Source organism: Paenibacillus fonticola DSM 21315 (assembly GCF_000381905.1).
Lineage (GTDB): Bacteria > Bacillota > Bacilli > Paenibacillales > Paenibacillaceae > Fontibacillus > Fontibacillus fonticola.
The window spans coordinates 1-57,671 of record NZ_KB907263.1 but is presented as its reverse complement, the minus strand read 5'-3'; the positions used below and the strand labels follow the sequence as shown (position 1 = coordinate 57,671).

The window sequence follows — 57,671 nt, the reverse complement described above, 5'->3', positions numbered from 1 at the left end:
GTAAAACTGCGCCTGGCCGAAGGAACCACTTTGACGCTCGTAGAGTGTGGTAAACTGAACAAATACGATACGGTACCTATTAACTTCAAAGCGCATGATGCGCGAAAAGCTTACGACATGCTGGACAAGTCGCAGGTACGGGCCAATCGGCCGGAGGACTGGCTCCACTATGTCGACTTTGACGTTCATGATCCGGACGGCAATCCGTTTAACATCATCAGCGATCCCTCCTGGCCTGATACGCCAAACAATTATTTTCGGATTGATGGCATTTTTATCAGTCTGACCGATTTTGACCGCTCCTTTGAGTGGTATAAGGACATATTTGACGCAGAAATCGAATATTCGTTTGATCACCCCACCGACTCGCTGGAGAACGCCCGCTTCCGCTGCTTCAAGGAAATCCCGGTAAATGTGGTGGAGTCGCCTGTCAGCGTCATTCAGCACAGAGTATGCGAATTTCGCACAAGCAGCGCGGCGGAGGATCATCGCTACCTGCAAAGCAAAGGCGTGAGCGTCACCGCTCTAACAGAACAGGAAGACGGCTTGAAGGCCTTTGCTTTCTGCGACCCGGAGGGCAGAGAGTTCGGGATGCTCGAGTTCTAAGAAAAAAATCAGCCCGAACACCTTCAATCCATGGCGTCGGGCTGTATTTTGTTATGGCCGATCCAGCGCCCAGCGCTGTCTTGTTGATGCAACGGTCTCCCCGGTCAGGATCGCCTTCTCGATCAGCATCCCCAAATAATGATCCTGCGACGCTTCCGCAAGACTATAAAACTCAGGCCCGCCGCGGACATACTCAGCCATGCGCTGCAGGCAGCGGGCAATGGCGATTTCATCATCGTACAGCCTCGCCGGAGCAAACGGATTGTCATAGAGCCATTGGTCGCCGCACAAAATGCCCTGCAGGAAGTAACCCTCCTGATTTTCGAGCTCCCCTTTGTTTATCCGTTTTAGCTCCATTTGCAGCGGTATCGTCGACTCTTGCTGGATTAAAATGCGGCTGTCGAATATTTCTCCGCGTTCCCCGCGAACGGAAAGATGGTTCGAGCGCACCCAGGAACGATGCTGATCCTTCGTAAAATCATAAATCCCGAGCCGGTCTCCAAAATCTAACCAAGCTAAATCCCGCTGCAAAGGAATCATCGCATCTTCGGCTGGCGGGCCTTGGCGCGTCGGGCCTTGCACCCATTCGGACTGGAAACGCATGCCTCGGATTTTAACTTCCTCAAAGGTGATGCCCAGCATTTTGCGGATCAAGCTGACGCCATGATAAAGATGGGAGATAGAAACGGTCGTTTCCGTAATTCTTCCCAGTCTTCCCGAGCGAATGAGAGCGAGACGCGCTTCTTGGATAGGGTGAAAATGATATTGCTCCGCGACTTGAACGCGAGCGCCTATAGCCGTTAGCCGATCATGCAGCAGCTCCAGGCCCTCCAAATCCGGTGCCGGCGGCGTCTCCATCAGTGCCGGTATGCCCGCCTCAGCCAGCTGGAACAAATAATCCATCCCTGCTGCTCCACTGACCGAAACGACGATAAAATCGGGACTTTCGCTCTTCAGAAGCTGTTCAAGCGAACGATAAGTCGTTACACCCCACCGTTCCTCCATTGGTCTTGCTTTGGACTCGTTCCTGACGACTATACCGCTGACCTGAAAAGTCTCCGGCAGAGCCTCCGCAATACGCAAAAAATATTGGGCCCGAAAGCCTGCCCCGCCGATAACGCTGAATTTTACTGGCTTCATCTCGTCTTCCTCCCGACCTATTGCTGTTCACTCGCATTTAATGCTGGCCTCGTTTTGGCGTTAAAACGGGGAGCAAGGGCCAATAAGCCTTCTCGCGTATAAAAGGGATTGTCTTTCGCCAATGGAAGGCTGACGGGCTGCTTCGTTATGGATGCCTCGTAAACGGCCGTAATCAGCTCCAGCACATTTCTTCCGTCCTGACCGTCGATAAGTACCTGATGCGATCCATTCTCGATGGCTGTCAAAATATTATCAACCTGCCCTTCAAACCCGCTATACAGCAGCGGTTCAATCCCACCCCTGTAAGCTTCGATTTCCGTCTCCAAAGCAGGGTTCCGCTCAGGAAACCCATTGTCTTTCGCCGTCGAGGCGTACACTTTCCAGGGAGAAGAAATACGGGCGTGCTCGCCTTGAAATACCATCTGCCGCTCCTCCCCATGATGGATGACGGAACTCGTAATTTGCGCCAGGCTCCCACCCGCATAGGAAAGGATCGCAATGGAGATATCTTCGACCTCCGAATTCGGGTGCGAGGTGTTGCTCATGACAGCCTGTACACTTTGCGGCATTCCCATCATCCACAACAGCATGTCCATGTGGTGAACGCCATGGTTGAGCGTGCAGCCGCCCCCCTCCTGCTCCCAGGTTCCGCGCCACCATAGATCGTAATAACTCTCGCCGCGCCAATGATATGAATTGACCTGGGCGTGGACGATTTTCCCTGGTAAGCCGGAATCTAGGATATGCTTCAAATTCCAATTGGGTTCATGGAAGCGGTTCTGGCCCACGACGGACAGAATGCAACCAGATTCAGCGGCAGCCGCCAGCATTTGATCGCATTCCTCAAGCGACATCGCCATCGGCTTCTCGACAAGCACATGTTTCCCTGCGCGCAGTAAATCACTAGCAATCTCGGCATGCATTTGAGGCGGAGTACAAATGGACACCAAGTCGATCTCCTCCTCATGAAGCAGTTCTTTATAATCCTGCATGACTTTGCAGTCGAATTGAAATTTGTCCCGAAGCAAAATGGCTTTGTCTTCATGACGATTAACTAAAGCAACCACCTTACAGCGCTCTGAAAAAGAGGCATAAGCAGCCGCATGAGAATGTGCAATAGACCCTGTACCGATGATAGCTACGCGTATTATGACGGTTCACTCCCCGATGACAATAAGATAGCGCTTCCAAGTAATTGCTGGCGAGCGCTTCGAAAATTCTCCTATTATATTAGCAATTCAATTAGCTGATTTGTATAAGAACAATGCACAATTTACTTTAATTTCTCCAAATTAAAAGTAAAGACCATCCCAACTGCTGCTGGGAATGGCCTGTTCTTGCTGCCTGCGCAGCGTTATGGCGAAGCGCATGGCGTTCCGTTTGCCCTACTCCGTATTTTCCTTGCGCTTGGTCCATAATTCAAAAGGCTCAGATCCGTTCGCCATCTCGACGTATTGAAAAGGAATATTCGGGTTGCTCCCCGCCGGAACGACCTTTGCCTCCATGGCAACCTCCTTGGGGGATGCGTAGTAGACGGCCTTCAGATCAGCCCGCTGGATCGCGCCCTGGCACATGGGACACGGCTCCCCGCTAGCGTAAATCTCGCAGTCGGACAGCAGCTCGCTTCCCAATACGCAGCTGGCCTCCCGAATCGCTCTCATCTCGGCGTGATCCGTTGGATCCTTCGTTTCCAACACAGTATTGACGCCGGTCGCCACGACCTCTCCATTCCTCACAATGACGGCCCCGAACGGCCGGCCGCCCTTCTCCTTCACGTTGCTGCGGGCTAAATCAATCGCCAGCTGCAGAAATTGTTGAGTATTCATCTGTACAACCCTCCCGACTCTGCAATTATATCATCCGCCTTGTCCTGGCGTTAAGCCCGAGGCACATAACTAAGGCTGCAGCCTTAGTCGATTGCAGCCTCTCCGTCATTCGCTTTGGTCGGCAGTACAGCTTCTCTCACATCGTGTTAATGATAAGCCCGATATGCGTAAAGTAATTCATCGCCCCGAACAGGACGAAGAGGATCCCCGTGACTCTCCAGCATAACCCCATAATACGGGTGACTATTGGATTTCTTGTGGCCAGGGAAAATGGCAGGAGAATCGCCCCGATGCCGGTAACGGCATAAAGACCAGATATAAAAGAAGCCTCCAGCAGCGGATAATCCGCAAACCGTCCGGATATCGGCTCTTCGGGCGGCGCTGCGAATAACTGATAATATACGCCGGCGATAGCAATGGATATCAGCGCCAGCCCCATGGCGGCAGCAAAATAGGACAGAGGCCGAATCATGTCGATGAGCTGTGAAGTCAGCACTCCAGATTGCTGCTTGGCTTCCTTGTCGCTTAGCTCCGCCTTAAGGTTCGATCTGCGCCAAATCAGAATAGCTCCGCCCAGCAGCATAACGCCAAAAGCCAGTGTAGGCTCGCCAAATATGATGTCATCGAACGGAAACCCGATTTTTGACAAAGGCCAGGTAAGCGTCATCGCTCCACCCGTCAAGGTTAAGATAAAACCGGGAACGGCAAAGCCAATTGACCAGCCTTCGAGGCTGATTTTATCTCCGCGGGTGACATGCTGGCTGAAGCGGACCAGCATCAGCAGCGCGATCCCTGTTGCGACGGACATGATAGTATTGTAGACCTGGGTTTGTGACCAATCAATATGCATGCGTTGCCCCCCGTATACGTGAAATTCATGCGTTACGTCCATTTATTCCCATTAACTAAACCGGCATACTATACGGGTGAGAATCAACACAGGTGAAATTCAGCACTGATGAATTTTAACGCAGGTAAGGCTTGATGAACAGGATCATTTCATTCTATACTTACCTTAGATAAGGTTAATTCCAATATGGAATCGGTCATGAAGCACATGCCGCTTGATACAGTTTCCCTTTCTTAACAAAGAAAGGCGATGCTAGATCAGAGCGGCTTTTTTGCTTCCAGTTGTTACTGATTCACAAATTACGAGAGGGTGTGCACCAATGCAGCGCTTTGAAGAAGAATATGACGAATGGATGCAGAAGCATATTTCGGAGGAAAAGAACCATCGGCGACAGGAGCTTCTTGAAAAGGGACTCGGACATGGGACGACAGCGTTTTTACGGTCAGTTTGGTTTCCTGCGGTTGGCAGTTTAAACAACTTGTATCCCGAATGGGAGGTACGCGATTTCCATAGCGGATATCGTTATTTGGATTTGGCATATATGCCTGGAGATGCGAAAGGCGGAATTGAAATTCAGGGATACGGACCTCATGCGAGGGATTTGGATGTTAGAAGATTCAAGGATCTGTGCCGAAGGCATTGTTTGCTTGCCCTGGATGGTTGGGTTTTTCTGCCGATAGCCTATTTGTCCATCCAAGACGAACCCGAGGAATGCCAGCAGCTCGTTCTATCCTTTATTGGCAAATTTATTTCCATGGACGCCCCTTTCCACTTGTCTTGGCTTGAAGCTGAGACGATGCGTTTTGCCCGCCGGTTATTACGCCCTTTTACACCTTTCGAACTTGCCCATCATTTGCGGATCAGCGACCGTCATGCCAGACGGCTTCTGCATGAGCTAATTGATATGAACATCCTAAGCATAGCTAGCGGAAAGCAGCGAGGCCGAAGTTATAAGCTGAAGTTGTAATTGCAAAGAGAGAAAACAAGGGGGCTAGGAAGGATGAGGTAAGGGAGAGAATAAGTGAGAATAAGTGAGTAATGTGAGTATCTGCGAGTGTCTGCAAGTATCTGTGAGTAATGTGAGTTTCGCTTTGTTTTGCTTCTTAGCCGAGTTGATCGATAAAGTTAACGGACACCTGGTCCGCTATTTCGCATTTTTATCCGTTTTTTTGAGGCTAACGGACTCAGGATCCGCTATTGACCTATAAACCACGTAGTTCTCGCCAAATTATGCCTAATAGCGGAACTACGGTCCGTTAGCTTGAGAATATGTGTTCTTTTCTCAATATAGCGGAACCAGGGTCCGTTAAGCTTGGCCTTCCATTACTTCACACTAATTCACGTTATGATCCGACATCAAGAAACCATGCTCGTGCTTAATACTTCCATTACTTCACACTAATTCACGTTACATTACGCCTACTTCCCATTACTTCACACTAATTCACATTGCTTCACATCACCATTACTTCACACCACTTCATATTACTTTATATTACCACACGCTAATCCACGTTGATCATATTGCCTCACGCCACCTCACGCTACCACACGCTAATCCACGTTGATCATATTGCCTTACGCCACCTCACGCTACCACACGCTAATCCACGTTGATCATATTGCCTCACGCCACCTCACGCTACCACACGCTAATCCACGTTGATCATATTGCCTCGCCACCTCACGCTACCATACGCTAATCCACGTTAATTATATTGCCTCACGCCTACCTCAAGTTACTTATACCTAATCCAGCCTGCCTATACAAAGGCATCAACCTCGTTTCGCTCTGGAATCGATGTCTGTGCGCCTGCCTTAGTGACGACGATAGACGATACTTTCGTCGCGAAGGAAATCGCCTCTGGCACGCTCCGGCCTTCGGATAAGCCGACGGCGAAAGCTGCCACAAACGAGTCGCCAGCGGCTGTCGTGTCAACTGCTTTCACCGCTCGAGCCGGGACATGAAACGACTCATTCGCATTTACGTATAGGGATCCGTTGCTGCCGAGTGTAACGATGAGGCTGCTCACTCCTTTGGCAAGCAGGACTTTGGCTGCATCCTTAGCGGACGCTATAGAATCGACGGTCTGTCCGCTTAGCTTCTGCAGTTCGGTCTCGTTGGGAATCAAATAATCCAATTTACCAAGCACCTCATCAGGGATGGAGTCCGGTGCAGGAGCTGGATTCAATATGACAGTTTTTCCATGCTTTCTTGCCAAATTAACAGCCGCATAAACCGCCTCATGGGGAATTTCCAGCTGCAAAATAACACTGTCCGCTTCCTTGATCAGATTCTCATGCGCTGTCACGTAAGACAGATCGCAAAGATCATTGGCGCCCGATAGCACTACAATGCTGTTATCTCCCTCGTCGTTGACCTGAATGACGGCCAGACCGGAGGATGACGCAGATTCAAGATCGATATGATCTGTATTGACGCCTGCCTGCCTAAGATTATCTATGAGCGGACCCCCGAATTCATCCCCGCCAACCTTGCCCAACATGGAGACATCCGCCCCTAGCTTTGCAGCGGTCACAGCTTGGTTCGCTCCCTTGCCACCTGGTACCCGTTCGACAGAGCTGCCAAGCAAGGTCTCCCCGACCTGCGGAATGTATGGAACTCGAAGCACCAGGTCCATATTGATACTGCCTATTATTAAAATTTTGCTTGCTCCCATAAAGTTACACTCCTCAAATGCAATACCTTTGGAACCTTATTTCCCTAACTCATGTCTAACTCATGCCTGATTTTTCAAGGATTATCACTCAGTCACAGGCCTTCTTCACCATTTCGTGCCTTTCACCACTTCCCGCATGCCTTCTTCACCATTTCGTGCCTTTCACCACTTCCCGCATGCCTTCTTATCCTATTCCGCATGCCCTTTCACCACACTTCTCATTCCTTGATACCGAGATATCAATATAATCCTACTCTATCTTAATATTCTCTCCATTACCAGTTGGTTGAAACGCGCATATTCGGCCTCGGCCGCAATACTGATTGAGGGGGCTGTTCCAAACCCTTATTGGCGTTAAACTATTTTACCGTTCCAGCTTCCATTGCGGGTGCCTCCTATTAATTTTAACATCAGGACTTGTACTTTAAAGACAGCTCATGCTGAGTAGACGTAAAAAGCCGAGGCCTTTTTTTGCTCGGCCCCGGCTTATAAATAAGTAACACGATCATCGCCTTTTTTCTTCCAATACCTTTTCAGCTAAAACAAATCCTCCGACAATCCCCGCGTCATCTCCCAGCTTTGGATGAACCAAATAATGATCTACCTGCGGGATCTCCACATAACTAGCAATGAATTCAGGCAATCGTTTTTTTATTTTCGAAAGGAGAACCGGACTTTTCATCACCCCTCCGCCCAAAATAACAATTTCAGGGCGCAGTGTCATAGAATAGTTAAATACAGCTTGGGCCAAATAATCAGCCAGAAAGTCCCACACTTCATTGTCTTGGCCTATTTCATCGCCTTTTTTACGCAATCTTGCTTCAATCGTAGGCCCGGAAGCCATTCCTTCCAAACAATCCCCGTGATAAGGACATAATCCAGCAAAATGATCCAACGGATGTCTCCGTACCTGAATATGCCCCATTTCGGGATGGCTGAATCCTTCCAAAATCTCTCCTTTAACTATGGCACCGCCACCGATGCCGGTTCCAACCGTTAAATAAAGCACATTATTCAATCCACAGCCCGCACCTTTATTTGCTTCGCCTAAAGCTGCACTGTTTACATCCGTAGTCCAGCCAGCAGGAACATTATAGCGTTTTCTGATTTCTCCTAATAAATTAAAATTTTCCCATGCTAGCTTCGGTGTGTTTTTAATGTAACCATAAGTGGAAGACTTCGGATTCAAATCGATGGGGCCAAAAGACCCCACCCCTATCGCCTTTAAGTCGAATCGATCAAAAAAATCGAATGTTTTCATTAATGTCTCATCCGGTGTAGTTGTAGGAAAAGATACCTTCTCCACAACTTCGAGATCATCGCTTCCTATGGCACATACAAATTTGGTTCCCCCTGCTTCTATTGCACCATACAAAAGAACCACTCCCCGTATAACATAATATTACTTCTCACCAATTACTTCTCATCAGAGACATCATTTTCATCTTCTAAAGTTTGCACTAAACCGAGCTTCGAATCGATATTTTTTTCCATCGTATCCGCTTGTATTTCCCAATCGTCAAACTTTCCATAAGCCGAATATATCGTCGATCCAGTAGGCAGTTCGGGATATTCGTTTTCACCATTTGTCCCCCAATTTACCCAACCGGAATCATTTCTTTGCACGATTTGATAGCGTGATACGACTTCGCTTGTATACCAGACCATGGCATATCCGGTATCATCGTTAAGCTCTGCTGTTTTATTGGCGCTCATTGGGAATATAGTTTGTTCCGGCGAACTATTTACGTCCACAAATTTTTTAAATAATACATTATCATTGCGTTCACTCTGGTGGACCTGTTTGTGAGATTCAGGAATAATTTGCGAAATATGCGCTTTAATTTCCTCTGGCTCGAGAATTCCTTCCTCGATACAGAACAGTCTCCAGAAATAATCCCATGACACTTTGTTAATGTCATCCCCGATCGCGTCTTTATACTTCTTAACATTGGGACCAGTCAGTTCGTCTGATTCCTGAAGCAGCTGATGAACCCCTTCGGATAATATTTTGGCATATAAATCACCTTCACGATAATAGGTTCCGCCATATGAAGCAAAGGACGTGAAAACTCTGTTTCCTTTCCCGCTTTCAAATTCGTCGCCAACCGTAATTTTGTTGACAACAGGAATTTCATCTACAGTGGTTGAGAAATCATCCACCTCGTATTTTCTTCTAAACCACGGGGAGTTGTGAAAAAATTCCCAGGTAATGCTGAAATTTTTCCCTTTCAGATTTTCATCCAACCCGTCCGGTACTCTGCCGTTCATCCGATACCGGCAATAAATTGGACCTTCCTCTTCTACGATGCATTCCACCTTGGTGTGCTCGGGAGGGTTGATCAAACCATTTTTCGGAGTAAAAAATGGGCCGTAAAATCCACCAATCGCATTGGAATAATCTTTAATCAAATTTTTCTTTTCTTCTTTGGCTTCAAAATATCTGATGCCCCATTTTCCGTAAGAAGTGCCGTCCGCTGTGCCCGTGCATAATTCCAGGACATAATAGCCCGTATCCAATCTCCTAAATCCGTCTGCCTGCACTACTTCCAGCTTTTCAATTCCTTTGAACTCATTTTTGTTATTTAACGGCTTATCACTGCCATACAGCCAGTATGAGGCGACTAATTTTGCCATACTCACCACATAGACGATCGACGCTTCCCGGATATATTCTCCCTCGAGAATAACGTCAATAAGCTGAAAGGAAATTGCTTGATCTAAATCATCATATAACGCAAGACTGTCTTTATGAACCTTTAAGTCGGAAAAGTTCAGCTTTGTAATTACGGGCTCGTTTTTTCTAGGTAAATTGTCTGGATTATTTAACATAATTTGAAATTTATATTTAAAGTTTTGTTTAATCGTTCTCAACATCATAACCTCTTTTCGCAATTATTTTGATATTTTCATAAGAAACGGCAATTTTCTGCCTTTTTGCGCATCAATCAGAACCGCAGATAAAATAATCAGACCTTTTACTAGCAGTTGCCAAAATGAGCTTACTCCCAGCAAGTTCAATCCGTTACTGACCACTCCAATAATCATGACGCCAAAAATCGTGCCGCTTATTCTCCCTCTGCCTCCAGCCATGGAGACTCCCCCCAGGACACAGGCGGCAATGGCATCCATCTCATAACCCTGCCCTACCGAAGGCTGACCCGAATACATTCTCGCCGAGAGCACAATGCCAGCCAAAGCTGCCAATAAACCGGCAATAGTATATACGGTGATCTCCACTTTTTTACTTGGTACTCCGGAAAGACGGGCAGCTTCTCTGTTCCCGCCAATGGCATAAATGTTAGTGCCGAATCTAGTTTTATTTAACAAGATGATGAAGATGATAATTAATATAGTCATATAAAGAACCGGCAAGGGAAAGAATCCAAATAACTTTCCCGTCCCGATTTGCGTGTATGCGCTGTTCGTAATGCGTGCAGACCGTCCGCCACTGTAAATATAAGCAATACCTTGAGCAACGTTCATGGTAGCTAAAGTAACAATAAAAGCAGGCAATTTAAATTGAGCAATAATGACTCCATTAAAGAAACCAATTAAAGTTCCAATTACAATGCCCAACATGATTGCGACAGGTATAGGCATTCCATTGTTCACAATAAACCCTACTGTTAATGTCCCGGAAACAGCCACCGTTGCACCCACGGAAAGATCGATCCCGCCCAAAATCATAATTAACGTCATCCCTAGAGCTAAAAAGACGTTATTGGATACCTGTCTTAAGACGGTAATGAGATTGTCTGCAGTCAAAAACACCGGTGATACAATCGATAAAACGATACATAAAATTAACAATACGAAAATAATTCCTGCATTATTTCTAAACATGGTTGTAAAAGCATTGTTTGCTCTTATATTCATAAGCTGATTTAGCCCCCCGTCGCATAGCGCATAATATTCTCTTGAGACAATTCCGATTGACTTAATTGCGCTACCAGCTTCCCGTTCCTCATTACACAAACCGAATCGCACATATTTATAATTTCCGGAAGATCCGAGGAAACCATGATGATCGCCATCCCGTCATTAGCAAGTTGATTGATGATGGAATAAATCTCTGACTTGGCCCCTACATCAACACCTCTTGTTGGCTCATCCAATATTAATAATCGGGGTTTGGTCGCGAGCCATTTCGCTATGACCACCTTTTGCTGATTGCCTCCTGACAAGCTTGAAACTTCTATTTCCGAAGAAGCTGTCTTGATACTCAAATCACTTACATATTTGTTGATTTGATTTTTCCGCTTTTTTTCACTGACCAGAAGCTTGTTTTTCATCAATCTCTTCAAGTTTGATAACGTAATATTAAAGCCAACCGAGTTTTCCAGCACCAGGCCTTGTCCCTTGCGGTCTTCCGGCACCATGGCAATCCCCTGCTCAATGGCCTGACTGCAATTTTTAAAGAATACCTCTTCTCCATTCAAATAAATGCGGCCCCGATCATATGGAGAAGCTCCAAAAATAGTTTGCATCAATTCACTTCTTCCTGCCCCCATGAGACCGGAAAAGCCAAGAATTTCACCTTTATGCACGGTAAAGGAAATATCCTCAAAAACATTGTCACAAGAAAGATTCTCAACCTTCAGAACCTCCTGATCTTGAACGGAATAAGTTCTTGTATAGAAGCTTTCTAACTCTCTTCCCACCATCATCGCTACTAAATCCTCTGAATTAGTTTCGCTCGTTTGCTTAGTTCCGACATAATTGCCATCCCGGATTACGGTAATACGGTCCGACATTTTAAATAATTCTTCCAGTCGATGTGAAATATAAATAATACCTACATTTTTTTCTCTTAATTTCTCCATCGTATGAAAAAGATGATTCACTTCTTCATCAGATAACGAGGAAGTCGGTTCATCCATCACTAAAATTTTGACATTGAAGGAAATCGCCTTAACGATCTCCACTAATTGCTGCTGAGCTACTGTCAGCTCTCCAACAAGGGTATTGACATCAATGTTTAAACCGAGCTGGACAACCATCTCTTGGGCCCGGGAATAAATTTGCTTCTTATCCTTGAATCCCCATTTCGTCACCGGCTCTCTTCCTAAAAAAATATTGTCCGCCACGCTGAGGTAAGGAACCAGTACAATTTCCTGATGAATGATGCCAATTCCATAAGATTGGGCGCTTTGAACATTATCGATATCCGCTATCTTGCCATCGATAATGATCTCACCTTTGTCAGGTTTATGTATGCCTCCCAGAATTTTTATTAAGGTTGATTTTCCTGCACCATTCTCTCCTAATAGAGCATGGATTTCTCCAGCTTTAAGCTCAAAATTGATTCCCTTAAGCGCGTGGGTTCCCCCAAAGGTTTTTGAAATATGATGCATTTCCAGAATCTTGTCTGCCAAGTACGGCTCACCTCCAAAGTGAAAGAAAAGTTTAGAATGCAAGTCTCCTTGCATTCTAAAAAAGGTGAAGGTTAACAACTTACGCTGCTAAGCTTTACTGCCAATTACCTGCTGTTTCTTCTGCCATCTCTTTAGTTACAGCGTGGGAAGGGAGTAGAATTTCTTGTTCAATATCTTTTCCTTCCAGATAATCGACTGCTAAGTGAAACGAAGTTTCAGCAATTTGAATAGGCACCTGAGCCGCTACAGCTGTAAAGGAACCATCCAGTAAAGCTTCTTTGCCGTCCGGAGAAGCATCGATGGAATAGACCCCGATATCATCCCGGTTACTTGCCGCAATAGCAGCTGCCACACCCAAGGCAGAAGGATCATTAATGGCAAAGAAGGCATCTAAATCAGAATGCGCTTGGATAATATCTTCGGCGATCGGCAAGGAGGCATCTAATGAAGCTTTTCCATCCTGTTGGGCAACAATTTCAAATTTGGCGGCATCAGAGCCCAGCCCATTCAAAAAGCCTTCAACACGAAGAACACAGCTTTCATTGGAAGGGAAATCCAATATGGCGATTTTAGCTCCATCCGGGTAATCTTTGACCATTTGCTGCCCCATCAATTGACCTGCCATATATGCGTCGGTTGCAATAATACTTTTTACTAAATCCCTATCTTCCTCTATAACTGCTGTATCTACATTAAATACTGGGATCTGATTATCTTTCATCGCTTCTAATCCTTGGCGGATTCCCGCTGAATCGACAGGAATTACAAACACTGCATCAAATCCCTGGTTGGCGGCATCCGTCATTTGATTGATCTGTTTGTTTAAATCATAATCCGGATCCAACATCGTATATTTATAGCCCTTTTCATTAGCCAATCTTTTAAAAGTATCATTCATCGCAGTTTGGAACGTATTGTTCTGAGTGTTAGTTAAAAAAGCAAAGCTGTATGTATCATCAGCACTATTCACTCCTGCGGTGTTTTTATCATTACTGCATGCTGCAAGCGCTAAAACAGAAAGCGTTAACAACAATAACTTCAAAAAACGATTTCTCATTGTAAATCCCCCCGGAAAAATTTAGTTAAAGAAAACAGGAACCTCGGTCTACCGCGCGCACTTTTTTAATTAAATAAACCGTTTCCAATTTCTTTACGTAAAATTTAACATAGGATATTGTTTGTGTCAACTATTTGACGAAAAATAAAGATAAAAAATAAATATCGAGAAGATTTACGTAAATCTTCTCGATATTGTTTCCTCAATTTCTGGAGGAGCAGGTTCCAATATAATATTTTTCCACGCCTTGAGCAGGTTTTTCGATTCCACTACGTAAGGCTGTACCCCAATATACTTATGCTGATCATGCCCCAGCAATGCTTTTGCAGTAGCTAATCCTACAGCGATTCCCTGTTGGTACGGTCTTTGGGAGGATAATCCCTTAACCATTTCTTCTTTGGCTAAATACGTCGCAATTTCATGGTCCAGATCAAAAGTAAAAATCGCTACATCTTCCCTATTCAACTCTTTAAGCGACTTGATCGCTTCCAGGGCGGGCCTGTCCCAGGAAATATATAAACCTTGTATTTCAGGATGGTCGGTCATCATTTTTTTACATACATCATAAGTCTTTTCGATTTGATGGAAGTATTTTTCATCAACGATTTCAATATTGGGAAAATTGCTTCTGATCATATCATTAGCTACTGCATCCCTTAAATGGGTTCCATAAAAAGGAGCGCCATGTCCTATAAATCCGATCTTTACTTTTTGTTCATTTTTAAAATAATTTCCTAGCAGGATTGCGGTATTCTGTCCATTTTCTCTTTCGTTTACGGAAACACACGAGGAATACTGGTCTTTATTCATGCCTTCTGGAACATTACTCATAAATATTAATTTCGTTTCTTCGGCTATACTTTGAAATTTCTTCGAGGTAACTTCGTCATCGACAGGGATGGCAATAATGGCGTCCGGTTGTTGCATCCTTAATCCTTCTAGTTGTGTTACTTGCAGCAAAGGATCAAAGTTCGCATTTGTAATCGATACGATCGATATGCCGTATTTATCCAAAATGTTCCGGATTCCATTTTCGTAAAGTCTTGTCCATGCCGTTCCGCCATAGTGGAAAGAAATTCCGACCTTATAGTTGCCTTCAAGCAATTGTTCAGCCTCTTCCTTGGAAAGAGTCAATTCTTCAGGGGCTACCGGTTTTTCTCCAAACGGTCCTTTCCCGATAACTTGAGTTGATTTTTGAATAGAGAGCTCCATTGGAATGACAATTTCCTCGGAAGCCTCTGAATAATGATCTATTTTTTGCAGTAACCTGTTTACAGATTGAATGGCCATTTCTTGCGTATTCTGCTTCAAAATCGTTAATGGGGGATTAATAATTTCAGACCATTCTTCATCCCCGAATCCGATGATCGATACATCCGCAGGACATTCAAGATCTAATTTATTCATCACTTTCAGCAGGTTTAAAGTAATTCTATTGCCGCTCGCCAAGAAGGTTGGATTTTTATGCTGGACCCATACCCTCTTGATCTTTTTTTCAAAATCCTCAAAATTGTCCTGATCGATTTCAATTAACAAGTCATCCCTGAAAGGGATCTTATAGGATTCCAAAGCTTCGCGATACCCTTCCAGCCTGTCTTCCAATGTAGAAAACCCGCCATTTTCAACAATTAATGCAATCTCTTCATGTCCGGATTTCAGTAAATGAGTACATCCTTTGAAAATTCCTCCTTTACTGTCCGACAAAACAGAATCGATTCCGTTCATTTTTACCGTCCGGTCCAGAAATAGGAAAGGAATTTTCTGTTGAATCAGTCTGCTGTATTGTTTTTCTTCGGTACTTGCCGGTACGATAATTAATCCTGCAATTTTCTTGTTATTAAGAATATTAGTTATTATATTTTTTTCATGAGTGATGTCGTCATTATGAAAATAGGCTGTTAAGCTATAACCTTTCTCGGCTAAATATACTGAAATACTGGAAGTTAATTTTGCATATAATGTACCCCATAGGCTGGGGACAATCAATGCGATCTCGGAGTTTTTGCCAATTTTAAAGTTCGTATTCAGCTCTTTGATTTTTTTATCATAGCCGATCTTTCTAATAACCTCCTCCACTTTTTGCACAAGCTCTGGACTTACATATCTTGTTTTATTAATCACATGCGAAACCGTGGCAATAGAAACACCGGCTTCCTGGGCTATTTGCTTAATCGTCGCCAAGCTATACCACCTCAAATTAAATTTACGTAAAATTCATAAAAATTGTAGCATTTAATTATGTATCGGTCAATTAATTCTAAAATATCCCTCATTTATCCAATATTTTTCATTAAATTTTAACCTTTTACGTAATAGTCAGCGTTGGAGGGCCGGATTATGGCCAGCGGGATGTTTGGAGGGACTTTAAAATCCGGATCTCCTTATTCCCCCTTTTACGGACGCCAGTTTGGTAGACCACGTTAAGTTTATCCGGATTTTACAAACAAAGAATAACAATAAGGCGGAAGCCATAATGGCCTCCACCTTTATTTATTTTAGCGATTTAGTTTCATGGAATTGACTGCTCGAGCAGAACTGCGTTAATGCCATTCAGAAAAGCAATTGCACTGGCTTTGATAATATCCGTATCCATCGCACGGCCCGAGTACACTTTGCCTTCATATTGAATTCGAATATTCACCCGGCCAACGGCTTCCTTGCCGCGAGACAAGCTGTTGATCTTGTAATCCTCAAGCTGGACATCCAGACCAGCCAGAGACCGGATGACGCTATACAGCGCGTCGATCGGACCGTCTCCAACAGCGCTGCCTTTTAGCGTTTCCGAGCCTCTCTTCAGCTCCACGATGGCCGTGGGATACACATCATTTGTGATCACCTGAAATGAGACGAGCTTATAAAGCTGCTTGCTGTAACCGTCAACTGCCCGGTGATTTGTGACCAGGTAAAATACGTCGTGATCATATACCTCTTTTTTGGCATCGGCTAACTGCAAAAACTTCTTAAAAAACTGCTCGAATTCCGCATCGTCTCCCGTTTCAAAACCCAGCTTCTCTACCGTACTCTTAAAAGCGTGCCTGCCGGAACGAGCTGTCAGAATCAGCTCCATGCTGTCCGCTCCGACCTCCTCCGGCGACATAATCTCATATACCTGCTTATCCTTCAGCAAGCCGTCCTGATGAATCCCGGAGGAATGCGCAAATGCATTTTCACCAGTTATGGCCTTATTCACCTGCACATCCAGTCCCGTCAAATGGCTCACCAGTTTGGAAGTTCGAAACAGCTCCTTCGTTTGGACATCGGTATGACACTGATAGTAATTCTCTCTTACCTTAAGTGCCATAACCACTTCCTCCAGCGAAGCATTTCCCGCGCGTTCTCCGAGCCCATTAATCGTACATTCGATTTTTTCGGCTCCATTTTTAATGGCGCTAAGGGTATTGGCCGTGGCTAGACCGAGATCGTTATGACAGTGTACGCTTAAGATGACTCGGTCATCCAAATTTTTAAGCCGTTCATTGATTCGGCGAATCAGTTCGCCAAACTCCTCGGGTACGGCATAGCCGACCGTATCAGGCACATTGATCATGGTAGCGCCTGCCTTAACGACCGCTTCGATCGTCTTCCATAAGTACTCAAAATCTGATCTCGACGCATCCTCAGTAGAATATTGCACATGGGGAAGCAAGGTCTTTGCGTATTTCACCGCATCAATTCCCATTTGCAGCACCGCTTCTTTCGAACGGCTGAATTTCTTCTCCACATGAATGTTTGACGTACCCAGCACAATATGGATTAGCGGTTCTTGTGCCAACTTTATACTTTCATATACGGCGTCTATATCGCTCTTAACTGCCCGAGCCAGCGCCGTGATGGATACGCTGTCGCCGACGCTTCTGGAAATTTCCTGTACGGCCTGGAAATCTCCCTCTGACGATGCGGGAAAACCCGCTTCGATGATATCGACATTCAGCCGTCTTAGCTGCTGTGCTGTCTCTATTTTCTGCTGCATATTGAGCTTTGCGCCTGGAACCTGCTCTCCGTCACGCAAAGTCGTATCCAGTACGATGATTTTTCGATTCATGAACGTTACCTCCCAGACCATATTAAAAATATATATGTGAAGCGGGGTTGGTTAAACCCGGAATTTAACCAACAAAAAAACCCCGTCTCTACGTATAGAGACGAGGTTTAACCCGCGGTACCACTCTAATTCATTTCCCGTGAAATGAGCTCATTCGATGGCAAACACCATCTATCCCTGTAACGGTGGAATTCCGGCTGGCCCTACATGTCAGGCAGCTGTTCATAGACGAGTTCGAATTGAGTGACGCTGCCGTTTCCCACCAGCCAACGGCTCTCTGCAAGGTCATTTCACTTCTACTATTTCTATTCATCACATTTAGGTTTGAATTTATTGGATATTATAGACCCGGAATTTCTCATTGTCAACCACATCTATCTGAAGAAATTGCATCCGCTAAATCAATGAGCTTGTGCAGCGTCTTGAAGTTGCGGACCGTTGCAGGAACGCCTAATTTATCCAGTCTGCTGGACAGCTTTGAATTCCGCGAGCTATTGCTATACAGCAGATAGATTTCCTTGCCTAGTATAACGTATTTATCTTCACCAAAATCGGTTGCCTGCAGCTTCTCCACCTGCTCGACAGGCAATTCCTCCTGCAAAATAGAGACGTACAGGCTCTCACCAACAGAGGATTCGGCCGCTTTGGCAAGTTCCTCTTCAGTGAAGGGGCAGCGCTCTGCAATACTGCGCAGTTCCGAAGCCATTCTCAGTATGACGCTGACCGAAATTCCGAAGGCAGATTCGATCGCCTGCTCGATCCGCTTGTGCAGTACGGATTTCTCTTCGCCCGATTCGAACAGGACATTTCCACTTTGGATGTACGTTTGTACTCGGGAGAGGCCTGCTTCCTCTTCCAATACGCGCCTGAGCTCCGCCATTTTTATAATATTTTTGCCTCCTACGTTGATCCCTCGCAGTAGAGCAATATACACCATGTTCCGTCACCGCCTTGTCCTATTTTTAGCGAAATTATAACATAGAGAGCCTGCGCCTACATAGTGAGCATTCACCGATAAACCTGACAGATATATTATTTAGCTTCATAATAGCCAAGCATTCCCCCATATAAATAATTGGAAGATTCGTATTTCCGATGTAGTGGAGGGACAACTACTACCATGAATGAGGATAATCCTGGGCATGCCAAATCCCTTAACGTGCCTCAGCCGATTCGAAGCGATGGCTCGGGAGCGCCGGATTATGGCCCGCGGGATGTATGGAGAGACCTTGAAAATCCGGATCTTCTCGTTCCCCCTTCCACGGATGCCGGCTTGGTGCCTAATCTGAAAATGTCTTTTTCCGATACCCATATGCAGTTAAATCACGGAGGCTGGTCCCGCGAAATTACCGTCCGCGATTTGCCGATCGCCACGACGCTGGCCGGCGTGAACATGAGCTTGACTCCCGGTGGAGTCCGGGAATTACATTGGCATCAGCAGGCAGAGTGGGCGTATATGATCTGGGGAAAAGCACGGATTACCGCAGTAGATCAGTGCGGACGCAATTTCATCGCTGACGTCGGCGAAGGCGATCTTTGGTATTTTCCTGCCGGAATTCCACATTCCATTCAGGGTCTAGAGACAGGCTGCGAGTTTCTACTCGTGTTCGATGACGGAAAATTCTCTGACCTGAGTACGCTGTCCATTTCAGACTGGTTTGCCCACACGCCAAAGGACGTACTGGCCGCCAATTTCGGCGTTTCGGAAAACGCTTTTACCTCGATTCCTTCTGAACAGGTATATATTTATCAGGATGAGGTTCCGGGTTCACTGAAAAGCCAGAAGGTCGAATCCCCTTACAGAACCGTCCCGCTGAGCTTCAAGCACCGTCTCTTGGCCCAGCAGCCATACATTACCCCTGGCGGAAGCGTAAGGATCGTGGATTCCTCGAACTTTCCTATCTCGAAGACCGTCGCTGCCGCCCTGGTTGAGATCAAACCCGGAGCTATGCGGGAGCTCCATTGGCATCCCAATAACGACGAGTGGCAATATTACCTTACGGGCCAAGGGCGAATGACCGTGTTTGCTGGAAACGGAATCGCCCGCACCTTCGATTACAGGGCGGGCGATGTCGGCTATGTTCCTTTTGCCTTCGGCCATTATATTCAAAATACCGGCACGGAATCGCTATGGTTTCTGGAAATATTCAAGAGTGACCGGTTCGCCGATATTTCCTTAAATCAGTGGATGGCCCTCACGCCCCGGAGCCTTGTCGCCAGCAACCTGCAGGCCGGCCCTGAACTGCTGGGTGCCCTGCGCAAGAAAAAATGGCCCGTCGTGAAATATCCGTCCAGCTCCGAGGATCTGAAATAACGGAACGTACACCGTTCCTATACCTGTATATTATTTCAAAGGGTATCATTCGTAACAATGTTAAAAACCCCTGGCATCTGATGCCAGGGGTAGCTTTCGTTTATTGCGGCCGCTCAATCTCAAACATCTTACCTAGACTAGCATAGGCGCTGCCGGCGAGCCGGCTGACCGGATTCAGCTTCACAGGATCGATACGGCCCTGTTCATAAATTTCCTCATCCACGATAAATCGCACGACGCGGGCAATGAGCAAGTCTGTCGTCGGTGAATCTTCCGTCCCGCCAAGCGTCACAGATTTATCGAGCACGCATTCCATCCGCACCTTCGCTTCCCGGATGCCTGGTACAGCAATGACCTCGCTCGCGATCGTCGTCAACCCGGTCAAGGCGAGCTCGCTTTCCTCCGGCGGCAGGTTCGCCGCAGTCTCATTGACGGCTGCGGCCATCTTTTCATCGACGATGTGAACGACAAGTTCTCTGCGGTCTATCGCATTTCTAGCTGTGTCCTTCATTCTCCCGTTTCTGCGCTGCACCGCTATGGATAACATCGGAGGCGAGCTCGATACGATGGAGAAGTAACTGAAGGGCGCTGCGTTGAGCACTCCGCTCTCAGACAAAGTCGTCACGAAAGCGATAGGCCTTGGAATGACACTGCCGATCAGCAGCTTATAATTGTCCCGCTCACTCTGCGATGCCGGATCTAAAGATATCACGATGCTTCGCCTCCCCTCTTATTTTTTTGCAAATTAAGCCTTGCCTATCCTTTCACGAAACCAAGCAGCTGCAGCATTGACCTCGCTGTTAGTCAACTGGTGACCAAAATTCTCCCAATGCACGGTTACGTCGGCACCCGCCCCGCTTAACAGTTCCTCAAGTTCTTCCGTTTCACTGGGTGAACAAATCGGATCATTGCTGCCCGCACCGATAAAGATAGGAACCCCGGCTAGATTCGGAAGCTGGATGCCGCGCAGGGGAACCATAGGGTGGTGGAGAATCGCCCCTTTGAAGGCATGTTCATAATGGAACAGCAAGCTGCCGGCAATGTTCGCGCCATTCGAGTAACCGATCGCCACCAGGTTCCCCCGGTCAAATCCATATTCTTTGGCGGATTGATCCAGAAACTCATTTAGTTCCTTCGTGCGGAAGACCAAATCCTCTTCATCGAACACGCCTTCCGCGAGCCGTCTGAAAAACCGCGGCATCCCGTTTTCAAGCACGTTGCCTCTTACCGAAAGAACAGAGGAGTTCGGCGATACCAGCTTGGCCAGCGGCAGTAAATCCCGCTCCGTTCCGCCCGTACCGTGGAACAGCACTAGCGTGGGTGCCTGCGTGTCGATCCCTTTTTCAAAAATATGTCTCATCATTTTTGCCCCTCCTCTAATACCCTAACCTCAATCGGCTCAAGATTAGCCTCGATTTGCGCACGCACCGGTTCGAACCAGGATGGAAGCATCAGCTTCTCACCCAGCGCCTCCGGCTCCTCATCACGGGCAAAGCCTGGAGGGTCGGTTGCTATCTCAAATAGTATGCCGCCTTCTTCCCGGAAGTATATGGCATTGAAGTACTGACGGTCGATAATTTTCGTCGGGTTAAAACCGCTTTGCCCGACCTTTTGCTGCCACTCTTCATGTTCGTCGAAATCCTTTGACCGCCAGGCGATATGGTGGACGGTACCGGCACCGCCGCTGCCCCATTCCATATCCTTCAGCGGCACATCGATAATGTTGCCGATCTCTCCCGAAGCTTGGAACCGGGCGTAGAAATCGTCCTCCGCCACTTTGCTTAATCCGAGGACCTCCTCCAGAACCTGCATCGTTTGCTTGGCATTCACGCTGAACAAAACAGCACCGCCAAAGCCTTTGATCGCTTTATCTGCAGGAATGCCGCCGAACGACCAAGTGCTGTTAACACCAGCCTCGCGTTCTACGAGTTCAATCCACAATCCTTCGTTATCCCGGAAATGCAGGTAATCTTCACCGAAGCGCGAAGTTTTCGTCAATGAAATACCAAAGCCTTTCAGCCGCTCCTCCCAGAAACCGAGCGCTCCTGGAGGCACGACATACGTCGTGATTCCTACTTGGCCCCCTCCGACCTTTCCGCGCCGGGAACCCGACCAAGGAAAAAAGGTAATGATCGTTCCCGGACTGCCGTGTTCATCGCCGAAGTATAGATGATACACTTCGGGAGCATCAAAGTTGATCGTTCTTTTCACCAGCCTTAGTCCGAGAATGCCGGCGTAAAAATCGACGTTCTCCTGCGGACTCCGTGCGAATGCTGTAATATGATGAATTCCTGTTGTTTGCAGTTTCATAGTTATACACCTCTTGTTATATTCACAAATCAGAAGCCGTTATACGTAACGAACTCGCCGACCGGCTTGCGATAACCGCGCAGCCGCTGTCCGGATACATCCTCTTTGCCCAGCGTAATCAGCATCACCGGAACGTATTGATCCGGAATATTCAGTTCCTTCCGCATTTGCTCGGGATCAAAACCAATCATCGGGCAAGTGTCCCAGCCTTTATCCTTGGCAATCAGCATGAAGAGCATCGCCGACAAGCTCGCATTACGAATGGCCTCATCCCGCTTGAAGGAATCGCCGCGCTCCTCATAGAACTGAGTTACCGATTCCACCGTCATATCAAGCTCCTGTTTGTTTATGATGCCCAAATGCAGCATTCCCTCATTAAGCTGCCTCACATTCTCATAAGCATTCAAATCGCCCAGAACGAGAATGGCTGCCGAGGCGGTTTTGAGCTTGTATTGCTTGTTCGCGGCCTCGTACATTTTGTTCTTCTTCTCCGGATCATGCACAACAACGTAGTGAGCATGCTGCAAATTAAAGGCAGACGGCGCATATTTCACGAGACTGAATATTTCCTCCAGCTCTTGCTCGGAAATCCTCGCCTCCGGATGAAACTTCGTTGCAGACCTTCTTTCTTTTAACACATTCGTAAGTTCGCTCATGACATAATCCTCCATTCCATTTCACGTATTATGTTCTATTTATTACAGCAAAGCATCCAGCGAAAAATCACCTGCGCCTGTCAATGCCATGGCGATCGCTACGACGAGCAGTACGAGCGGATATTCATAGCCGTTTGCCGTCACCCACAAGCCGTTCTTGAAGTGCACCTTAACGATCGCTCCCAGCATAGCCAGCGCAATGAGGGCGGCTGCCAGCGGCATAAGAAATCCAAACGTGAAGAGCAGTCCGCCGACAAATTCCATGAGCCCTGCCAACACCGCCATCAATACTCCCGGCTTGATGCCGATCGACTCCATCCATCCACCGGTGCCTTTTGGCCCGTAGCCGCCGAACATCCCGAACAATTTCTGTGCCCCATGGCCAATAAACAATATCCCTACAATTAAACGAATCAACAATAATCCTAAATCCAACATGATTTTTCATCCTCCAAATTTAATTTATTTTGAATTTCATTATCTTTACTTCAAGATATTTGCGAAAAAAAGAAGATTATTCAACTAGATAGCTAGAACAAAACTTTTGAATCACCTCCAGATCGGCGAATTTCAAGTATTTCAAGATACGATGGAAATTCTGCGCCCGGCACCCGATCTGTTTAGTGAACAATTTGACCTTGGCAAGTGTATCGCACCAGCTGAGCTAAAAGCCTTCAGCCCCTTTGCCCAGACGTTTCAACAGTTCGATCGCCTGAAGCTTCTCTTCGTAGTTCAAACCGCTCAATCTCGAATGAACGAACTCGGAATGATCCGGGAAAATATTCTCAAAGAGCTCGGTTCCTTCCGTCGTAATTTCGGCGTAAATCACTCTCCGGTCCTGTTCGCAAGGCACGCGCCGAATGAGTCCTTTCTTAACGAGCTTGTCGATATTGTAGGTCACGCTTCCGCTGGTGATTAGAATTTTATCCCCGATCTGCTGCAAAGGAATCCGCCCTTTGTTAAACAGCACCTCCAAAATGGTAAACTCCGAAGGGGATAAGCCGCGCTGCCTCATGTCCTTGATCGCGTGATCCATGATCGTCTTGTATGCTTTAGAGAGAACCACCAACAATTTCAGCGAAGCAGCATGTTCTTGATCCGGCATTTCAGTCACCCCCATTTATCTCGTGTTCAAATATCTTGAATCAAAGATATCTCTTTTATCGCTGATTGTCAACCCTATTTTTAAAAAGCCAAATTTCCTACTGCTCTCTTCTTCTATACAAATCCATCGACTTATATCCCTGAGCCAAAATATCCTTCATCTGGAGCAAACGCTTCTCCTGCGTTTCGCTTCTTTTTGCACTATATACGTAACGTGCCCAGTCTTTCTGATATCCAATCGTTAAATTGTTGTAATGCTCCAGCAATTCCTTATCGCTGCTCAAATAATCCCGAATGCTGGGAATATACTCCACGTAATCATCAACCCGCTGGCTGCTCTTTGCACTTACCTGCTTGCCCTTCTTTGAAGCCTGCGACTTCAGGCCGACAACGGTGAAGACGTCATCCATGCTAACCATCCGCGAAAATTTCAAAGTACTGCCGGATATGTATCCTTCCTCGTCCACCTGATTTTGTTGAAAGAAGCTGTCCCGGTCAATGTACTCCTCGTATTTACGGTTGTTTTTCTTTGGATAGGCAAAAAATAAATACCCGTTCTCATGAATGGCTTGCTTACGATTGACGAGATCCAAATACGCCTTAAACTGATCCATATTATAAATGAACACAAAAATAAGATCATATTTCTCCTTCGTCATTTCGGTATCGTATTGCAGTTCGTCAAAGTATGTTATATCTTCCGGCTGATGCAAGATCAGCTTCGAAACATATTTATTAAGGTTCAGTTTGGCTACTATGTTATTTTGCGAGTTCATGATTTGCCTCCGTCTCTTGATAGCTATATCCTATTATGCTCTATAAGCATAACATAATGTCCAGAAGCAGGAATATAGCGTCTGCAGGTAGAAAAAAGGGACTAGAACAGATTATCAGATTATCAAACGATGAATCGAGGAGAGATAGAAGACAATGCGATTGGAAAAAGGACAAAAGCTGCTGTTCATTGGAGATTCGATTACAGATTGCGAACGTCAACGACCAGACGGAGAAGGATTATTCGGTGCATTAGGCAAAGGATATGTCGCCCTTATCGACGCCCTGCTGCAGGCAGTTTACCCGGAGCTCGGCATACGTGTCGTAAATAAAGGGAACAGCGGCAACACCGTGCGCGACCTGCAGGAAAGATGGCAAGAGGACGTACTCGCCCAAAAGCCGGACTGGTTATCCATTATGATCGGCATTAACGATGTCTGGCGGCAATATGATACGCCTCTGATTACCGAATGGCATGTCTATGCCGAGGAATATGAAGAGACTCTGCGCAACCTCGTAGACAAGACAAAGCCGCATTTGAAGGGGCTTGTGTTGATGACGCCGTTTTATTTGGAGCCCAATCCGGAGGACAAAATGCGTAAGACGATGGATGAATACGGGGCGATTGTGAAAAAGGTCGCTGCGGATACCGGCGCGGTATTCGTCGATACGCAAGCGGCGTTTAACGCGGTGCTTGAGGAACTGTACCCGGCAACGCTGGCCTGGGATCGCGTTCATCCGACTTATGCAGGGCATATGGTACTGGCCCGGGCATTCTTGAAGGAAGCCGGCTTTGAGTGGAACCGGAATTAGGACTATCAGTTTGGTTTAACAGAGCTTAAGCTTCCACATTAGAAAAGATGACCCTTCTGGATGGTGTTCGATTCGGGGTCATTTTTTCTAATTTCCTCACGAGCACTACTCGCGTTTATGCTCAATTGGAATAGAGCCATTGGTTTCCTCGTACTCCTCAATATACTTTTCAAGAAGATATTCTATTTGCATGGCAGTAGAACGTTTATTTTTATCAGCAATATATTTAATCTTCTTAAAATTTTCTTCTTGGAGACGAAAAGTAAAAACTTTCTTATTTGTTGACATTATTCTACTCCCGTAAAGTGATGTCACTTTGACTGCATACATGTTATTAAATGGATGATACAATAAAAACATCGTCTTGTCACGTTGACTCAGCTCCGCTTACTACCACACCTCTCACTACTCCCTGCAAAACTTACTGTACTTGTACTTAGTATCATGATCATTTGGAGGTCCTATGATGTCTCATTCGTTAGAGGTTTTAATTGAGCCGCTTATCCGGCATCGATTGAAATTGCTGTACAAGGAATTGGCCAATACTGACGCCCAATACAGTGAATTGACTAGGGAATATGAGCAGTACTTACAACAGTTACGTGAAGAGATGCCTGAACAGCTTCGGCAAGCACTATTTCTTTATGAGGATACCCAGGCTTCTTTGCAAGCCATTCAAGCTAAAAGCATCTACTTGCAAGGCTTCAAGGATGCCTTAAACCTTTCCGATGAATTGTATAAATACACTACATAAGATCGAGTCTGATGGCTCAGCAAACAACTTTGGAAGCATAAACTTGTGGTTTCAGTAGTTAAACTTAATATAAATGGATTTATAGTAGTTAGTTTCTACGGTCCAGAAGGGAAAGTACATTTAAATGGATTTCTTGCCGTTAGAAAAAGGGAATTGGGAGATCATGGCTGGATTATTGATTATAGGTACATCAAATCCATCTAATCTCCTGAAACATTCGTTTGGAGCATAATTAGATACATCAATTCCATTTAGTTTAACATTCGCTGTTCCAATTACGCATTCGTTTTACATTACACATTCGCCCTTACAATTACGAATTCGTTTTACCATTACACATTCGCTTTACATTTACGAATCATTGCAAGCAAAGCTAAACGGCCCCTGTCCGATGGAATTCAGGACAAAGGCCGCTTGACTGATTTTTATTATTTGTACTGTCTATTTTACAGGATGCACTTCACTTCACTTAACTTCACTTAACTTAACTTAAATTCACTCTAGGGATAGCCCCTTCTACTTATCCAAACAAGGTTTGAACGGCATTAATTCAATCCCTGCTCTTCCCGAATGACTTGCAGCAGACGCTGGCAGCCCTCGTCCACCATCTCATATACTTCTTGGAAATTGCCCGTATAGTAAGGATCCGGGACATTTCCTCCGGAATGCTTCGGTACGAAATCAAGCATCTTCTTCACTTCAACCTTGCTGTCTTCCGGGAACCACTGCGCCATATCCTTAACGTTCATGTCATCCATGGCAATGATATATTGGAAGTCATGGAAATCATTTTTGCTGACCTGTCTGGCGAACATTCCCGCGTCATCTATGCCGTATTGCTTTAATATTTTTAAGGTTCCTTCATGTGGCGGTTTTCCGATATGCCAATCACCTGTTCCCGCAGAGTCAACTACGATCTGATTCGCTAACCCGGCTTCCTTTACCTGGCTGCGCAATACCGCTTCTGCCATTGGAGATCTGCAAATATTACCCAAACATACAAACAATACTTTAATCATGGCTACAACTTTTCCTCCTATCATCAGTCGTACACATTTTATCTCTATTTATTGAATCACCAGCAAAATACGCTTCTGTTAACTTTACTAATAAACGGGCACTTTTTCAATGCCAACTCTAGTTAGCAGCAATTGTTCGCTGATGGATATCGGAATGAACGCCAGGGCCCATGGCCCAACCTCCTGCCAAATGTTCATCTAAGCTCGTCATAACAGAAGATCGCGGCTTGGCAAATACCAGCTTGGAACCCAGGATTCGAAGCCATTATAATATTCCAGCACTTGCTCCGCTCGCTCCAGCATATAGTTAACTTCCGCTTCACCAAAAGGAATCGCCCAGGGAATCGACGCAATTTGATTACACGCAATATATAGCGCCATCAATTTAAAAAACGTTTCAGGTACCTCACCTTGAAAATACCCATGTATCCGGCCCGAGGCAAATTCCGCGCTCTCGTTCGCACACCAAGTAATCCGATTGAATTCCTCCCAAGGGTCGCCATAATCCATCCTGTTAAAATCGATGATTCCAAGTTCACCAGCTCTTGTCACTATCATATTGCCGATATGGTAGTCGCCATGCTGGAATGTCAGCGGCCGCTGATCCAACAAACATCGATGGCCTTCGATATAGCTTAGAACCTTATCCTCTCCCTTTAAATGAAACCCGCTGGCCCTGTAATTCGCGATATATTTATCGATTTTAGCATTATATCGCTCGGCCCACGACGGGGTTTGGCTTGGCGCCGGAATTTCATGCATCACTCTTAAAATCTCTCCTGCCTTTAAGCCAAGCCGATATTGTTCTGAGGGGGGGAGCTTAGAAATAACTCCTCTCGCATCCTCCCCCTCAACCCAAGTGAACAAGGAATAAACGGAGTGTCCTTCATTGCAAATCCCAAAATCGACAGGTCGGGACATCGGAAGTTCAGCATGTTGTTTTAGCTGCTTTACAGCTTCGAATTCCCGTTTCTTCCGCTCATACTGCGAGATATCCGCCAATCTAAGCAGCATTTCCCGCCCATGCTGATCTTGGATACAGTATTTTTTATCGCTCGACCAGCCGGCTTGAATCTCTCTCAGCGATGTCCACGCCTCAAGACCGGGAATCCCATTGAATATGGCGCTCATCGTGCACCTCTCCCTTCTTCACACTTGGAAAAACGGCCTGAATCTAAGCTAATCTAAAGCTAAACAATTGGGCCCTTTTAGCCCTGATAACCATCGTAACACCTGCTATTAAATTAATGGAACGATAATAAACATGACATGCCCCCTCCTTTGCTAGGTTTGCTGATATGTAGTAGCCGTTATCCGGCAATCCGGGCAGACAAACATGTAATACATTCCTTCTCCATACTCTTCTACATCCTCCCAATCTAGCTGCGCAATAAAAGTCATATGCTGCAAACAGCCAGGACACTGCGGATAATAGGCGTCCTGTATCCAGCACGGAAGGCCGCCCACCTGCGAATTTGTGGCATCCAGCCTCCAATGAGCGGAATGGTAGCAGCTTCTGGGTTCGGCAGCTAGCCCAAAACAAGAATGATCCGGCAAGTTTTCGCCAGCCTCATCATCCCCATCCGGTTCTGGCAAGCAGCCAGGTATTTTGTTATGCTGGCTCCAACTCGGCTCCCCATCTCTATCCACATCCATATATATAACGTCATAGCAGCCGCAGCTTATGCAGGTATCTACCTTAAAGCTTTCTCCTGGCAAAGATAGAAACTGCAGTGACGGATGGTTTAAGTTAAACTCCAGCAAAGTAGTCAGCCTCCTTCCGCACCATGGACAGCGATTTGGACTAGTGCCCAATATTCGCACCGGCTGTTTTTTTACTCCCTGCTGCCGCAATACTGCCTTATCCAGCTCACCCGCCTCAAACGAAACTCTGCCTCCAGTCGGTTTGTCTCCCTTTGGCTGCTTCTGAATGGCATAGCTGATCCGATAAAACAAATCCCTGCGCTCGCCAGCCGCCGTAAGCTCCCACCCCGCTTCTTGAGTATAGGATTCCGGGGGGACATACAGTTCCTCTATCCAAGCAGGCGGGGTATGCCGCCATTCACGAAACCGTAGGGTAACCTGTTCATCTCCGATCCAGGCTAGGGCCAACAGTAGATGATTGCGATTGCTCTTATCGTGCTCTACACGATGAAGCAGCTCGTTCCGTATTTGCTGGGAAGCATCCTTCAACAGAATCCCTAGACCAAATAGTCCATGTGTAACCAAGTCCGGAATGTGCCCGGTGATCACCTTATCCCGAAAACATACTAACGATAACAGGATCTTCACGCACGTATCCTTATCTCCTAACGCCAGCCGCTCCATGGCATAAAGCAATAATCTGTCTTCTTCCTCCGCCGTTAACGATACATAAATCTGTTCCTTGCTCTGTGGATACGGAATATAGCGAATCAAAGGATCATAAGGGCGTGGCGAATACATTATTTTGAGGATTTCTACCGGATCGGATACTCCCTCAAATAAATCCACATCCCTGCTATGCTTCTCAATATAGCGCTGTCGTTCTTGACGCTGCCGCTCCTGTTGACACGGCATACAGTAGCCTCCAGTTTTTGCCGCCGTAGCTGGCAATATAGTTGCTGAACAATCTTTTGTTATACAAGGAATACGCTGCGACAACACACTCTCTCCATTCATGAAAATATTATGGATAGCAAGCCTAAAACTCCGGCGAATATCATAAATCCACCGCCAATTCTTACGGATAATACGTATAAGTCTGAAGGTTCACTTCCGTCTTGGGTAGTCCAACTAGCATTTATTTTCCAAACCACACCTGGTTTTAGCATCATAAATACTCCGAAAGCCAAAAAGCATTATTCAATTTCATGATGATTTAGCTTATAATTAAAGAAAGCCTAATTCCTGGAAGGAGGATTGCTATGAAATTAATAGATTACGTCATTCTTAGTATTTTTGTAATAGCTGCATTAATGATTTTATTTCGGGTTTTATCGGTTCATAGAGCTGAGATATACAGTCCAAACGTATTGGCTGAAAAGTTCTCCAACTTTTTCGGCTATTCCTCTAAGGGGATGAAACAAGTTAGAGGGAATGGATATTTAACTTTAACTAAAGATGCTTTAAATTTCAAAATGTACTTTCCATTAAAAATAGTAGAAATACCCATTAGCCAAATTATAGAAACTGAAATAGGTTACGAACATCTTGGAAAAATAAATTTCTATTTGCTCCGTATTCGGTATAATGCTGATGACTGTGTGGAGACTGTTGCCTGGAGAGTTGCTGATGCTGAAACATGGAGCGATAAAATTAATGAGCTGAAATTTGGCACTTGACCGATTCTAAAAATCCTTATCTTAAATAGCAGCCATTGTTTAAATCGAATGTAGCTCCCGTATAGTGCTTGGATTTATCCGCTAGCAAAAATACAACCGTTTCAGCCACATCCTCGGGCAGCACGGGTGAATCGATGAGCTGGTGGCTAAGATACTCCTTCTTTCTCCATTCTGGAATGACTTCCATCATGGAAGTGTTAACCATCGTTGGCGCAACTGCATTTACGCGTATGTAGGGAGCGAAATTCATCGCACAGCTCTTGGTCAATCCAAGCAGGGCCGCTTTGGTCAGGCCGTAAATCGCGTCGGAGCTTCCTTCTAATCCCGATACGGAGGAGATGTTTACAATCGTTCCCTTCCGCATGTTCTGCTCTTTTCCGATTAACATCTTTCCGAACATCTGGGAAAAATAAACCGCCCCTTTAACATTGACGTCAATGACCCTGACGATTTCATCTTCCTGGTAATCCAATATACTCTTGGCCAAATAAATCCCCGCGTTGTTAACCAGACCGTCCAAATCACTGTGCTCTTGAGTTAGATAAGCAAAAAATCCGCTGACCCGGCTGTAATTGCTTATATCAAGTTGGTACGTGGTGAGCTTGAAAGGTGCGTCGGTTAAAGATTGTTTTTCATGCAGAGACTCTAATTCATGTAAAGCTTGTTTGTTCACATCACAGGCAATGACCGAGGCGCCTTCGGACAAACAATAACGTACGATTTCCTTTCCGATTCCGGAAGCGGCACCGGTTACGATTATTTTTCTGTTAGACAGCAATGCAATCTCCTCCTGTTAGAGCTGTAACTCCCAGGTTTCCCCGGTAAGCTTTGGTCCAAAGTTGGAATGCTCTTCTTCATATACAAGCTGAAAGCCCTTGTTCCGGTAAATATTTCGGGCAGCAATAAGTACATGATTCGTCCAAAGGACTATTTTTTGATACCCTGCCCGTCTGGCAAAACGGATCGCCTCCTCCACAAGCCGTGATCCTAACCCAACGCCGCGGGCTTTCGGATCGACAATCAGCAGGCCGATTTTAGCTGTAGTGTCGTTCTCTTGCGCAAGTACAATGGAGCCGACGTTCTCCCCGCTCATCTCAGCGATCCAGCAATGTTCTTTCTTCGGTTTGTAGTTATGGATAAAATCATCGGCAATTTGCGAGACGGCGGCTTCAAATCGCTCATCCCAGCCATACTCCCGGGAATACAGCATACCATGCTTGTTTATGATCCAGCCGATATCGCCAGGGGCATGGGAACGCAAAATAAACGGTTCGGAATATTTGAAATCAGGAGTTAGCAGTTGCTCGATCGTTTGCATCGCCTCCAGCAGCCGCAGCTGTTCCCAATCCGGAATTTCTGCCAGCATTTCCGCCACTTCCTCATTTGCCCGCTGATTAAGCGGCGCATAGGCGCTTATGCCTTTTTCCGTTAAATATCATTTTTCGGCCGTCCACCTCCGAACGGATTTTGTCAATGAATCCCTGCTGTTCAAATTTGGCGAGAATCCGGCTTAAATAACCTGCGTCAATACCTAGCCTGTTTAATAAAAAACGCCGATCACTCTAAAGTGTTCAGCGATCTTTTTAGCTCGGCTGTTTGGGTTATTACATAATTAAAGTGATTCCTCTGTTAAATCTTGCTATATATCACTCTTCTATTAAACATTGTTTTTTCAAGGAACGCAATTAGCCCGAAATTCGGATATTCCTGCTTCTTACAAGCTTACAAACACATATACAAATCATGTTATAATATCTTCGATATTTGGGCCAGATCGACGGATGGCAATCTGATTAACATTGAAATGCAGCTTTTTAATAAATATGACATAGAAAAACGCACACTATACTATTGGAGCAAACGATACTCAAGCCAGTTGCACCAAGGTCAAACCTACAAAGAGCTGAAGATGAATGAACCGACACTGAAGAAAGCGATGGACACGCTGGAGTTTTTAAGTCTTGACCGGGAAGCTCGCCGCCTGTAAGAAGAACGGCAGAAATATTTGCTCGATGAGGCTTCCATGATTGAATGGGCTACCGAAAAAGGACTGAAGGAAGGCCGAGCCAAAGGTATAGCTAAAGGTCGAGATGAGGGACGAGTTGAAGGGCGAGTTGAAGGAGAACGCAGCAAGGCCATCGAAATAGCAAAAAATATGTTAGCCCTCGGACTTGAGGTTGCTGTTATCGCCAAAGCAAGCGGCCTGTCCGAAGCCGAGGTTGATTCGTTAAAGTCGGAGAAATGAAGAGCAAGATAAATAATCGCCACACCTCTTTGCGATAAAGGTATGGCGATTTACTGCTGTGGAAAGCTATTCCCACGCAATGCCTGTAGCTTAGCCAGCTAGCTCTCCATTACTATTCTGCTATCCGAATCTATCATTAATCAATCGGCGCCAATTTCGCTTCAATTTCTGCACGTCGTGCTTCTAAGAATGGAGGCAGATCCAAGGCTTGACCAAGCTCCTCAACCGTCGAATCTGCAGTGAATCCCGGGCCGTCTGTCGCGATTTCAAATAAAATACTGTTCAGATCACGGAAATATAAGCTTTGGAAGTAATAACGATCCACAATTCCTGTGGAGTGAAAGCCATGCTCTTTAACCCTCTTGTCCCAATAACGCAATTCTTCCTCGTTCTTTACCCGTATTGCTAAATGATGAATGCTTCCTCTTCCTGGTCGTTCACGAGGTCCTTCTTTTTGTTTAATGATAATCTCTCCAAATGCCTCTACGGCAACAGATTGATAAATGGCTTCTTCATTGGAACGAGACACTTCTGTATAACCGAACATGTCCCTTAAGACTTTCGCTAACCTTTCCAGATTACGCACCGTTATTTCCACTGTACCCATGCCTAAAATACGATGCTTCTGCTCGACATTCGAGCCTGCCCAAGCCGACCAATTTTCAGGGACTTCAGCGCCGTCATTATTTAATAGAAGCAACCGCAGCCCTTCCGGGTCTTTAAAATGCAAAGCATCCCTGCCCGCATATTTCGTAATTTCACCATGTTCTACACTCCATAACTCAAAGCGGTTTTTCCAGAAAATCAAACTTTCATAAGACGGAACAAGCAAACCGATTCGAGTAATCGCATTTGTACCGCGAACTGTCGTTCCTGCATTGGGCATTTCAAAAAACGACAGCTCTGTTCCGGGACTGCCAGTTAAATCCCCATAAAAGAGATGGTACATGCTGGGATCATCCTGATTGACGGTTTTCTTCACTCTGCGCAGCCCCAATACTTGCCGATAAAATTGATTATTGATTTGGGCGTTCTTTGTAATCATTGAAATATGATGATGTCCTGGAATGGTATACATCGCAATTCCTCCTTTTAACTTGGCTAAAGAAGTGATGGTGTAAAAAAATTATTCCGGCGGCAATTCTTTTTTTGGGCTATGTTGTGTACACGCATCATTAATGTATATAGTGTCTTTTATTCCTCTTCGCTTAATACATCGTCAAAAGAGATGACGTTTGAAAGGCAAGCTGCTCAGGCATTACTTGTTGCAAAATAGCTTCGGCTTTCACTGTAAGGCTAATCGTATTTGTCTTCCAATCCTGCTTGCGCACGCACGATATACCTTCCTTCCGAAAATAATATAGTTTTTAGGTGAAAAACAAAACATTTTTCGGTCTACTACTCCTTGCATTCTGATAAAATAAAGGCAAGCAGTAACATTTTTCAGGAACGTAACCAAGGAGGATATTTTATGACGAAACCTGTAAAGCAGAACGAGCCTTTAGTTACCCACATTTATACCGCAGACCCTTCAGCCCACGTATTCGAGGGCAAATTGTATATCTACCCGTCTCATGACCTCGATCATGAAATGGAATCCAATGACAACGGCGACCAGTACGATATGGAGGATTACCACGTTCTATCTATGGAGGATGTAAACTCTCCTTGCGTCGACCACGGCGAAGTGCTGCATCTTCGCGATATTCCATGGGCCAGGCAGCAGTTATGGGCTCCCGATGCCGCCTATAAGAACAATACATACTATTTGTTCTTCCCTGCCAGGGATCATGACGGCATCTTCAGACTCGGCGTAGCTACGAGCTCTTCGCCAGCCGGTCCATTCACGCCGCAGCCGGATTATATGCCTGGAAGCTACAGCATCGATCCTGCCGTTCTCGTTGATGAGGATGATAAGGCGTATATTTATTTCGGCGGACTGTGGGGCGGACAGTTGGAGAAATGGCAAACCGGCAGCTTCAAACCGGACGCGGAAGGACCCGCTGCAAACGCGCCTGCGCTTGGCCCAAGAGTGGCTGAGTTGAGCGAGGATATGCTGACTTTCAAAGAGACGCCTGTGGAAATATCCATCGTGGATGAGGAAGGCAATCCGCTGCTTGCCGGCGATGAGGATAGAAGATTTTTCGAAGGTCCGTGGGTTCATAAACATAACGGATACTACTACCTGTCCTATTCAACCGGTTCTACGCACAAAATCGTATACGCTATGAGCAAAAATCCAATGGGTCCCTACGTTTACAAAGGGACCATTCTGACGCCTGTACTAGGCTGGACAACCCACCATTCCATCGTGCAATTCAAGGATAAGTGGTATCTATTCTACCATGACTGCTCTTTATCCGGGGGTGCTGACAACAAGCGGAGCGTAAAATTCACGGAACTGAAATATAACGAAGATGGGACAATCCAAACGATTGACCCTTATAACAACTAAGACAGGAAACGGAACGGGACCGTGCGGCCAAACTTTCATTGGCGCAGTACGGTTCCCTATGATTACTATTGTTAAATTGTGCCTGATGCACCCTGCCGGCGGATTTCATAATAATATACAGTGTTGTCTTCTCGCCCACGCGCCAAAATCATCCTTTTCTTCACCTATTTATAACATTACTATACCAAAAAAGACCGTACTGTACGGTCTCTAAAAATGAGAATCTGTTGTGAGGATATTTTAAAATGCTGAAAAAGAATTCCCTGTATCTTCTCTTGATCATCACATTTTCCTTTATCATTTACGTCATCTATTACAATTTTGTTCACGATCCGCAAGCGGCCAGCTTTTTAGGACACAAAACAAATCTTAAGCGGCCTCTCCAAATTCCCGTTTGGCTCAATGTCATGTATGTCCACGTCATGTTTGCCTGTTTGGCCATGGGATCGGGCATCGTAAATTTTTCTAGCTACGTCTTCAACCGCTTTCGCAAATTTCATAAAGTCAACGGCTATATCTATATCGTCTCCTTGATTATTGTCGTTATTACGTCGGGTTATATGGCTCCATACGCAACGGGCGGGAAACTGGCCAGCATCCCCTTCAATCTACTGAATATCCTATGGCCTGCCATGACGTTCATCGCGCTGTATCATATCAAGAAGAGAAACATGATTCGCCACCGGAACTGGATGTTCCGCAGCTATGCCTTCTGTTTTACGAATTTGTTCATTCACCTGATTACCTTTATATCCCATAATGCATTTGGAATTACTTATGAGACCAGCTACATTTATGGAGTATACGGCTCGTTCACGCTGCTGCTTGTTTTACCGTCGCTGATATTGGCCCGCAAGAAGAGTTTGTTTGATAAATTTTAATCTGCTGCTAAATTAAATAATAAAGAAGCCCAAGCGGCATTTCCGCTCAGGCTCTGGCAAACTAGAACATCAGCTTTCTTGGATGCATTTATTTTACACTGCCTCAACCTCTCGAGTGCATGGGGCGAAAGTTTATAGATTGCGCTGTGTAATTAGTAAATAAATGCACGAGATACAATAACCAACAGAATGAACAGAACGAGGATTACGCCCGTGCTAGTAAAAATATGAGCACAGCTACAGCTGCCGATTCCACCTATTTCTCCCATCGCCACATCCCCCTTTCGCCGTATATGTTAAATTGTATGAATGTATGGAAATGAAGGATTGGACTCTTAGAGAAAAATCCGCATATATACATCCGTTTACTTGGGTCATTGCCTATGGGAACGGATGTGGATAAGGATTAAGCTCCTGTGGCGTAAGGCCTTGATTGACATACCCCAGCTTCATCGGTACTTCCAACACTCTGTTTAATCCGGTCAAACGGGTAAGATGATGCCCAAACGTCATAGGCAGCATTCCAGGTATAAGCACTTTCACGCAACGCAACCCGTTTTGAAGCGTCTCGCTAGATGATTGGTCTACAACAACGACATCCATCTTAAGCCTGCTGAACCCTTGAATAAGCTGCTTCAAATCATCCGTTAAATCTTCATTTGCCGGTACATCGCGAAACTCTTCAGCAAAAGTTCGGACAGGGCGCCGTTCGTCCAATAAAAACTGCAGCCGTTCCTCCGCCTCCGGCAAGCTATAGAGCAGAGAATGATCTTCCATTTGCTGTACAAGCAGCGAATCATCCAACATAGCTCTGGCTTCCTGTCTTCGCTCCCTAAAACGTTTTTCAGCCATCGGGATCATCCCTGACAGCTCGTGAATGGCGCTCTTAGCCGCCCGGACCGGATCAAGATGAGCTCCTGCAGCACAGATCAGATTCACCCCATGCCCTTTTCGTCCCTTACCCAATGCCCATACGCTTGGAATTCCATTTTCCATCGTCGTATTGAACAAATGCAGCTCAAATCCTGTGACAGCCTGCAAACGATCAATCATCATTTCCAGCTCTGGATCTCCTGCTGAGCTGGGATCAAGCCGCGGTACCGGCAGCCGGGCATACCAGGTCAACAGAAAGGAATCCCGCTCTACTACCTCGAATATGCCATACAAAATAGCCTCCTCTAGGCTTCCTCCTAACGCGCATCCGTTGGAGGTTTCATATACAAAACCCCCTCCGGCACCCAAACTGTAATAAGCCAGCAATTGGGGAACCAGAACTGGACGCTTCTGCAGAAAAGAATAGCCCCAAACCCATTCCATTTCGGAATCCGGATCAAACGGCATAAACGGAAAATCCGGCTGTTCGTACTGCTCCTTCGCATGAAAGCCTACATTTGACGGATCTATCGCATCCGCCTTAAGACGGGAGTAACTGTCGTACACAATTGTTCGTTTGCCTCGGGGAGTTACTCCGCAATACCGTTCCAATCCCTCCAATATAGCTGCAAGCTCGCTATCCGTATAAGAATGCGAACGCCCCCCCGTTACCTCATTGTAATAACCTAAAGGAAGATTTATGGCCACACCTGCGAAGGGGGATAGCAGATCCAACTGCTTGTCATTAAATATTCCGGTACGTTCGTCCCAGTAATCCTTAACCAGAACCGCCTGCAGTTCACCCATCGAACGGCAGCGGTAACTGTCATTTAGTTTGAGGCAGGCCGTTAGCGATATTTCCGCGGCTTCGGGCGAATCATCGGGCAATCCTCCGCATACCGGACAAGTCCCATCCGGCAGAACATAATGGATAGAGCTGCACAAGTCACTTAATTGAATTACATGGACGTGCCCTTCCGTATTTGCAATATCGCCTCGAAGTACCTTAGTTGTTTCTGAAGCGATAATATGGGCTATATAATTAATTGCCGCCGGAGATATTTCAAACGAATAATCGGGGACATAATCAGGTGATACGAGCTGTAGCAGCATCTCCTCGACCTCTTTGCGATTGCTTCCCGCTAAAGAAAGCCGTGTTTCGGCGCACTGGAAGCATCCGGCCATCCCCGGACGGTTCAACGGCCCCACTATTCCTTCTCCTAATGCTACATAAGCACCTAACCAGGGGATGCCGCGGGGGAGCAGTGCATGCTGTGCTTCATGAAAAAAGGCAGAGTTGTCATGCTCCTGAATTACCAGTACGATATCTCCGTCTGGGATCTCTTCACTGAAATCCATTCTGCGGATTATATTATACCCGGACAAACGTTTACATACGGTATCTGCAAGTGCTCCCTCCCCCATGATCACGACAGTATTCAAGAGGCTTCCTCCTCTCCAATCATGACTCCATACACAAGAAACGGACCTTTGCCGAGGAATGATTCACTCTTCATATCAAATACTTCAAGTCGTTTATGATGCTGCTTTAATGTATTCAGGGCCGACAGCAGCAAGGATCTGTCACCTATCGAATCACTAGCGGGTATCATCATCTCCAGCATGTCGTGATCGCTCCAAACTACATCGGAAACGGCAGCGCCTTCAGACTGATTCAACGCCTTCTGCAGGGATTGACGAAGCGCATGCGTAAAACTAAAATCTGCGCTGCCATACCAGGAGGAATTTGAATAAACCCATACGACCGGAAAACCAAGCAAAGGCTCACCGGGTGCAATTAGAGGCTTGTCATCTTTGTTGCTTAAAGCCTTCAAATAATACCGGCAGCGGGAATCTTCAATTTGTGCGCTTGGAGCAAGCGAAACAACGGGTTTCTGAAACTCCGTTCGTTTGTTGAATTGTTTAGCCAAACAAGCTCTAAGCCCACGCCACGCCGCTTCGATACCTGTGCACCCTGCCCCGGCTTCGATGCTATCCTGCAGTTTCGAAGGCAGTCCGGAAAACTGCGTCGATATCAAACGGGCTGCATACGCTTCAATCCCCCTTAATCCAGACTCCCGCCGCGCCTCTTCATGGGTCAGTCCACTGCATACGATAGCTGGCAGCAGCTGCGCAGGTCCCTCCGGATATGGGTCAACAGGTTGAACAAGACACTGGGCCAGCGGAAGCTGAATGAGGCTCGCCTCCCCCCATGCATGAAAAATCCCTGTTACGGTTGAAGTCAATCGGCGGAATGCTGAAAACCATTCCTTCTCGTGCTCCTTTTCCCGTCCATCTGTCAATTCCAAGCTAAACTCCTGATCGTCCACACGGGATGCCCTATCAAAGCCGGACACGAGAGGGTGAGGGAGTATCGAATGCCAGCCGCCAGTCAGCGTGACCGGATCCAGAATAAAACAATGATTTTTGCAATCCGGCTCCTTTTCACCTTTCACAGCTTGCTGCCATTCATGCACTACTAAGTTCGACAAAAGGCCTGCGGCCGCAGTGTCTAAAAACAGAGGATCCCGGTTGTCCGGGAAGACGGACGCGTGGATGCGCCGCCATGCCGATTCCCATCGGCCTTCTCCGTCAGCAAGAAGCAGCGGGCCAATTATCCCCCTGCCTCTGATGACAATAGCCGGGAGCATCTGTTTCCTTTCGGCAATACAAGCACGTTGAAGCTTGCGAAGCTCCTCGATTTCGCCATTCTGCGAAACATACAAAATAAATGAAAAAGGTCTAACGAGCAGCCTCCAGTCCGAATCCTCGTATTCTGTGACGTTAAGCACATTTAGCGGAGCCGCTGAGTCGCTGCAGTGAGAGTACTGCTCCAAGAACTTCCTCAGCTCTACGACGTCTGTTGCCTGCCCGTTCGTTATACGTACCGTCAGCTTGGATAAGCCTGCCTCGTACCAGGATTCAACCAGTGAGAGCAGGATTGGGCCAGATCCGACTGCGAGCGCGCCCTCTTCTTGACAGAACATCCTGCACGACTCCCTCCCCAACTTTTTTGTACCTTAAAACAACGATCAAGCTAATGGGTCCACAGTTCTCCCGAACGACAAAATTCATTTTAAAGATATGTCGTCATCCCTTGTTCTATGACTTCTCTCCCTTATCGATTCAAATATCTTTCATACGCAGCTTGTTGGATTTCCAATGCGCGTTCAATACCCAAATCTTTCATTTGCTCGACGTACTTATCATAGGCCTCTACAGGTTCGTTCCCAAGAATAATTTTTAATTCCGCTTCTTTGACCAATGCATTAATGTCATTCATAATGCTGGCCATTTCATCCGCTTCCTCTGCAGTTGGCGTAATCGCAGGCAGAAGATGCTGCTCATGATTCGTATTTCTCCAAATGTCCAAAGCTTCCGCCGTTTGCGAATACTTTGCCGGCAAGTTATTGTCTCGCTGTATCATCGGGAAGTTCGTTCCATGAGAATACTGCATCATCACCTGATCGCTGCTAAGGCCTTCAGGATTGTTGACAACCAGGTCCGTATATACTGGTGTGCCATTTTGAATCTCGTACGTAACGCCCTCGATACCGAAACTGTTCAGCATGCTGCCTTCCTCGGAATAGGCGTAATCAAGCCAGCGCATGGCGGCTTCGATATGTTCGGATTTAGCGGAAATCGCGGCCGAACTTGTTCCTGCATAAGCATTGTCAAGCTGGCCAAATTCAGGCTTGGTTCCCTTCACCCGCGTCGGATAAGGCGCTGCCACATAACTGGCGTTTGGATCTGTTTCCTGGGCAGCCGCATTGTATTTCTCAATATAGAACTGCCACCCGAACGTTGCCCCACTGACGGAGGAGCTCATTTTCTTATCAACAGTTACTGCATCGATGGCAGCAAAATCCTTGTCGATTAACCCTTCCTTATACCACTGGTTCATCGTTTTAAGATACTCTTTATACTCCGGCTCCAAGTATCCATAGACCACCTTGCCATCGTTGACGTAATAATTTCCCATTACGCCGAATGCACCGGCGAAACCTCCTGTCCGCTCCCCTAGAAACAGCGTTCGGAAAGTGACGGGGGCGGCCGCGTTCTTTTTCTCCTTAAACGCTTTCAGAACGGTATACCATTCATCGATCGTTTCCGGAATTTCCAGGCCCAGCTCGTCCAGCCAATCCTTGCGAATAATTGGGCCGCCATAGACACGTCCTGCCTCTGATCGGATGAATGGGAACGCGTAATAAGTGCCGTTGTCCGTTTTGATCATCTTATCGATATCCGGGTTCTCTTCCAGCGTTCGTTTTAAATTAGGCGCGTATTTATCGATATAATCATTGAGTTTTAAAATGTAGCCCTGCTCTACCGCCTTTTCCGGCCCTCCTGGATACTGCAGCCATGTATTGAGGAAAATATCCGGTAATTCGCCAGTAGCAAGCAATAGGCTGAACTTCTGGTCGGTCATCGGTGTGCCGCCTAGATGCTTAATTGAAATACCCGTTCTCTTCTCGTACTCCTCATCGATCGGCGCTATTTCCGGAATCCCCGTTAACGACTCGTTCATGAACGTCAGCTCAATATTTCCGGGCATAGGATAGGTAAATTCCGCTGTCTTCTCATTGGAGACCGGCTCAGGGGCCGTTTCGCTATTGTTTAAAACGCTATTCGCGCCATCACAGCCCGCAGCAAGCAAAGCTGCCGAAAGCAAAACCATGATTATCCTCGTAAACTTGCTCTTTATAAATTTCATCGTCCCCATCTGACCTCCATTCAATATATCATCAACACAATTGAAACACGCTGATCATGTAAAAAAGGACGATAGACCATTTAAGCCCTATCGTTATTTCTTAATGGCGAATGGATCGATTTATACCGGCCTGGCGTTATGCCTTCATATTTCTTAAACACACGAATAAAAGCACTGCTGCTTAAAAAACCGGCATGAAGCGCGGTCTCATCTATCGATGCGCCTTGTTCCAGCAGGCGCTTTGCTTCTTTGATCCGCGTCTGGCTGATATAATCATGCAGTCCTCCTCCAGCATACTCTTTGAACAGCTTGGATACGTACTGTGGAGTGAAGCCAAAGTGCGTCCCGATCATGGATACGCTGAGATTAACATCAGCATAGTGCGTTTCGACAAATTCAGCGACCTGCTCTGCTACTCTGGATGAGGAAGCCATCAGCAGCTTGGCATTAACCAGCTCACAGACGGTCGACAGTATTTCTAGCAGCTCTTGCCTGAATTCAGCGCGCGAAGAACAGGCCAAGAGGCGCTTTACCGGGCGGCGCTCTTCCCAGAGCGTTGTTTTATGAGTTTCCTGGGGAACTACTTTTATCATCGTGCTCGCCAAATCGATCAACAAGCATTTGACCATCTCAATAGAAGCCTGGTGGCTGAATATATGCGTAATCATACTATCGACCATTTCAGACGCCTTCTGAAAATCACCGCTCTTTATTAAATTGATCAAGATTAACTCTTCATTAATAGAATAAGCATAAACAGTATCGTCAGGCTTAATATCCCCGTACCAGACAAAGGTGTTCTCCTCGAGAATAAGCCGATATTCCTGAGCCTCAAGCGCCTGTAAAAAAGCGGGGTGAATTCCCTCTAATGAAGAGTACATATCGCTGCCGGATACGGCAAAGGAAAGCCGATACCGCTGCTCGATGAATTCATGCGCTTTGGAAACCGCTGCCTCCATATCCTCCTGCCAAGCCTCCAGACGTTCTGGATGAATATTAACTATCGCTGCTAATAATCCATCCATTTCTGTAAACAGAACGTTATGCTGCCGGCCTATCAAATCCTTTACAATGTTGGAAACAATAAAATGAGAGAGGTTCAACGGAAGTTCCGTCTCCTGGTTCGGATTCATATAAAAAAGCAGGACAGCGAAATGCTCCGACAACCATTCCATCCGATGGATTTTGGCCGCCTCCTTCACGGACATTGCCTGTTCTGTCTGTCCCTTCAGCAGCTTCGATAAATAGTAACTTTGCAGCACCCGAAGCTGCTGCATCTGGCTGTTGTTCATATCATCCCGTTCCTGCAATGTGGCCAGCACACTCTCACGGATAAACGTATATTCATCCGTTTCTCCTTTCCGCTCCATTTTCACATTGGGGAATATATTTACCAATTGTTGAATCGGATCATAGTTTTTGCGGGCAAAGTATGTAATTACACCCCCGCCAATCAAACAGCAAATAAGCAAGCCGAGTAAATTTAGTTTATGAATTTCCCTGGCTTTTTCCCAAAACACATCTGTCGGAAACACGCTTACATACCGCCATTTTGTAGTGTCCGATTCCACATAGGTTACCATATTCTCTTTATCGTTTATCAATTGAAGACTGGAGCCTGCAATGCCCTTGCCATCCCGATTTTGAAACAATATCCGGTCGTTGTCGTCAACAATGTATACCTCGCCTTTATTTACCCAGTCGACGTTTTCCAGTAAATGCTGAATCTTGTTTCTATTCAAGGGTAATATGAGTGTTCCGTGCCGGACGCCTGCGGCTTTCCTGGAAAGAGACTCCATAAACACCGCAGTGTTTGCGGATTTTCCGGACTCCACAATCGGCATCCATTGATATTTTTTTAGCTGCTGATTGTGCAGATCCTGCAGCCACTGCTCATAAGTATAGGTGTTGGACTTATGCATCATCGAATAGAACAATTCGCTTTCCGCATATGTTTCGCTGGTCAGCATCTTGTCCAGTTTGCTTGAATAAATGTAAATGCCGCTGATAAAATCGTTAGCCGATTTATATTTGTTTAATTCTTGACCGGTTTTATAAATGGTATAAGATTGGGCAGCCTCTGTTTCATTATCCAGCTCCAAAAACTTCAGCACATCGGTATGAATGGAGAGCTGCGCTGCCAGCTTCTCGGCCTGCTTAAGCTCGCTATCCACGATATATTTGACTTGCTTCAGCATCGCGCTGTTGGCACGCTGGATTTCATATTCGACGATTTGAGTCGTTTGCATATATACTATAGCGCTTACAATAAGTGGAATCAGCAAAATGACTGCATAAGAAATAATCCATTTCAACGTTATGCTTTTCCTGAATTTAAATCGGCTTCGCCACATAAATCCATGCCCCCAAGTCCCTTTTCTTTTAGTTATTCTTTTAGTTATCAAATTTACATTATATCGAATCTATCCCTCACTTTCGGTATGCAATTTAATGATTCAACTGACAATAATGCAACAGCCGCGATCTACAATTTGAAACTGATCAGCAATTTCTAAACTGTCTATGGCTCATTGTATAGTGCAGACAGCATTTCAATCCAATCCATCGTGATGAGCGAAATTTTTTTATAAAAAGAAGGATGTAACAAAAATAGACCTGCTGATCAGCAGATCTACCAACTTGACTGGAAATCATTAAACGGCTGCGCTCATGATAGGAATTTTTACGACAAATGCCTTTCCATCTCCCTCCTCTGAACTAATATGAATGCTGCCTTGATGAATATCTATAATTTTCTGTACGATGGATAAGCCTAGGCCACTGCCTTCCATAGTTCGATCTCTTGCCCGATCCGCTTTGAAAAAACGGCTGAATATCCTCTCTTCATCCTCAACGGTGATAGGAAGGCCATTATCATAAAAAGAGATTACCGTTTCCTTATCGTCCAAGTCCGACTGCAGATTGACAACAATTTTCCCGCCGGAGGGTGTGAACTTAATAGCATTCGACATCAAATTGATCCATACTTGATTTAGAAGTTCTTCATCCGCATAAACTATCGTTCGAACTCCTTTCATCTCCACTTCCAGCTGCTTTTCCGACCAAAGCGGCTCAAAAGTGAGAATCGTGCGCCGGATTTGTTCTGCTAAATCGAAATTGACCGGCGCTATCACATAGCTCTCTGATTCAAGCGAAGCCAAGCGGAGTAAATTGTCGCTCAGCCGCGATAGGCGCTCGCTCTCCTGCATAATAATCCGAAGGGATCTCAAGCGCTCTGATTCTATAAGCGATCCCTCGAGAAGCATCGCCGAAAAGCCTTTAATTAACGTAAGCGGTGACTGGAACTCATGAGAGACGTTAGCAACGAACTCCTGCCGCTCGCGGTCCAATTGACCCAATTCTGCAGCCATATGATTTATAGCTTTGGACAATGTCCCCATTTCGTCGCGCTGATTTTCGGGCAAACTCACCTTAAAATCACCGGTTGCCAGCTGCTTAGCCGCCGCGGTTACGATCTGGATCGGGGTAACCAAGCGCCTCGCAAAAAATAAAATAACAATCCCGCCCACCAGCAGGACGATAACTAGTATTAGTCCGATTTCCGCTAATCCCGAGGATTCGCTGGATGCCGCTTGTGCAAGCTCAATCTGGTAAATACCCTCGTCCAGCTCCCATTGTATTTGGACCGAAATGTCACAATCACAGAAATTATCTTCGTCAGGCCAATTAAACAATTGAATCTCTTTAGAGTCTGGAGCAGTGACTTTCAATCTAACCGCTGACAGCTGAGCAGCACTTTCCAGAAATGCCTGCTTATCCTCCGGTTTGGTTTGACTGTACAATTGAATAAGCTGCTGGCCTTTTCTTGTAAGTTCCTTTTCTGTATAGTGTTCGGAGGAATCTTGAAAAATAAAGATTGCTGCAGCCCAAGCGATTATAACTCCGATGAGTACTGCAGCAAGATAATAGAAGACAATTCGAATATAGAGAGTTCTAAACATGCTTCACCTCTAACCTGTATCCGAGACCCCGGACGGTCACGATTTCAAAGCTGTCTGTCAGCGCAGCGAACCTCTCCCTAAGCCGTTTCACGTGTACGTCTACCGTCCGTTCATCCCCCTCAAAGTCATTGCCCCACACACGCTCAATGATTTGCTCTCGGGTTAAAGTACGATTTGGCTGGGAGGCCAGCCGATACAAGACTTCAAACTCTTTAGGGGGTAAAGATACTTCTTTCCCGTCTACGGATACATGTCTCTCGGTATTCATATATAACTCACCGACTTGAACAGAATATCCCCGGTCAAACCGATATCTCCGCAAAAGCGCCTTTACCCTGTAACTCAGTTCCTTTGGATCAAAAGGCTTGACCACGTAATCATCCGTTCCCGCCTGAAATCCCGATATTTTGTCGATATTCGCTCCCTTTGCAGTCAGCATGAGCACTGGGATATCATAGTACCGTTTGATTTCGCGGCATACTTCAAGCCCATCCTTGCCTGGCATCATAATGTCCACGATGACAAGCTCGAGTCTCTCTTCGCGAATGGCGGCGATGGCTTCTTTCCCATTGTCCGCTTCCAGAATGTCGTAATCATCTGGCCGCAATGCAAGTCTGACCAGTTCGCGAATGAGAGGATCGTCGTCCGCTACCAATATTTTTATCATCCGCTTCTCCTCTGCCATTTCAAGCTTATTCCACTAACTTAACATATTTATCTTTAACATGCTCATCGAAAAACTGCACCAATTGTTCATTCACTTTCGCAAGTAAAGTCAGGTCCCGCTTGCCTAATAAAGGAGAATACAGCGTTACGTCGGAGAAGCTCATATGATCAGCGCCGGGAACAACCCATTCGGTCCCGCCATTTTTCAAAATTCCTTCCTTTCTTTGAACCAGCTCAGCTGCGTCTTTGATGTATTCCTCCTTTGCGTCGAGTCCTGAATATGGACTAGGATCAGGCCAATCTGTCTCTGAAAGCTTCATTTTTGCAAAATCATCGCTATATGTCGTTTGTATATATAAAAACGGGTAGGACAAGCCGTCATTTATCCTTGCGCCATATGGAAATCCGTCCATGTTTACCCCTGCCAGCACCCGCGAATCCTGGTGCATAACCTGTGCTGCAGCCGCGCCCCCAAATGAATGGCCGAGCATACCCAGCCGATGGAGATCCATCATTCCGGTTAATATATGCTGAGGATCTTTTTTATTCAGATCATACAATCTGTCGAGGACAAACTTAACATCCTCCACCCACAGTTGCATATGTTCCTCCATGCTGTCCCAAACTGACGAATGTTCATTGGTGACTACTTTTTCTTTGGTGACCCGTCCATCCGGAAACAACGTCGGGATTTCTGTATAGTATGGATGCTCAATTGCGATTACAATGTATCCGTGGCTCGCCAAATTTTCCGTCATACTCGTGTACATGAAATTAGATGCTCCAAAGCCCGGAGACAAAATAAGAACAGGGTACTCGGCCTTGGCTGATGAGACAGGCAGCTGCAGATAGGAATGCGTCGTCACATTTTTAATACAATCTATGATTGCTTTCACATACAATGGCTGGCCTTCACTTAATGACTTCAACTGCTTTACAGAGTGTGCGTAGGGAGCTGGCTGCGCACGGCCATTAATTTTGGCCGGATACCATACACGGGCCATAACCTCCCGTTGATCGTTTTCTGTACTCGTCAACGTCTCCAAACGCCGGTCATCGACCCACTGATAGTTAGTCACCCCTACTCCGTAAGGGCCAGTTGGATTCGGCAGAACAACTAACGGCAGCACATAAAGAGGAATCAAAAACGCACCTGCCAGCACTACCGTTCCCAGGCTTCCCGCGGTAATTCGTTTCCATATCTTCGGTCTTCCATGCATTTCAATCGTTTTTCTAAATAAGGCCCACAATATGAAACATAAGTATATTACCGCAAAAAGAAAATAGAACAGTATCATTTGCACCCTATAGCCTTCCAGCAGAACATGCAATCCAAAGATCACAACACCTGGTCCCATCACAATTAACATTCTTTTTCCCTTGACTAATACGCCTGATATGTATCCGAAAATAGTGACCAGTACGATCAGAGCCATCCCCATCTCAAACCATTTCATCAGAAACCTCCCCTTTCACATAAGAGGAGGTTAACAGCCAAATATGAACATTGGATGAATGAGATGGGCAGCGGGACTAACTTTTAATAATTTTCTTTGATGTGCTATTTAAGGTACTCAATGCGATTATCTCGTGAATTGAACCGTCCGCTTCTACAGTATCCACCGCACCTAGGCCGTTCTCCGCAACCATTAACGGTTCTCGTTCCTAGATCGATTAAATTAAATAACTACAGTCAACAAATCTTCCTTGTAATTAATGCTCTTCTTCTCGGTCTCGATGACATCCAAATAATTATTTGAGTTGGATACGATGACTGGGGTGGTAAGAATAAAGCCTTCGGCCTTGATCGCCTCCATATCAAATTCCATAATCAAATCGCCTTTTTTGACAACGTCCCCTTGACTTACCTTAGGCGTAAAATATTTGCCCTTTAATTTAACCGTGTCCTTGCCTACATGAATGAGTACTTCAACGCCATGTTTACTCGTAATGCCTATGGCATGACCCGATTTAAACAATGAAGTAAGTACCCCGTCCACTGGAGCGTATACTTTGCCCTCCTTGGGTTCTATCGCAATGCCTTTACCCAGCGCCCCCGTTGAGAATGCTTCATCCTTCACTTCATTCAAAGCGATAATATCGCCCTTTAATGGACTAATTACGGTCTCTTGTTTAACCAAAGTCTCCGGCTTGTCAGCTTTATTGCTGTTATCTTCCTGCACCTCATCATCCTTAAATCCGCCAAAATACATCAGCACGAAGCCTAGTACAAAGCTGACAATGATTCCGATAATGGCTCCGTAAAATCCGCGATCCATGCCTTCCGGACTAATATAAGTGGGTATTCCAAAAATGCCTAACCCGCCGATCATATATCCCTTGGTACCCATGAGGCCAATGATACCGCCGCCGATAGCAGCAGCGATACAGCTTAATACGAACGGTTTTTTCCGCGGCAATGTAATCCCGTAAATCGCCGGCTCCGTTACACCGAAAACTCCCGAGATAAAAGCCGGAATGGAAAGCGATTTCAATTTCGTGCTTTTCGTTTTCAATAAAATAGCAAGAACGACACCGGTTTGCGCAAAGGAAGCTCCGAACATTCCCGCCAGGATCGGATCCGATTTAAGCACGGTTATGTTGTTGATCGCAATTGGCACAAAGCCCCAATGCAGACCGAAGATGACGAACACTTGCCAGAAAGCTCCCATCAGTATGCCTGTAATGACCGGACTCAAGTTAAAGATAAACAAGGTTGCCGCACCCAGCAGCTGACCAGCCCAAGTCGCAACCGGCCCGATAATAATGAGCGCAAGCGGAAGAGTCACTAGTAAGGTACAGAAAGGAACCAGAAATGTACGAACTACGCTCGGAATGACCTTTCTGAAGAAATTCTCAATTTTAGCTCCTACATAGGTAGACAAAATAATCGGGATAACACTGGATGAGTACGTCATCAGAATGACCGGAACTCCCAAGAAGGTTAAGTACACCGGCGACTCGATAATCGTACCGCTAAATAAGGTGTATAGCGGCTCACCCGAGGACATAATGCTTGAAAACGTTGGGTAAACCAACGTTGCCCCGATCGCCATCCCCATGAATGTATTCGCTTTAAACTTCTTGGCCGAGGTATATCCCAGGAATACCGGGAAGAAGTAGAATAAGCAGTCTCCGATCGCATTTAATATTTGATAAGTTCCTGACGCATCGGAGAGCCATCCAAGGGCCAGGAACAGTGCCGTAAAACCCTTAATCATCCCTGTGGCGCACAACACGCCAAGAATAGGTGTAAACACGCCGGAAATTGTGTCGATAAACTTATTGAATAAGCCTACCTTTTCATCCGGTACATCTTCAGACGCCGCTTGAAAACCGCCGATTGCGGCGACCTCTGCATATACCTCAGGCACATGGTTGCCTATCACAACTTGATACTGCCCCCCGCTCTGTACAACGGTAACCACACCGTCCATGCTCTTCAACGCATCCGTATTGGCTTTGCTTTCATCCTTCAATTTGAATCGCAGGCGTGTAATACAGTGGGTTAAGCTGCTTACGTTTTCTTTGCCACCAACGTGTTTGATAATGTCCTTAGCGAGCTGCTCATACTTCATCTTTGTCTCCTCCTATTTTTCATCTACAAAAATAGGCAAGACCGATAGACCGGTACTTTATAAGTACCATCTATCACGGTCTTGCCTGCTTTACCAGTAACAATCCAATGATTTTATTCAATTCCTTTGCGTCACCCGATGAACATGAATCGTTAAATAGAGCTTTTCCTCGTCGGACAACGGGGTGTTTAAATATTTTTCGATTTTCAGCATACATTGATAAGCCTTTTTGTATTTTACTTTAACCTGCTTTAGTAGAAAATCATCCTCTAACAGCGTTTTTTGCCTTTTCTTCAGCCGTTGAAAGAAAAATCTCAAATGGGTAATGAATCTCTCATAGCTGATCGATTCCTCATCCAGCGTAATGTTATAGGTATATTTAATAATATTTAATATATCCTGAATCTTTAAGGCTTGCTCTGCGACATCCGCTACCCGTTGGTAGGAGCTGTTTACTTGAGCGTTGATTAAATGAAGGGCGATATTCGCTGCCTCATCCTCAGACAATTGCTTGCTGACACTATCCTCGATAAATTCTAGCGCCTTTAGGCCGATCCGGAATTCCTTCGGGTAAAATTTTTTAATTTCCCAAATCAACGGGTTGCTGTTCTTGATGCCCTCATCGAACATTTGGAGTGTATTGTTGATATGGTCGGTCAGCGTGACATAAATATAATCACTCAAAGCAACTTCCAGCATATTTTTGGCGTACTCGATAATGTCGTAGCATAACGAGACATAATCGGAAGGAACATCCTCCAGAAGCAATTTGAACTTTTCGGAGGCGTCCTTTTGCTTGAGGATGAACACCTTTTCGACTAGGTTTTCATCCACTTGGCCTCCGATGCTCTGTTTAAAGGCAACTCCGCAGCCCATAACGACAAGCTCTTGCTTTTGCGCATTCTTAGCTACAATGACGTTATTGTTAATAATTTTTTTTATGATCATCCAACTGCCCCCCTTCATCCCGAATTCATTTACAAACTATAGGACTTAGACGCTGGATGAAAAATATCTGACGGAACCGAATGACATGAACCGTTGTTATTCGACTTCAGCCATCACATCCCTTACTTCATCGTTTAATCTTTTTTCAACGAACTAAGCAGCTGCAGGACTGCGGTTACAAAAAAAGGCAAAACCCAAAACATGTACTTTACATGTCCTGGGTTTTGCCTTTTCAGTAACAATCCCAAAGTCAGATTACCATTGATTCCGTATTTTGGCAAGCGGAAAGTATGCGCTTTCTTTAAAATTATTTACATACTTTCTACGGTAAGAAATTTTCAACAGCTTCCTCCATATCAGGCTCCTTAATTTTGATATCCTCAATTTCTCCAATTTTCGACATTATCGCGAGACATTCTGTGACGCTGATTTCTTCTTTTTTAAAGAGGACAGTGATGCTGTTTGCTTGCGAATCCAGCACTTTTAACCTTGGATTATGGATTATGCTATAGTTATTTTTAAAATTTACAGTCAGCCGATGACCCACACTATAGGTATGCTTAAAGAAATCAAGCGAACCGTCGAAGATCTCTCCCCCTTCTCGATCGTAATCACACGACGGCAAATTTGATCAATATCGTCCATATCGTGGGTGGTCAGAATGACCGTTATGTGCGGTTTATTGGAAATTGAAAAAAAAACGCCCAATGGGCGTGGTTGAGTGGATAACGTTGCTGCTTCAACATCGACTTTCATCGTGTGTTACCTTGATGACAACATTGCCTTTCTTATGTCCTTCTTCGACATATCTATGAGCCTCCGCAAGTTCTTCTATGGAATAATATCGATCGATGACTGAATGAATCTTTCTTCGTTCCAAAAGATCTGCAAGGTAGTTTATATCATTCATAAGTACCTTTGCTATTCCTTGCCCATCGACCGTCACGTATGACCCGTTGGAAGCTAGTGCCTGCTTGCAATTTGATTTTGATTTTTTGCCAACTGCATCAAAGATGATATCGTAAGTATTTCCTCGATTTATAAAATCCTCTTTCGTGTAATCAATGACCTGATCAGCCCCCAAAGCTTGAACCATTTCTAAATTTGCTGTACTGCTTACCCCGGTAACCTCAGCTCCAAACTGCTTAGCCAGCTGTACCGCAAAGGTACCCACTGTCCCGGATGCACCATAAATCAATACTTTTTTTCCTTCTTGGATGTTTCCCTTTCTAAGAAAATATAATGCAGTCGTTGCCCCATAGAGCACTGAAGCGGCTTCCTCATAGGACACATTGACCGGTTTGATAGTCATTAATCCATTTTCCGATATACACGTATATTCGGCGTGCGCACCAAGTTTCATTCCGGTTAGTGCAAATATCTGATCCCCCTTCTTAAATCGCTTCACTTTTTTGCCTATTGATACAATTTCCCCAGCTAACTCCACGCCCAATATCGGATTTCTAGGTTTTGTGAATCCTAAGACGATCCGCATAGGAATCCACAGCAGAACAGGGCTGTTAAATGTTCGAACCCGGATGTCTCCTGCAGTTACGGTTGACGCATGCACCTTGACCAGTACTTCATTGTCCTTCGGGGTGGGAATAGAAACTTCTTTGAGCATCAGAACATCCGGTGAACCATATTTTGTGCATATCATTGCCTTCATGGGTTTCCTCCATTGACGAATAAAATATGCTATCAGTATATCTACAATACCGTTACGGGATATAGCTACTTAAGTATGGTTTTTACAACAGATATTTAATATTGCAAGTTACTTAACAGGCCCAGCTCGCGGGCGCGAGCAACAGCTTCGGTGCGTCGTTTCACCTGTAGCTTGTCAAAGATCATGCGGTTATGTCCTTTAACTGTAGCCAATGCAATAAAGAGTTTCTTGCTAATCTCCAAATTGGAATGGCCTTGTGCGATTAAATACAGTACTTCCAATTCTCGCTCACTCAGTGGCTCAATCAAGAGTTTATTAGAATGTGCTTTGCCCTGATTATAATTCGATTCGCGTTTCTCCGCCTCTGTTTTAAATTCGGCCAACAGCTTGTTCAAATAGGTCGTCATTTTCACTTGATTCGCTGCTTCACAGAGCAATTTCCACATGGGCAGGCCCTCGTCCATAAATATCCGGATAAAACCGCCTGGCTCTGCCATGATTAGTACCTCAATAATGATTTGTACCGCTTCAAAAGTTTCCGCCTGTAAATCCAAAGCTATCGCTTGAAGAATTAATACCTTCAGACGTTCATCTTTTAACCCCTTCGCCTCCATCTGTTCTCCTAGGGGTTGGAGCACCGCAATTGAAGAGGTAGCATCCCCCTGTGCCAGATGAACCCGAGCCTGACAGAAATCAAGCTTATACTTCTTTGCAAGATGCCCAGCTAGTCGTAGATGGCCTTGCTGAAGTAACAATTGTACTTGTACCTCAGCAATTTTTGGAATGTGATTCATGAAGTGATGCTGGCGGGCTATATGCTCTGCCTGATCCAGCATTGCTGCCGTGCCCTCGCCCCGCCCTATCCTTATTTTTGCTAGAAAAATCTCTCCTGCAATAACTCTGTCCATGTTCTCAAACTGCTTGGCCAGTTGGATACTGCGTTGTCCGTACAGCATAGCTGCATCCAAGTTGTTCCATTCGTAATGGATCCGGGCTAAACCCAGATTTGCCTCGCAAGTAACCAGCATAGGCGAATCTGTTGCCACTTTTAGAACACGATTGTAGGTTTCAGCCGCCATATAGAGCAGATTCTCCGCTTCCTGTATGTTCCCTAGACCTAGCGTCGACATGATCGTAATCATGACATGTCCGATATTCTGACTGAGCGATAAAGCTTCGGCGTAGGCTTTGCCGGCAGCGGCACGATTTCCCTGAAGCTGGTACGCATATCCCATCGACCAAACGGTAGATGTTCGGACAGGCAGGTTGTCAGGGTGCAGGTATTCTAATGCACGAAGAGACTCGGCAATGATCTTATCCGCCTGATGATTGCTAACCGCCAATGTGGCCCGAATACAGGCAATATGTCCGATAAGATCTTTGGTTACGCTGTCCTGCTCGAGTTCTATTACAGCTGTCTCTACGGCATGCAGTTTCTGCTCGACACCATTCATCTGACCTGACAGCAATAGCGCTGAAGCATACATTACCCATAGTGAAGGCCTCGCATTAAATTCCTTATCCTGCAATGAATCCAGCCATTTCATAACAGGAGCTGCTGCTCCGCGAAACAGCAGCGGCATCCCTTTTCCTTCCATCAGGCGGGCGGCACGGTCGGTATCCTTAGCCGCAGCTGCGTACTGAAAGGCTTCCATCTCCAAGCCATTGTCTTCATGCCACATACTGGCACGAATATACAAATCAGGAACTCCCCTCACATCAGCAGCAAGATTCAAATGGATGTCCCGAGATAACCGATTTCGAAGCAATTCAGCAAAGAGATGGTGATAACGATACCAACGCTTCTCGTTGTCTAGGGGGACGACAAATAGGTTGGCGCGTTCAAGATATTCCAACATTTCTTGCCCGGAAGTAGAAGGCGCATGTTGTTCCCTAGCTTCATTGCCCAAAACGGCATCACAAAGAGGGCCGCACAACCGATCAAGAATCGATGTGCTCAGCAGGAATGTTTGGATGCTTAAAGGCTGCTGCTGCAGCACTTCGTCCACCAGAAAGTCCACGATGTATCTGTGGTTGCCAGTGAAAGATTTAATAAAACTGTCGGGATCATGATGCCCTTGCATGGACAATGCGGCTAGCTGCAGGCCGGCGATCCAGCCTTCCGTTCGAGATTCAATCAGAGCGATGTTTTCGGATGAAAGTTTTAATTCCATGACCTGTCCCAGAAAATCGGCTGCTTCGGCAAGGGTGAAACGCAAGTCAGAAGCGCGCACCTCAGTCAATTGATTTCTGACGCGTAATCGAGCCAATGGCAGACGCGGATCCTCACGCGTGATAAGGATTATGTGCATTTGCGGAGGCATTTGGTCAAGTCATATGACCATGGCATGATCTATCGTTAGGGAATCCAAAACGTGATAATCGTCCAGGACGAGTACGAATGGATATGGAATAGCAGTGATTTCATTAAGCAACGCCTTTATCGTCGATTCGATGGGCGGTGGTTGTGAGGATTGGAGCATACCAAGTAGACTTACTCCAAAATTTTCAGAAATGGTTTGTAAAGCGGCGATGAAGTAGGTCAGAAATCGAGCGGGGTCATGATCCTTCTCTTCTAGTGATAACCAAGCGGCGGGCTGAGAGCAGTGCCTTAACCATTCGCTGATAAGGGTCGTTTTACCATAACCCGCACCCGCAGCAACGAGGGTCAGCTTACGATGCAGCCCTGCGTTAAGACGCTCGGCCAATCGAGGGCGAAGCACGACTTTGGATCGCGATACCAGGGGAAATAGCTTAGTAGATAAAATTGGGGTAGACATGATGACCACCATTCTACGCCGTCATGGGTGAGGATCCATGAGCGCCGTCCCCGTCCATGGGCGTGGTATTATGTATTAAATTTTAAATTCGACGGCTATAGTGCAATTCCTTTTTGCTGGTAAATCAGCATTGGCTTCCTTCATTTCTTCCTCAGGACGAATACTTTTCCCTTAGCTGCGGGTAGGGCGCCCGTCAGTCCCAGATCTGTACTTTGCCCCTGAGGTGACGCCCATGCTAAGCGTTTAAAAAAGAGGCTAATCCTCACCGGATCAACCTCTTAGAATGGACGCTAACATCAATGCTTCTTCATGTAAAACTGACGATGAAGCTCTCGAACTTCCTCCGCGAGCTCAGGTACAGGACCGTCTACGACAGTATCACGAATAACGTCCTGGATGGGAAGATTGCGTACGCGCGATGCGGGAACCCCAAGCTCACCCAGCCATTGCACCAGCTGTTTGGATGAACTCGCATAAACAATGCGGCCTAAACCGGCCCAACCATGGGCTGCAGCGCACATCGGGCAGTGTTCGCCAGACGTATAGACCGTTGCTTTCTCCCGTTCTTCCTTTGTCAGGTTATTCGCTGCCCAGCGAGCCAATGCAAACTCCGGGTGCTGGGTATGGTCTCCGCCGGCGACGTGATTATGGTCTTCCGCAAGCACTTCGCCATCGGATGAGACTAGAATCGAACCGAACGGCTCATCGCCAGCCCCCAGAGCATCCTTTGCAAGTTGAATACAGCGCCGCAAATGCTTCAGATCTGTATCGTTGATCAAGATAGCCTCCTCCTTAGCAATTTATCGAGCCTAACTAACTGATGTTCCTACTCTCGTTTCACGTCTATAAGAACATGTTATCATAAAAGCTGCTGTTGTGTTGTGGCCGTTGATGGATTTGAAATACTCCTGAAACTTTTTGCAGTTTATGCAAAGGAGATAACATCGGAAAACTTCTGGTAAGAGTAATATGAAAAACTGACCTTCTTCATATATGACAAGAGGTGTCGCCATTATCATTTATAATGGAGTTGTCTAAAAAAAGGAGGTATCCATGAGATGGCGAGTTTGCATGGAAAAATTGCTTTAGTAGCTGGGGCTACAAGGGGAGCCGGCCGCGGCATCGCCGTAGAGTTAGGAGCAGCGGGCGCGACGGTATATGTAACGGGAAGATCTACTCGTACCCATCGTTCCGAATACGATCGGCCTGAAAACATAGAAGAAACGGCGGAACTAGTCACCGAGGCAGGCGGTCACGGAATCCCGGTTCAAGTCGATCATTTGGATCCCGCTCAGGTAAAGGCATTGGTAGATCGTATTGAGCAAGAACAAGGCCGGCTCGACATTCTTGTCAATGATATTTGGGGGGGCGAAAAGATAATTGAATTCAATGTCCCCGTGTGGAAACACTCGCTTGAAAACGGTCTGCACATGTTACGGCTCGCTATAGATACACATCTTATTACAAGCCATTTTTCGCTCCCACTCCTAATCAAAAATAAGAATGGCTTGGTCATAGAGATGACTGATGGAATAGCTGAATACAATAATAAAAATTACCGATTGTCCATGTTTTATGATCAGGCTAAAAACTCCGCTATTCGTATGGCGTGGGCTCTAGCCCACGAGATTGAGCCTTATGGATGCACCGCGGTGGCACTCACGCCAGGCTGGATTCGATCGGAAATGATGCTCGAGCATTTTGGCGTGAAGGAAGAAAATTGGCAAGACGCAGCGGCCAAGGATCCTCATTTCATCATCTCGGAATCCCCCCGTTTTGTAGGCCGTGCCGTTGCTGCTCTTGCTCAAGATCCCGAGCTGGCACGATGGAATGGACAATCCCTTTCAAGCGGAGAGCTTGCGAAGGTATACGGGTTTACCGATCTCGACGGCTCACGGCCGGATTGCTGGCGTTATTTGGTTGAGGTCGTTGATGCTGGCAAACCAGCAAATGTTGCAGGTTATCGATAATCGAGTAGGAGGGGGCGACTAACCCCCGTCCTCTCACACCACCGTACATGCGGGTCCGCATACGGCGGTTCCAAAAGGTTAACAAAGTTCCAGATAACGAGAAAGTAAACTTTTCAGCCCTTTCGTTTCCCAGTAGGAAGTCGGGAGGGCGTTATTTGTGTTTCTGGACATTTCCCAAGCACCGCGGCGGGAGTTTCCCATGACATAGCAGGCCCACTCCGGGACTCCAAGGGCCCTCAGTTCACGGATTCGGGTACGTACCCGTTTCCACTGTTTCCACAGA

General features: G+C 46.0%; 52 protein-coding genes, 3 pseudogenes and 1 other annotated feature (1 of these 56 running past the window's edge). Of the genes and pseudogenes, 10 read left to right on the top strand and 45 right to left on the bottom strand.

From position 1 onward, the window contains the following. A protein-coding gene (locus tag G358_RS0118615) for a VOC family protein (RefSeq protein ID WP_019638762.1) crosses the window boundary here: on the top strand, window positions 1-606 show its 3' portion. It extends 141 nt beyond the left edge of the window; the window shows 606 of its 747 coding nt (coding positions 142-747); the start codon falls outside the window, past its left edge; the stop codon is at window positions 604-606. 51 nt (window positions 607-657) lie between these two features. Here G358_RS0118615 and G358_RS0118610 read toward each other — a convergent pair whose 3' ends face one another. The 4 genes from G358_RS0118610 to G358_RS0118595 form a co-directional block, all read right to left on the bottom strand. Beyond that, window positions 658-1,746 (bottom strand): Gfo/Idh/MocA family protein, encoded by a 1,089-nt coding sequence (locus tag G358_RS0118610; RefSeq protein WP_019638761.1) that lies wholly within the window; start codon window positions 1,744-1,746, stop codon window positions 658-660. A gap of 17 nt (window positions 1,747-1,763) precedes the next feature. Next, entirely contained in the window at window positions 1,764-2,897 is a 1,134-nt protein-coding gene (locus G358_RS0118605; RefSeq protein WP_026342350.1) for a Gfo/Idh/MocA family protein, read from the bottom strand. 234 nt (window positions 2,898-3,131) lie between these two features. Then, window positions 3,132-3,572 (bottom strand): nucleoside deaminase, encoded by a 441-nt coding sequence (locus G358_RS0118600; protein ID WP_019638759.1) that lies wholly within the window; start codon window positions 3,570-3,572, stop codon window positions 3,132-3,134. Between the two features lie 136 nt (window positions 3,573-3,708). After that, window positions 3,709-4,422 (bottom strand): DUF981 family protein, encoded by a 714-nt coding sequence (locus G358_RS0118595; protein ID WP_019638758.1) that lies wholly within the window; start codon window positions 4,420-4,422, stop codon window positions 3,709-3,711. A gap of 319 nt (window positions 4,423-4,741) precedes the next feature. Between G358_RS0118595 and G358_RS0118590 the strand changes: the two genes are divergently transcribed. Beyond that, window positions 4,742-5,389 carry a hypothetical protein gene (locus G358_RS0118590; RefSeq protein WP_019638757.1) on the top strand — a complete coding sequence of 216 codons (648 nt, stop codon included), beginning with the start codon at window positions 4,742-4,744 and terminating at the stop codon, window positions 5,387-5,389. A 796-nt stretch (window positions 5,390-6,185) separates the two neighbouring features. On the opposite strand, the gene rbsK is transcribed toward G358_RS0118590, so the two are convergent. The 9 genes from rbsK to G358_RS0118545 form a co-directional block, all read right to left on the bottom strand. Continuing rightward, window positions 6,186-7,103, bottom strand: a complete 918-nt coding sequence (rbsK, locus tag G358_RS0118585; protein ID WP_019638756.1) for a ribokinase — start codon at window positions 7,101-7,103, stop codon at window positions 6,186-6,188. 505 nt (window positions 7,104-7,608) lie between these two features. Beyond that, window positions 7,609-8,478, bottom strand: coding sequence for an ROK family protein (locus G358_RS0118580; RefSeq protein WP_019638755.1), 870 nt, complete (start codon window positions 8,476-8,478; stop codon window positions 7,609-7,611). 41 nt (window positions 8,479-8,519) lie between these two features. Beyond that, window positions 8,520-9,980, bottom strand: coding sequence for a hypothetical protein (locus G358_RS0118575; RefSeq protein ID WP_019638754.1), 1,461 nt, complete (start codon window positions 9,978-9,980; stop codon window positions 8,520-8,522). Window positions 9,981-9,998: 18 nt separating this feature from the next. After that, window positions 9,999-10,982: an ABC transporter permease gene (locus tag G358_RS0118570; protein WP_019638753.1), complete on the bottom strand. Its 984-nt coding sequence runs from the start codon at window positions 10,980-10,982 to the stop codon at window positions 9,999-10,001. 8 nt (window positions 10,983-10,990) lie between these two features. Then, window positions 10,991-12,481, bottom strand: coding sequence for a sugar ABC transporter ATP-binding protein (locus tag G358_RS0118565; RefSeq protein ID WP_019638752.1), 1,491 nt, complete (start codon window positions 12,479-12,481; stop codon window positions 10,991-10,993). Window positions 12,482-12,575: 94 nt separating this feature from the next. Further along, on the bottom strand, window positions 12,576-13,538 hold the full coding sequence (locus G358_RS0118560) for a sugar ABC transporter substrate-binding protein (protein ID WP_019638751.1): 963 nt from the start codon (window positions 13,536-13,538) through the stop codon (window positions 12,576-12,578). Between the two features lie 174 nt (window positions 13,539-13,712). Next, window positions 13,713-15,719 (bottom strand): LacI family DNA-binding transcriptional regulator, encoded by a 2,007-nt coding sequence (locus tag G358_RS0118555; protein ID WP_019638750.1) that lies wholly within the window; start codon window positions 15,717-15,719, stop codon window positions 13,713-13,715. A gap of 328 nt (window positions 15,720-16,047) precedes the next feature. After that, the gene (locus tag G358_RS0118550; protein ID WP_019638749.1) at window positions 16,048-17,580 is read right to left on the bottom strand and encodes a 2-isopropylmalate synthase; all 1,533 of its coding nucleotides are present in this window, start codon (window positions 17,578-17,580) and stop codon (window positions 16,048-16,050) included. Window positions 17,581-17,673: 93 nt separating this feature from the next. Further along, window positions 17,674-17,902 (bottom strand) — a binding site (T-box leader). Window positions 17,903-17,944: 42 nt separating this feature from the next. Beyond that, window positions 17,945-18,517, bottom strand: coding sequence for a DUF1697 domain-containing protein (locus tag G358_RS0118545; RefSeq protein WP_019638748.1), 573 nt, complete (start codon window positions 18,515-18,517; stop codon window positions 17,945-17,947). Window positions 18,518-18,700: 183 nt separating this feature from the next. On the opposite strand from G358_RS0118545, the gene G358_RS0118540 reads away from it, so the two are divergent. Beyond that, window positions 18,701-19,894: an oxalate decarboxylase family bicupin gene (locus G358_RS0118540; RefSeq protein ID WP_019638747.1), complete on the top strand. Its 1,194-nt coding sequence runs from the start codon at window positions 18,701-18,703 to the stop codon at window positions 19,892-19,894. 100 nt (window positions 19,895-19,994) lie between these two features. On the opposite strand, the gene G358_RS0118535 is transcribed toward G358_RS0118540, so the two are convergent. The 7 genes from G358_RS0118535 to G358_RS0118505 all read right to left on the bottom strand — a co-directional run bounded on the left by G358_RS0118535 (window position 19,995) and on the right by G358_RS0118505 (window position 24,740). After that, entirely contained in the window at window positions 19,995-20,606 is a 612-nt protein-coding gene (locus G358_RS0118535) for a flavin reductase family protein (RefSeq protein ID WP_019638746.1), read from the bottom strand. Window positions 20,607-20,639: 33 nt separating this feature from the next. After that, entirely contained in the window at window positions 20,640-21,254 is a 615-nt protein-coding gene (locus tag G358_RS0118530; protein ID WP_026342349.1) for an alpha/beta hydrolase, read from the bottom strand. Beyond that, on the bottom strand, window positions 21,254-22,204 hold the full coding sequence (locus G358_RS0118525) for a ring-cleaving dioxygenase (RefSeq protein WP_019638744.1): 951 nt from the start codon (window positions 22,202-22,204) through the stop codon (window positions 21,254-21,256). Before G358_RS0118525 ends, G358_RS0118530 begins: the two co-directional genes overlap by 1 nt. Window positions 22,205-22,233: 29 nt before the next feature. After that, window positions 22,234-22,860, bottom strand: coding sequence for a nitroreductase family protein (locus G358_RS0118520; protein ID WP_019638743.1), 627 nt, complete (start codon window positions 22,858-22,860; stop codon window positions 22,234-22,236). 42 nt (window positions 22,861-22,902) lie between these two features. Further along, window positions 22,903-23,298: a DoxX family protein gene (locus tag G358_RS0118515; protein WP_019638742.1), complete on the bottom strand. Its 396-nt coding sequence runs from the start codon at window positions 23,296-23,298 to the stop codon at window positions 22,903-22,905. Window positions 23,299-23,524: 226 nt separating this feature from the next. Continuing rightward, entirely contained in the window at window positions 23,525-23,965 is a 441-nt protein-coding gene (locus G358_RS0118510) for a MarR family winged helix-turn-helix transcriptional regulator (protein WP_019638741.1), read from the bottom strand. Window positions 23,966-24,062: 97 nt separating this feature from the next. Next, window positions 24,063-24,740, bottom strand: coding sequence for a YdeI/OmpD-associated family protein (locus G358_RS0118505; RefSeq protein WP_019638740.1), 678 nt, complete (start codon window positions 24,738-24,740; stop codon window positions 24,063-24,065). A 154-nt stretch (window positions 24,741-24,894) separates the two neighbouring features. Between G358_RS0118505 and G358_RS0118500 the strand changes: the two genes are divergently transcribed. Further along, window positions 24,895-25,551 carry an SGNH/GDSL hydrolase family protein gene (locus G358_RS0118500; RefSeq protein ID WP_019638739.1) on the top strand — a complete coding sequence of 219 codons (657 nt, stop codon included), beginning with the start codon at window positions 24,895-24,897 and terminating at the stop codon, window positions 25,549-25,551. Between the two features lie 105 nt (window positions 25,552-25,656). On the opposite strand, the gene G358_RS0118495 is transcribed toward G358_RS0118500, so the two are convergent. Beyond that, complete coding sequence (locus G358_RS0118495; protein ID WP_019638738.1) at window positions 25,657-25,839, bottom strand: hypothetical protein; 183 nt, start codon at window positions 25,837-25,839, stop codon at window positions 25,657-25,659. A gap of 175 nt (window positions 25,840-26,014) precedes the next feature. Between G358_RS0118495 and G358_RS0118490 the strand changes: the two genes are divergently transcribed. Further along, the gene (locus G358_RS0118490) at window positions 26,015-26,305 is read left to right on the top strand and encodes a DUF6809 family protein (protein ID WP_338042712.1); all 291 of its coding nucleotides are present in this window, start codon (window positions 26,015-26,017) and stop codon (window positions 26,303-26,305) included. Window positions 26,306-26,850: 545 nt separating this feature from the next. Here G358_RS0118490 and G358_RS0118485 read toward each other — a convergent pair. The 4 genes from G358_RS0118485 to G358_RS34430 all read right to left on the bottom strand — a co-directional run bounded on the left by G358_RS0118485 (window position 26,851) and on the right by G358_RS34430 (window position 30,158). After that, entirely contained in the window at window positions 26,851-27,324 is a 474-nt protein-coding gene (locus G358_RS0118485; protein WP_019638736.1) for a low molecular weight protein-tyrosine-phosphatase, read from the bottom strand. 207 nt (window positions 27,325-27,531) lie between these two features. Continuing rightward, window positions 27,532-28,455, bottom strand: a complete 924-nt coding sequence (locus G358_RS0118480) for an aminoglycoside phosphotransferase family protein (protein ID WP_019638735.1) — start codon at window positions 28,453-28,455, stop codon at window positions 27,532-27,534. A 153-nt stretch (window positions 28,456-28,608) separates the two neighbouring features. Then, on the bottom strand, window positions 28,609-29,883 hold the full coding sequence (locus tag G358_RS0118475; RefSeq protein WP_019638734.1) for a hypothetical protein: 1,275 nt from the start codon (window positions 29,881-29,883) through the stop codon (window positions 28,609-28,611). Between the two features lie 98 nt (window positions 29,884-29,981). Next, window positions 29,982-30,158 carry a DUF6199 family natural product biosynthesis protein gene (locus G358_RS34430; RefSeq protein WP_338042711.1) on the bottom strand — a complete coding sequence of 59 codons (177 nt, stop codon included), beginning with the start codon at window positions 30,156-30,158 and terminating at the stop codon, window positions 29,982-29,984. A 72-nt stretch (window positions 30,159-30,230) separates the two neighbouring features. On the opposite strand from G358_RS34430, the gene G358_RS0118470 reads away from it, so the two are divergent. Then, complete coding sequence (locus G358_RS0118470) at window positions 30,231-30,647, top strand: hypothetical protein (RefSeq protein ID WP_019638733.1); 417 nt, start codon at window positions 30,231-30,233, stop codon at window positions 30,645-30,647. A 16-nt stretch (window positions 30,648-30,663) separates the two neighbouring features. On the opposite strand, the gene G358_RS0118465 is transcribed toward G358_RS0118470, so the two are convergent. The 3 genes from G358_RS0118465 to G358_RS34590 are packed head-to-tail and all read right to left on the bottom strand — an operon-like array spanning window position 30,664 to window position 32,152. Continuing rightward, on the bottom strand, window positions 30,664-31,425 hold the full coding sequence (locus tag G358_RS0118465) for an SDR family NAD(P)-dependent oxidoreductase (protein ID WP_019638732.1): 762 nt from the start codon (window positions 31,423-31,425) through the stop codon (window positions 30,664-30,666). Between the two features lie 15 nt (window positions 31,426-31,440). Continuing rightward, on the bottom strand, window positions 31,441-32,013 hold the full coding sequence (locus G358_RS31355) for a GNAT family N-acetyltransferase (RefSeq protein ID WP_019638731.1): 573 nt from the start codon (window positions 32,011-32,013) through the stop codon (window positions 31,441-31,443). A gap of 28 nt (window positions 32,014-32,041) precedes the next feature. Next, a complete protein-coding gene (locus G358_RS34590; RefSeq protein ID WP_420836067.1) occupies window positions 32,042-32,152 on the bottom strand; it encodes a hypothetical protein in 111 nt (36 codons plus the stop codon). Between the two features lie 227 nt (window positions 32,153-32,379). Here G358_RS34590 and G358_RS31350 point away from each other — a divergent pair. Continuing rightward, window positions 32,380-32,892 (top strand): annotated as a pseudogene (locus G358_RS31350) (PD-(D/E)XK nuclease family transposase). A gap of 136 nt (window positions 32,893-33,028) precedes the next feature. On the opposite strand, the gene G358_RS0118450 reads toward G358_RS31350, so the two are convergent. Beyond that, window positions 33,029-33,970 (bottom strand): ring-cleaving dioxygenase, encoded by a 942-nt coding sequence (locus G358_RS0118450; protein WP_019638728.1) that lies wholly within the window; start codon window positions 33,968-33,970, stop codon window positions 33,029-33,031. A 48-nt stretch (window positions 33,971-34,018) separates the two neighbouring features. Continuing rightward, a pseudogene (locus G358_RS34040) lies at window positions 34,019-34,241 on the bottom strand (transcriptional regulator); the annotation flags it as partial. Between the two features lie 122 nt (window positions 34,242-34,363). Here G358_RS34040 and G358_RS0118440 point away from each other — a divergent pair. Together G358_RS0118440 and G358_RS0118435 are read left to right on the top strand one after the other, a co-directional pair. After that, window positions 34,364-35,347: a glycoside hydrolase family 43 protein gene (locus tag G358_RS0118440; RefSeq protein WP_019638727.1), complete on the top strand. Its 984-nt coding sequence runs from the start codon at window positions 34,364-34,366 to the stop codon at window positions 35,345-35,347. A 245-nt stretch (window positions 35,348-35,592) separates the two neighbouring features. Further along, a complete protein-coding gene (locus G358_RS0118435; protein ID WP_019638726.1) occupies window positions 35,593-36,228 on the top strand; it encodes a DUF2306 domain-containing protein in 636 nt (211 codons plus the stop codon). A 152-nt stretch (window positions 36,229-36,380) separates the two neighbouring features. Here G358_RS0118435 and G358_RS34035 read toward each other — a convergent pair whose 3' ends face one another. The 14 genes from G358_RS34035 to G358_RS0118360 all read right to left on the bottom strand — a co-directional run bounded on the left by G358_RS34035 (window position 36,381) and on the right by G358_RS0118360 (window position 56,197). Next, the gene (locus G358_RS34035; RefSeq protein WP_019638725.1) at window positions 36,381-36,497 is read right to left on the bottom strand and encodes a hypothetical protein; all 117 of its coding nucleotides are present in this window, start codon (window positions 36,495-36,497) and stop codon (window positions 36,381-36,383) included. 112 nt (window positions 36,498-36,609) lie between these two features. Further along, the gene (locus G358_RS0118425) at window positions 36,610-38,544 is read right to left on the bottom strand and encodes a TOMM precursor leader peptide-binding protein (protein WP_019638724.1); all 1,935 of its coding nucleotides are present in this window, start codon (window positions 38,542-38,544) and stop codon (window positions 36,610-36,612) included. After that, complete coding sequence (locus tag G358_RS0118420; RefSeq protein ID WP_019638723.1) at window positions 38,541-40,088, bottom strand: hypothetical protein; 1,548 nt, start codon at window positions 40,086-40,088, stop codon at window positions 38,541-38,543. The genes G358_RS0118425 and G358_RS0118420 overlap by 4 nt, the downstream gene beginning before the upstream one ends. Window positions 40,089-40,219: 131 nt before the next feature. Beyond that, entirely contained in the window at window positions 40,220-41,779 is a 1,560-nt protein-coding gene (locus tag G358_RS0118415; protein WP_240480065.1) for an extracellular solute-binding protein, read from the bottom strand. A gap of 116 nt (window positions 41,780-41,895) precedes the next feature. After that, window positions 41,896-44,130 carry a helix-turn-helix domain-containing protein gene (locus tag G358_RS0118410; RefSeq protein ID WP_240480063.1) on the bottom strand — a complete coding sequence of 745 codons (2,235 nt, stop codon included), beginning with the start codon at window positions 44,128-44,130 and terminating at the stop codon, window positions 41,896-41,898. Window positions 44,131-44,469: 339 nt separating this feature from the next. Beyond that, on the bottom strand, window positions 44,470-45,777 hold the full coding sequence (locus G358_RS30445) for a sensor histidine kinase (RefSeq protein ID WP_019638720.1): 1,308 nt from the start codon (window positions 45,775-45,777) through the stop codon (window positions 44,470-44,472). Further along, window positions 45,770-46,444, bottom strand: a complete 675-nt coding sequence (locus G358_RS0118400) for a response regulator transcription factor (protein WP_019638719.1) — start codon at window positions 46,442-46,444, stop codon at window positions 45,770-45,772. Before G358_RS0118400 ends, G358_RS30445 begins: the two co-directional genes overlap by 8 nt. Before the next feature lie 25 nt (window positions 46,445-46,469). Then, complete coding sequence (locus G358_RS0118395) at window positions 46,470-47,900, bottom strand: alpha/beta hydrolase family protein (RefSeq protein ID WP_019638718.1); 1,431 nt, start codon at window positions 47,898-47,900, stop codon at window positions 46,470-46,472. A gap of 222 nt (window positions 47,901-48,122) precedes the next feature. Beyond that, entirely contained in the window at window positions 48,123-50,021 is a 1,899-nt protein-coding gene (locus G358_RS0118390; protein WP_019638717.1) for a beta-glucoside-specific PTS transporter subunit IIABC, read from the bottom strand. 117 nt (window positions 50,022-50,138) lie between these two features. After that, window positions 50,139-50,969, bottom strand: a complete 831-nt coding sequence (gene licT, locus G358_RS0118385; protein WP_019638716.1) for a BglG family transcription antiterminator LicT — start codon at window positions 50,967-50,969, stop codon at window positions 50,139-50,141. A gap of 739 nt (window positions 50,970-51,708) precedes the next feature. Continuing rightward, on the bottom strand, window positions 51,709-52,638 hold the full coding sequence (locus G358_RS0118375; protein WP_019638715.1) for an NAD(P)-dependent alcohol dehydrogenase: 930 nt from the start codon (window positions 52,636-52,638) through the stop codon (window positions 51,709-51,711). A 95-nt stretch (window positions 52,639-52,733) separates the two neighbouring features. Next, window positions 52,734-54,962 (bottom strand): winged helix-turn-helix domain-containing protein, encoded by a 2,229-nt coding sequence (locus G358_RS31340; RefSeq protein WP_338042710.1) that lies wholly within the window; start codon window positions 54,960-54,962, stop codon window positions 52,734-52,736. Window positions 54,963-54,971: 9 nt separating this feature from the next. After that, window positions 54,972-55,418 carry a hypothetical protein gene (locus tag G358_RS34425; RefSeq protein WP_019638713.1) on the bottom strand — a complete coding sequence of 149 codons (447 nt, stop codon included), beginning with the start codon at window positions 55,416-55,418 and terminating at the stop codon, window positions 54,972-54,974. A gap of 296 nt (window positions 55,419-55,714) precedes the next feature. Beyond that, entirely contained in the window at window positions 55,715-56,197 is a 483-nt protein-coding gene (locus tag G358_RS0118360) for a nucleoside deaminase (RefSeq protein ID WP_019638711.1), read from the bottom strand. A 279-nt stretch (window positions 56,198-56,476) separates the two neighbouring features. Between G358_RS0118360 and G358_RS0118355 the strand changes: the two genes are divergently transcribed. Beyond that, window positions 56,477-57,388 carry an SDR family oxidoreductase gene (locus G358_RS0118355; protein ID WP_019638710.1) on the top strand — a complete coding sequence of 304 codons (912 nt, stop codon included), beginning with the start codon at window positions 56,477-56,479 and terminating at the stop codon, window positions 57,386-57,388. A 78-nt stretch (window positions 57,389-57,466) separates the two neighbouring features. On the opposite strand, the pseudogene G358_RS32460 reads toward G358_RS0118355, so the two are convergent. Next, window positions 57,467-57,671, bottom strand: a pseudogene (locus tag G358_RS32460) (group II intron reverse transcriptase/maturase); the annotation flags it as partial.

Excerpts from the sequence above, each read along its gene's own strand:
- G358_RS0118395 (WP_019638718.1), bottom strand. The coding sequence starts at position 47,900 with ATGAAATGGTTTGAGATGGGGATGGCTCTGATCGTACTGGTCACTATT.
- G358_RS0118415 (WP_240480065.1), bottom strand. The coding sequence starts at position 41,779 with ATGGTTTTGCTTTCGGCAGCTTTGCTTGCTGCGGGCTGTGATGGCGCG.
- G358_RS0118510 (WP_019638741.1), bottom strand. The coding sequence starts at position 23,965 with ATGCCGGATCAAGAACATGCTGCTTCGCTGAAATTGTTGGTGGTTCTC.
- rbsK (WP_019638756.1), bottom strand. The coding sequence starts at position 7,103 with ATGGGAGCAAGCAAAATTTTAATAATAGGCAGTATCAATATGGACCTG.
- G358_RS0118550 (WP_019638749.1), bottom strand. The coding sequence starts at position 17,580 with ATGAATCGAAAAATCATCGTACTGGATACGACTTTGCGTGACGGAGAG.
- licT (WP_019638716.1), bottom strand. The coding sequence starts at position 50,969 with ATGATCATAAAAAAAATTATTAACAATAACGTCATTGTAGCTAAGAAT.
- G358_RS31340 (WP_338042710.1), bottom strand. The coding sequence starts at position 54,962 with ATGCCTCCGCAAATGCACATAATCCTTATCACGCGTGAGGATCCGCGT.
- G358_RS0118530 (WP_026342349.1), bottom strand. The coding sequence starts at position 21,254 with ATGAGACATATTTTTGAAAAAGGGATCGACACGCAGGCACCCACGCTA.
- G358_RS0118515 (WP_019638742.1), bottom strand. The coding sequence starts at position 23,298 with ATGTTGGATTTAGGATTATTGTTGATTCGTTTAATTGTAGGGATATTG.
- G358_RS0118610 (WP_019638761.1), bottom strand. The coding sequence starts at position 1,746 with ATGAAGCCAGTAAAATTCAGCGTTATCGGCGGGGCAGGCTTTCGGGCC.
- G358_RS0118495 (WP_019638738.1), bottom strand. The coding sequence starts at position 25,839 with ATGTCAACAAATAAGAAAGTTTTTACTTTTCGTCTCCAAGAAGAAAAT.
- G358_RS0118595 (WP_019638758.1), bottom strand. The coding sequence starts at position 4,422 with ATGCATATTGATTGGTCACAAACCCAGGTCTACAATACTATCATGTCC.
- G358_RS0118355 (WP_019638710.1), top strand. The coding sequence starts at position 56,477 with ATGGCGAGTTTGCATGGAAAAATTGCTTTAGTAGCTGGGGCTACAAGG.
- G358_RS0118435 (WP_019638726.1), top strand. The coding sequence starts at position 35,593 with ATGCTGAAAAAGAATTCCCTGTATCTTCTCTTGATCATCACATTTTCC.
- G358_RS0118545 (WP_019638748.1), bottom strand. The coding sequence starts at position 18,517 with ATGGTGTATATTGCTCTACTGCGAGGGATCAACGTAGGAGGCAAAAAT.
- G358_RS0118505 (WP_019638740.1), bottom strand. The coding sequence starts at position 24,740 with ATGAACTCGCAAAATAACATAGTAGCCAAACTGAACCTTAATAAATAT.
- G358_RS0118390 (WP_019638717.1), bottom strand. The coding sequence starts at position 50,021 with ATGAAGTATGAGCAGCTCGCTAAGGACATTATCAAACACGTTGGTGGC.
- G358_RS0118450 (WP_019638728.1), bottom strand. The coding sequence starts at position 33,970 with ATGTATACCATTCCAGGACATCATCATATTTCAATGATTACAAAGAAC.
- G358_RS31355 (WP_019638731.1), bottom strand. The coding sequence starts at position 32,013 with ATGCTGGCAGAAATTCCGGATTGGGAACAGCTGCGGCTGCTGGAGGCG.
- G358_RS0118400 (WP_019638719.1), bottom strand. The coding sequence starts at position 46,444 with ATGATAAAAATATTGGTAGCGGACGACGATCCTCTCATTCGCGAACTG.
- G358_RS0118490 (WP_338042712.1), top strand. The coding sequence starts at position 26,015 with ATGATGTCTCATTCGTTAGAGGTTTTAATTGAGCCGCTTATCCGGCAT.
- G358_RS0118470 (WP_019638733.1), top strand. The coding sequence starts at position 30,231 with ATGAAATTAATAGATTACGTCATTCTTAGTATTTTTGTAATAGCTGCA.
- G358_RS0118420 (WP_019638723.1), bottom strand. The coding sequence starts at position 40,088 with ATGTTCTGTCAAGAAGAGGGCGCGCTCGCAGTCGGATCTGGCCCAATC.
- G358_RS0118485 (WP_019638736.1), bottom strand. The coding sequence starts at position 27,324 with ATGATTAAAGTATTGTTTGTATGTTTGGGTAATATTTGCAGATCTCCA.
- G358_RS34425 (WP_019638713.1), bottom strand. The coding sequence starts at position 55,418 with ATGTCTACCCCAATTTTATCTACTAAGCTATTTCCCCTGGTATCGCGA.
- G358_RS0118440 (WP_019638727.1), top strand. The coding sequence starts at position 34,364 with ATGACGAAACCTGTAAAGCAGAACGAGCCTTTAGTTACCCACATTTAT.
- G358_RS34035 (WP_019638725.1), bottom strand. The coding sequence starts at position 36,497 with ATGGGAGAAATAGGTGGAATCGGCAGCTGTAGCTGTGCTCATATTTTT.
- G358_RS0118525 (WP_019638744.1), bottom strand. The coding sequence starts at position 22,204 with ATGAAACTGCAAACAACAGGAATTCATCATATTACAGCATTCGCACGG.
- G358_RS0118500 (WP_019638739.1), top strand. The coding sequence starts at position 24,895 with ATGCGATTGGAAAAAGGACAAAAGCTGCTGTTCATTGGAGATTCGATT.
- G358_RS0118475 (WP_019638734.1), bottom strand. The coding sequence starts at position 29,883 with ATGCCGTGTCAACAGGAGCGGCAGCGTCAAGAACGACAGCGCTATATT.
- G358_RS0118575 (WP_019638754.1), bottom strand. The coding sequence starts at position 9,980 with ATGTTGAGAACGATTAAACAAAACTTTAAATATAAATTTCAAATTATG.
- G358_RS0118480 (WP_019638735.1), bottom strand. The coding sequence starts at position 28,455 with ATGAGCGCCATATTCAATGGGATTCCCGGTCTTGAGGCGTGGACATCG.
- G358_RS0118570 (WP_019638753.1), bottom strand. The coding sequence starts at position 10,982 with ATGAATATAAGAGCAAACAATGCTTTTACAACCATGTTTAGAAATAAT.
- G358_RS0118375 (WP_019638715.1), bottom strand. The coding sequence starts at position 52,638 with ATGAAGGCAATGATATGCACAAAATATGGTTCACCGGATGTTCTGATG.
- G358_RS0118560 (WP_019638751.1), bottom strand. The coding sequence starts at position 13,538 with ATGAGAAATCGTTTTTTGAAGTTATTGTTGTTAACGCTTTCTGTTTTA.
- G358_RS0118590 (WP_019638757.1), top strand. The coding sequence starts at position 4,742 with ATGCAGCGCTTTGAAGAAGAATATGACGAATGGATGCAGAAGCATATT.
- G358_RS30445 (WP_019638720.1), bottom strand. The coding sequence starts at position 45,777 with ATGTTTAGAACTCTCTATATTCGAATTGTCTTCTATTATCTTGCTGCA.
- G358_RS0118520 (WP_019638743.1), bottom strand. The coding sequence starts at position 22,860 with ATGAGCGAACTTACGAATGTGTTAAAAGAAAGAAGGTCTGCAACGAAG.
- G358_RS0118540 (WP_019638747.1), top strand. The coding sequence starts at position 18,701 with ATGAATGAGGATAATCCTGGGCATGCCAAATCCCTTAACGTGCCTCAG.
- G358_RS0118600 (WP_019638759.1), bottom strand. The coding sequence starts at position 3,572 with ATGAATACTCAACAATTTCTGCAGCTGGCGATTGATTTAGCCCGCAGC.